The sequence below is a fragment of the Agrobacterium sp. CCNWLW32 genome (genome assembly GCF_037083425.1).
Taxonomy (GTDB): Bacteria; Pseudomonadota; Alphaproteobacteria; order Rhizobiales; family Rhizobiaceae; genus Agrobacterium; species Agrobacterium radiobacter.
In genome coordinates, this window is the sequence record NZ_JBAOJM010000007.1 from 57,672 (window position 1) to 113,803 (window position 56,132).

The 56,132-nt window shown below is 60.4% G+C and carries 56 protein-coding genes and 1 tRNA gene (2 of these 57 cut by a window edge); 20 read left to right on the forward strand and 37 right to left on the reverse strand.

The window, feature by feature from the left end:
* On the reverse strand, positions 1-56 hold the start of the coding sequence (locus V6R85_RS16030) for an ATP-binding protein (RefSeq protein ID WP_020813631.1). The gene continues 1,102 nt to the left of window position 1, outside the view; the window shows 56 of its 1,158 coding nt (coding positions 1-56); it begins with the start codon at positions 54-56; the stop codon falls past the left edge of the window.
* Positions 53-751: a response regulator gene (locus V6R85_RS16035; protein WP_020010098.1), complete on the reverse strand. Its 699-nt coding sequence runs from the start codon at positions 749-751 to the stop codon at positions 53-55. Before V6R85_RS16035 ends, V6R85_RS16030 begins: the two co-directional genes overlap by 4 nt.
* A gap of 174 nt (positions 752-925) precedes the next feature.
* Between V6R85_RS16035 and V6R85_RS16040 the strand changes: the two genes are divergently transcribed.
* A complete protein-coding gene (locus V6R85_RS16040) occupies positions 926-1,762 on the forward strand; it encodes a phosphatase PAP2 family protein (protein WP_031234596.1) in 837 nt (278 codons plus the stop codon).
* Between the two features lie 87 nt (positions 1,763-1,849).
* Here V6R85_RS16040 and V6R85_RS16045 read toward each other — a convergent pair whose 3' ends face one another.
* From V6R85_RS16045 to V6R85_RS16085, 9 genes are all read right to left on the reverse strand, one after another.
* On the reverse strand, positions 1,850-2,134 hold the full coding sequence (locus tag V6R85_RS16045) for a copper-binding protein (protein WP_003508362.1): 285 nt from the start codon (positions 2,132-2,134) through the stop codon (positions 1,850-1,852).
* A gap of 23 nt (positions 2,135-2,157) precedes the next feature.
* A complete protein-coding gene (locus V6R85_RS16050; protein ID WP_003508363.1) occupies positions 2,158-2,634 on the reverse strand; it encodes a cupredoxin domain-containing protein in 477 nt (158 codons plus the stop codon).
* 43 nt (positions 2,635-2,677) lie between these two features.
* On the reverse strand, positions 2,678-4,027 hold the full coding sequence (locus V6R85_RS16055; protein ID WP_080864632.1) for a multicopper oxidase family protein: 1,350 nt from the start codon (positions 4,025-4,027) through the stop codon (positions 2,678-2,680).
* Between the two features lie 14 nt (positions 4,028-4,041).
* On the reverse strand, positions 4,042-5,517 hold the full coding sequence (locus V6R85_RS16060) for a TolC family protein (protein WP_060727539.1): 1,476 nt from the start codon (positions 5,515-5,517) through the stop codon (positions 4,042-4,044).
* Positions 5,514-5,744 carry a hypothetical protein gene (locus V6R85_RS16065; protein ID WP_003508366.1) on the reverse strand — a complete coding sequence of 77 codons (231 nt, stop codon included), beginning with the start codon at positions 5,742-5,744 and terminating at the stop codon, positions 5,514-5,516. Before V6R85_RS16065 ends, V6R85_RS16060 begins: the two co-directional genes overlap by 4 nt.
* Positions 5,745-5,831: 87 nt before the next feature.
* The gene (locus V6R85_RS16070; protein WP_162694843.1) at positions 5,832-6,197 is read right to left on the reverse strand and encodes a hypothetical protein; all 366 of its coding nucleotides are present in this window, start codon (positions 6,195-6,197) and stop codon (positions 5,832-5,834) included.
* A gap of 165 nt (positions 6,198-6,362) precedes the next feature.
* On the reverse strand, positions 6,363-7,295 hold the full coding sequence (locus V6R85_RS16075; RefSeq protein ID WP_336377080.1) for a hypothetical protein: 933 nt from the start codon (positions 7,293-7,295) through the stop codon (positions 6,363-6,365).
* Positions 7,296-7,379: 84 nt separating this feature from the next.
* On the reverse strand, positions 7,380-8,279 hold the full coding sequence (locus V6R85_RS16080; protein ID WP_060723774.1) for an AraC family transcriptional regulator: 900 nt from the start codon (positions 8,277-8,279) through the stop codon (positions 7,380-7,382).
* 99 nt (positions 8,280-8,378) lie between these two features.
* The gene (locus V6R85_RS16085; RefSeq protein ID WP_112295878.1) at positions 8,379-8,825 is read right to left on the reverse strand and encodes an acetyltransferase; all 447 of its coding nucleotides are present in this window, start codon (positions 8,823-8,825) and stop codon (positions 8,379-8,381) included.
* A gap of 232 nt (positions 8,826-9,057) precedes the next feature.
* On the opposite strand from V6R85_RS16085, the gene bioB reads away from it, so the two are divergent.
* The 5 genes from bioB to V6R85_RS16110 are packed head-to-tail and all read left to right on the forward strand — an operon-like array spanning position 9,058 to position 14,204.
* Positions 9,058-10,092: a biotin synthase BioB gene (gene bioB / locus V6R85_RS16090; protein WP_112295877.1), complete on the forward strand. Its 1,035-nt coding sequence runs from the start codon at positions 9,058-9,060 to the stop codon at positions 10,090-10,092.
* Entirely contained in the window at positions 10,089-11,234 is a 1,146-nt protein-coding gene (locus V6R85_RS16095) for an 8-amino-7-oxononanoate synthase (RefSeq protein ID WP_112295897.1), read from the forward strand. The genes bioB and V6R85_RS16095 overlap by 4 nt, the downstream gene beginning before the upstream one ends.
* On the forward strand, positions 11,231-11,869 hold the full coding sequence (gene bioD / locus V6R85_RS16100) for a dethiobiotin synthase (protein WP_112295876.1): 639 nt from the start codon (positions 11,231-11,233) through the stop codon (positions 11,867-11,869). Before V6R85_RS16095 ends, bioD begins: the two co-directional genes overlap by 4 nt.
* Positions 11,866-13,161: an adenosylmethionine--8-amino-7-oxononanoate transaminase gene (locus V6R85_RS16105; protein WP_112295875.1), complete on the forward strand. Its 1,296-nt coding sequence runs from the start codon at positions 11,866-11,868 to the stop codon at positions 13,159-13,161. Before bioD ends, V6R85_RS16105 begins: the two co-directional genes overlap by 4 nt.
* A 56-nt stretch (positions 13,162-13,217) precedes the next feature.
* Positions 13,218-14,204 (forward strand): beta-ketoacyl-ACP synthase III, encoded by a 987-nt coding sequence (locus V6R85_RS16110; RefSeq protein ID WP_087746333.1) that lies wholly within the window; start codon positions 13,218-13,220, stop codon positions 14,202-14,204.
* Positions 14,205-14,267: 63 nt separating this feature from the next.
* Here V6R85_RS16110 and V6R85_RS16115 read toward each other — a convergent pair.
* Positions 14,268-14,341 (reverse strand) — tRNA-Gln (locus V6R85_RS16115).
* Between the two features lie 123 nt (positions 14,342-14,464).
* Positions 14,465-14,902 (reverse strand): Lrp/AsnC family transcriptional regulator, encoded by a 438-nt coding sequence (locus V6R85_RS16120; RefSeq protein WP_003508428.1) that lies wholly within the window; start codon positions 14,900-14,902, stop codon positions 14,465-14,467.
* Between the two features lie 129 nt (positions 14,903-15,031).
* Here V6R85_RS16120 and rocF point away from each other — a divergent pair, with 129 nt between their 5' ends.
* Together rocF and V6R85_RS16130 are read left to right on the forward strand one after the other, a co-directional pair.
* A complete protein-coding gene (gene rocF, locus V6R85_RS16125) occupies positions 15,032-15,952 on the forward strand; it encodes an arginase (protein WP_080867059.1) in 921 nt (306 codons plus the stop codon).
* Positions 15,953-15,965: 13 nt separating this feature from the next.
* On the forward strand, positions 15,966-17,021 hold the full coding sequence (locus V6R85_RS16130; RefSeq protein WP_336377081.1) for an ornithine cyclodeaminase: 1,056 nt from the start codon (positions 15,966-15,968) through the stop codon (positions 17,019-17,021).
* A gap of 22 nt (positions 17,022-17,043) precedes the next feature.
* On the opposite strand, the gene V6R85_RS16135 is transcribed toward V6R85_RS16130, so the two are convergent.
* The 5 genes from V6R85_RS16135 to V6R85_RS16155 all read right to left on the reverse strand — a co-directional run bounded on the left by V6R85_RS16135 (position 17,044) and on the right by V6R85_RS16155 (position 22,703).
* Complete coding sequence (locus tag V6R85_RS16135) at positions 17,044-17,925, reverse strand: DMT family transporter (RefSeq protein WP_112295873.1); 882 nt, start codon at positions 17,923-17,925, stop codon at positions 17,044-17,046.
* A 477-nt stretch (positions 17,926-18,402) separates the two neighbouring features.
* A complete protein-coding gene (gene iolG, locus V6R85_RS16140; protein ID WP_112295872.1) occupies positions 18,403-19,395 on the reverse strand; it encodes an inositol 2-dehydrogenase in 993 nt (330 codons plus the stop codon).
* Positions 19,396-19,635: 240 nt separating this feature from the next.
* Entirely contained in the window at positions 19,636-20,880 is a 1,245-nt protein-coding gene (locus tag V6R85_RS16145; protein ID WP_003508438.1) for an adenylate/guanylate cyclase domain-containing protein, read from the reverse strand.
* Positions 20,881-21,112: 232 nt separating this feature from the next.
* Positions 21,113-21,343, reverse strand: a complete 231-nt coding sequence (locus V6R85_RS16150; RefSeq protein WP_020809209.1) for a helix-turn-helix domain-containing protein — start codon at positions 21,341-21,343, stop codon at positions 21,113-21,115.
* 250 nt (positions 21,344-21,593) lie between these two features.
* Positions 21,594-22,703 (reverse strand): RHE_PE00001 family protein, encoded by a 1,110-nt coding sequence (locus tag V6R85_RS16155; RefSeq protein ID WP_112295871.1) that lies wholly within the window; start codon positions 22,701-22,703, stop codon positions 21,594-21,596.
* A gap of 293 nt (positions 22,704-22,996) precedes the next feature.
* On the opposite strand from V6R85_RS16155, the gene V6R85_RS16160 reads away from it, so the two are divergent.
* The gene (locus tag V6R85_RS16160) at positions 22,997-24,301 is read left to right on the forward strand and encodes an MFS transporter (RefSeq protein ID WP_065695327.1); all 1,305 of its coding nucleotides are present in this window, start codon (positions 22,997-22,999) and stop codon (positions 24,299-24,301) included.
* A gap of 67 nt (positions 24,302-24,368) precedes the next feature.
* Here the strand turns inward: V6R85_RS16160 and V6R85_RS16165 are convergent, their stop codons facing one another.
* The 5 genes from V6R85_RS16165 to V6R85_RS16185 all read right to left on the reverse strand — a co-directional run bounded on the left by V6R85_RS16165 (position 24,369) and on the right by V6R85_RS16185 (position 29,713).
* On the reverse strand, positions 24,369-25,706 hold the full coding sequence (locus V6R85_RS16165) for a sensor histidine kinase (RefSeq protein WP_112295870.1): 1,338 nt from the start codon (positions 25,704-25,706) through the stop codon (positions 24,369-24,371).
* 19 nt (positions 25,707-25,725) lie between these two features.
* Complete coding sequence (locus V6R85_RS16170; protein ID WP_020809211.1) at positions 25,726-26,379, reverse strand: response regulator; 654 nt, start codon at positions 26,377-26,379, stop codon at positions 25,726-25,728.
* Positions 26,380-26,444: 65 nt separating this feature from the next.
* Positions 26,445-28,112, reverse strand: coding sequence for a phosphoethanolamine transferase (locus V6R85_RS16175; RefSeq protein ID WP_112295869.1), 1,668 nt, complete (start codon positions 28,110-28,112; stop codon positions 26,445-26,447).
* 196 nt (positions 28,113-28,308) lie between these two features.
* Positions 28,309-28,572, reverse strand: coding sequence for a spike base protein, RCAP_Rcc01079 family (locus tag V6R85_RS16180; protein WP_003508451.1), 264 nt, complete (start codon positions 28,570-28,572; stop codon positions 28,309-28,311).
* 226 nt (positions 28,573-28,798) lie between these two features.
* On the reverse strand, positions 28,799-29,713 hold the full coding sequence (locus V6R85_RS16185) for a LysR family transcriptional regulator (RefSeq protein ID WP_003508453.1): 915 nt from the start codon (positions 29,711-29,713) through the stop codon (positions 28,799-28,801).
* Between the two features lie 156 nt (positions 29,714-29,869).
* Here V6R85_RS16185 and V6R85_RS16190 point away from each other — a divergent pair, with 156 nt between their 5' ends.
* The 6 genes from V6R85_RS16190 (at position 29,870) to V6R85_RS16215 (ending at position 37,037) form a co-directional block, all read left to right on the forward strand.
* Positions 29,870-32,032: a TonB-dependent siderophore receptor gene (locus V6R85_RS16190; protein ID WP_336377082.1), complete on the forward strand. Its 2,163-nt coding sequence runs from the start codon at positions 29,870-29,872 to the stop codon at positions 32,030-32,032.
* A 28-nt stretch (positions 32,033-32,060) separates the two neighbouring features.
* On the forward strand, positions 32,061-32,963 hold the full coding sequence (locus V6R85_RS16195; protein ID WP_020809213.1) for an iron-siderophore ABC transporter substrate-binding protein: 903 nt from the start codon (positions 32,061-32,063) through the stop codon (positions 32,961-32,963).
* A complete protein-coding gene (fhuB, locus tag V6R85_RS16200; protein WP_112294076.1) occupies positions 32,960-34,927 on the forward strand; it encodes a Fe(3+)-hydroxamate ABC transporter permease FhuB in 1,968 nt (655 codons plus the stop codon). Before V6R85_RS16195 ends, fhuB begins: the two co-directional genes overlap by 4 nt.
* A 30-nt stretch (positions 34,928-34,957) precedes the next feature.
* Entirely contained in the window at positions 34,958-35,767 is an 810-nt protein-coding gene (locus tag V6R85_RS16205) for an ATP-binding cassette domain-containing protein (protein WP_112295868.1), read from the forward strand.
* Between the two features lie 247 nt (positions 35,768-36,014).
* Complete coding sequence (locus V6R85_RS16210; RefSeq protein ID WP_003508463.1) at positions 36,015-36,542, forward strand: DUF992 domain-containing protein; 528 nt, start codon at positions 36,015-36,017, stop codon at positions 36,540-36,542.
* A 96-nt stretch (positions 36,543-36,638) separates the two neighbouring features.
* Positions 36,639-37,037, forward strand: a complete 399-nt coding sequence (locus V6R85_RS16215; protein ID WP_111792929.1) for a c-type cytochrome — start codon at positions 36,639-36,641, stop codon at positions 37,035-37,037.
* A 3-nt stretch (positions 37,038-37,040) separates the two neighbouring features.
* Here V6R85_RS16215 and recX read toward each other — a convergent pair whose 3' ends face one another.
* The 6 genes from recX to V6R85_RS16245 form a co-directional block, all read right to left on the reverse strand.
* On the reverse strand, positions 37,041-37,631 hold the full coding sequence (gene recX / locus V6R85_RS16220; protein WP_111784232.1) for a recombination regulator RecX: 591 nt from the start codon (positions 37,629-37,631) through the stop codon (positions 37,041-37,043).
* A gap of 72 nt (positions 37,632-37,703) precedes the next feature.
* Entirely contained in the window at positions 37,704-38,624 is a 921-nt protein-coding gene (locus tag V6R85_RS16225; RefSeq protein WP_003508469.1) for an SMP-30/gluconolactonase/LRE family protein, read from the reverse strand.
* Between the two features lie 35 nt (positions 38,625-38,659).
* Positions 38,660-39,607 (reverse strand): ABC transporter permease, encoded by a 948-nt coding sequence (locus V6R85_RS16230; RefSeq protein ID WP_336377083.1) that lies wholly within the window; start codon positions 39,605-39,607, stop codon positions 38,660-38,662.
* The gene (locus V6R85_RS16235; RefSeq protein WP_060723793.1) at positions 39,604-40,545 is read right to left on the reverse strand and encodes an ABC transporter permease; all 942 of its coding nucleotides are present in this window, start codon (positions 40,543-40,545) and stop codon (positions 39,604-39,606) included. The genes V6R85_RS16230 and V6R85_RS16235 overlap by 4 nt, the downstream gene beginning before the upstream one ends.
* Positions 40,542-42,005, reverse strand: a complete 1,464-nt coding sequence (locus tag V6R85_RS16240; RefSeq protein WP_112295866.1) for an ATP-binding cassette domain-containing protein — start codon at positions 42,003-42,005, stop codon at positions 40,542-40,544. Before V6R85_RS16240 ends, V6R85_RS16235 begins: the two co-directional genes overlap by 4 nt.
* Before the next feature lie 100 nt (positions 42,006-42,105).
* Positions 42,106-43,122 carry an ABC transporter substrate-binding protein gene (locus V6R85_RS16245; RefSeq protein ID WP_003508476.1) on the reverse strand — a complete coding sequence of 339 codons (1,017 nt, stop codon included), beginning with the start codon at positions 43,120-43,122 and terminating at the stop codon, positions 42,106-42,108.
* Between the two features lie 304 nt (positions 43,123-43,426).
* Here V6R85_RS16245 and V6R85_RS16250 point away from each other — a divergent pair, with 304 nt between their 5' ends.
* Positions 43,427-44,662, forward strand: a complete 1,236-nt coding sequence (locus V6R85_RS16250; protein WP_111834844.1) for a GAF domain-containing sensor histidine kinase — start codon at positions 43,427-43,429, stop codon at positions 44,660-44,662.
* A gap of 1 nt (position 44,663) precedes the next feature.
* Complete coding sequence (locus V6R85_RS16255) at positions 44,664-45,386, forward strand: response regulator transcription factor (protein ID WP_020010058.1); 723 nt, start codon at positions 44,664-44,666, stop codon at positions 45,384-45,386.
* A 3-nt stretch (positions 45,387-45,389) separates the two neighbouring features.
* Here the strand turns inward: V6R85_RS16255 and V6R85_RS16260 are convergent, their stop codons facing one another.
* Both V6R85_RS16260 and V6R85_RS16265 read right to left on the reverse strand, forming a co-directional pair.
* Positions 45,390-46,406 carry a DNA topoisomerase IB gene (locus V6R85_RS16260; RefSeq protein WP_336377084.1) on the reverse strand — a complete coding sequence of 339 codons (1,017 nt, stop codon included), beginning with the start codon at positions 46,404-46,406 and terminating at the stop codon, positions 45,390-45,392.
* A gap of 87 nt (positions 46,407-46,493) precedes the next feature.
* Positions 46,494-47,723 (reverse strand): PQQ-dependent sugar dehydrogenase, encoded by a 1,230-nt coding sequence (locus V6R85_RS16265; protein WP_112295865.1) that lies wholly within the window; start codon positions 47,721-47,723, stop codon positions 46,494-46,496.
* Positions 47,724-47,906: 183 nt separating this feature from the next.
* On the opposite strand from V6R85_RS16265, the gene V6R85_RS16270 reads away from it, so the two are divergent.
* Positions 47,907-48,092: a hypothetical protein gene (locus tag V6R85_RS16270; protein ID WP_003508485.1), complete on the forward strand. Its 186-nt coding sequence runs from the start codon at positions 47,907-47,909 to the stop codon at positions 48,090-48,092.
* On the opposite strand, the gene V6R85_RS16275 is transcribed toward V6R85_RS16270, so the two are convergent.
* Genes V6R85_RS16275 through V6R85_RS16285 form a run of 3 tightly spaced genes read right to left on the reverse strand, consistent with a single transcriptional unit; the run spans position 48,093 to position 50,023 of the window.
* A complete protein-coding gene (locus tag V6R85_RS16275) occupies positions 48,093-48,719 on the reverse strand; it encodes a class I SAM-dependent methyltransferase (RefSeq protein WP_112295863.1) in 627 nt (208 codons plus the stop codon).
* 8 nt (positions 48,720-48,727) lie between these two features.
* On the reverse strand, positions 48,728-49,396 hold the full coding sequence (locus V6R85_RS16280) for a pseudouridine synthase (RefSeq protein ID WP_111782218.1): 669 nt from the start codon (positions 49,394-49,396) through the stop codon (positions 48,728-48,730).
* Positions 49,397-49,435: 39 nt separating this feature from the next.
* The gene (locus V6R85_RS16285; protein ID WP_112294083.1) at positions 49,436-50,023 is read right to left on the reverse strand and encodes an IMPACT family protein; all 588 of its coding nucleotides are present in this window, start codon (positions 50,021-50,023) and stop codon (positions 49,436-49,438) included.
* A gap of 53 nt (positions 50,024-50,076) precedes the next feature.
* Here V6R85_RS16285 and V6R85_RS16290 point away from each other — a divergent pair, with 53 nt between their 5' ends.
* The gene (locus V6R85_RS16290) at positions 50,077-51,321 is read left to right on the forward strand and encodes a TIGR03862 family flavoprotein (protein ID WP_112295862.1); all 1,245 of its coding nucleotides are present in this window, start codon (positions 50,077-50,079) and stop codon (positions 51,319-51,321) included.
* Here the strand turns inward: V6R85_RS16290 and V6R85_RS16295 are convergent.
* The 3 genes from V6R85_RS16295 to V6R85_RS16305 form a co-directional block, all read right to left on the reverse strand.
* The gene (locus V6R85_RS16295) at positions 51,313-52,374 is read right to left on the reverse strand and encodes a quaternary amine ABC transporter ATP-binding protein (protein WP_003508494.1); all 1,062 of its coding nucleotides are present in this window, start codon (positions 52,372-52,374) and stop codon (positions 51,313-51,315) included. The genes V6R85_RS16290 and V6R85_RS16295 overlap by 9 nt on opposite strands.
* A complete protein-coding gene (locus V6R85_RS16300) occupies positions 52,367-53,254 on the reverse strand; it encodes an ABC transporter permease (protein WP_060723802.1) in 888 nt (295 codons plus the stop codon). The genes V6R85_RS16295 and V6R85_RS16300 overlap by 8 nt, the downstream gene beginning before the upstream one ends.
* A 218-nt stretch (positions 53,255-53,472) precedes the next feature.
* Positions 53,473-54,471, reverse strand: coding sequence for an ABC transporter substrate-binding protein (locus V6R85_RS16305; RefSeq protein ID WP_060723803.1), 999 nt, complete (start codon positions 54,469-54,471; stop codon positions 53,473-53,475).
* 366 nt (positions 54,472-54,837) lie between these two features.
* Between V6R85_RS16305 and V6R85_RS16310 the strand changes: the two genes are divergently transcribed.
* A protein-coding gene (locus V6R85_RS16310) for a PAS domain-containing protein (protein WP_060723804.1) crosses the window boundary here: on the forward strand, positions 54,838-56,132 show its start. It continues 1,681 nt past the right edge of the window; 1,295 of the gene's 2,976 nt are visible here — the first part of the coding sequence; its start codon is at positions 54,838-54,840; its stop codon lies off the right edge, out of view.

Consider the following 56,132-nt stretch of genomic DNA (forward strand, 5'->3'; position numbering starts at 1 on the left):
ATCGTGGTGATGGTGATCGCCGTCATCGTGCGCAGGCGGAGTCGCCAGGGCTTCATGGTTTTTGCTCCCCGGCCAGCCGATAACCGACGCTGCGCACCGAGACCAGATAACCGCAGGCGCCATGATCCGTCAGTTTCTTGCGCAGATTGGCGATATGTGTGTCGATGGTGCGCGCCAGCGCATCGCTTTCCGGCAGGCAGGCGTCGAGAATGTCGGCGCGCTGAAAGGCGTGGGTGGGACGGCGCGTCATATGGGCGAGGATCCGGAACTCGCTCAGCGTCAGGGGCAGAACGGCCCGCTCTCCACCATGGCAGACGGCCGCAACATAAGCTTCGGTGTCCACTTCGATGGCCCCGAAGCGCAAAACCCCGCCGGAGCCTGGCTGTCGCGTGCGTTTCAGCACGGCATTCACCCGGGCGATCAACTCATGCGGGTTGAAAGGTTTGACGATGTAATCGTCAGCGCCGAGGCGAAGGCCGGTCAGCTTGTCCATATCCTCCGCAAGAGAGGTGACCATGATGACGGGCGTTTCCCGTTCCCGCCGGATGCGGTTCAGCACCTCGATGCCATCGAATTTCGGCAGGCGGATGTCGAGGAGAACCAGATCCGGCCTCAACATGGAGAAATGGGTCAGCGCCGTTTCTCCATCGCTGGCTCTGACGGTTCTGTATCCTTCGCGAATGAGATAGGCGTCCAGAATCTGAATGATATCAGGGTCGTCTTCGACGATCAGAATAAGCCCTTTGTCCATGCTGAACCCGCAAATTTATTCATATATAGGCTGTGGTGGTGGCGGGACGCTAAGCGGATGCGAAACGTCGGGCAAGAGCCTCTATCCTCTAATAAAGCCAATGCGCACCGCTTTCCTTGCAGTCTTGTGTCTTTCTCCGCAATGCCTTGACATTTCTGCGGAAGAGAACTGGTCATGCACCAGTCTCTCGCCAGTAAAACCCACCAAAAGAAGCGGAATTGGACCCGGCGGTCGAAATTTCGCGCAAACGCCGTCTTTGTCGTCCGTCAGGCATTTGCGAGTGCTTCCGGCAGCCCCTCTCTGCAGGCTCTGCTGGTCGCCTTTGCGATGATGATCGTCTTTACGATCAGGCCGGATATCGATCTTGAAGTGAGCCGGCAATTCTGGGCGGGCGGTTTCACCCTCGGTGAGGACGAGTTCCTGATTGCCGTCCGTGATCTGAACCGCATGCTTCCGGCGGTCTTGTTATCAGGACTTGCGGGCATGCTTTTCGCCATGCCATTTTCGCGCGGCTTGCCGCGGCTTTTGCCGCCACATAAGCTACTGTTTATTATGGTATTTTTTGCTATTGGACCAGGAGCCACGGTGCATGCCCTGAAAAACCTGTTCGGCAGGGCAAGGCCGCGGCATCTCGCAGAGTTCGGGGGAGAGCTGGTTTTTACGCCGGTTCTTTCCCTCAATGGCAGCTGCGCCCGAAACTGCTCTTTTCCTTCCGGTGAAAGTGCTTCCGCAGTCGCCCTCCTGGCCTTCATCATCCTCCTGCCAGAGAAATTTCGCCTGATAGGCACCGCAATACTGGCGCCGTTTATCGTGATTGTCTCCCTGAACAGGGTGGCGATGGGGGCTCACTTCCTCTCCGATGTCCTGATTGCATGGCCCTTGATGCTCGTGGTGTTCCTTCTGCTCCAACGGCCGTTCATGAACAATCGGCAGGCGATAGACGCGGCCTTCTCGCCCAAGGTCGGCGGGTCGCGGCCCGCCGTAGGACCAAGGCCATTTGCCGAACACTAGAGTTCGCAGGACGTCCTGACACCAATACAGAAAGGGCAGCGGAAAACCGCTGCCCTTTCTGTTTCTTTTGGACCGGCTGCTGAGGCCTTATTTCACCTGTGCGACGACAAGCTTGCCTTCGGCGCGTTCTGCAATGAACTCGATATTGGCGCCTTCCTTGAGCCTGGCGAGGAGCGCATCGTCCTTGACGCGGAACACCATCGTCATGGCCGGCATGTCGAGGTTCTTCAGTTCTTCATGGATGATGGTGACCTTTTTGGCCGCAGCATCAACCTTCTTGACCGTTCCCTTGGTGAATTCCTCTGCGAATGCACTGAGGGGAGCGGTGAGCAGGAGTGCTGCTGCGACGGTGATTTTAACGATGGTCTTCATGGTCATATTCCTTTGTTGCTGGATTATTTTGCAGAAACTTTGAGATCGCCGCGCATGCCGGCCTCGTAATGTCCGGGTTTCAGGCAGGCGAATTCGAACATGCCGTCATTGGTGAATTTCCAGACGATTTCGCCGCTCTCGCCCGGCGCGAGGCTGATCGCGTTCGGATTGTCGTGTTCCATCTCCGGCGCCTTCTCCATGGCGGCCTTGTGCTCCAGATTGGCCTTCTGTTCATCGAGAATGAATTCATGGTCCAGTTCGCCGACATTCTTCACGACAAAGCGAACCGTCTTACCCTTCTTGAATTCGAACTTGGCGGGCGTGAACAGCATCTTGCCGTCGGGCGTTTCCTTCATCGTCACCTGAATGGTCTGGGTCACCTTGGCCTTGTCGCCGGGTTCGCCGATCGCCATCGCTGCATGGCCGCCGCCGTGGGTGCCCGATGCCAGGGCAGGCGTGGCGAGAGCGGTGAGAAGCAGTGCAAGTTTCAATTTGGTCATTCTGTATGTTCCTTGATTTTGATGGGGTCGTTGGTCTGCGCAATCAGCCGTGTTTCATCGGTTGCGGCGTGATCTGCGTTTTGGGGTCGGTGTTTTTCTGTGTATCCGGCAACTCGCCGGTCCATTCCCAGGCCTGGGTTCCGGGCGGGTTTTCGTACCAGCCGGGATCGGCGTAATCGCCCGCGGAGATGCCTTCACGAACCTTCACCACGGAGAACATGCCGCCCATCTCGATGGGGCCGTGCGGACCCCATCCCGTCATCATCGGAACGGTGTTCTCAGGGATCTCCATTTCCATCGCGCCCATATCGGCCATGCCGGCGGTGCCCATCGGCATATATTCCGGCCGGACCTTGCGGATCTTTTCGGTGACGGTCTTCTTGTCGACGCCGATGAAGGTCGGGACGTCATGGCCCATCGCGTTCATCGTGTGGTGCGACTTGTGGCAATGGATTGCCCAGTCACCGACATATTTGGCGTCGAATTCATAGGCGCGCATCGCACCCACGGGGATGTCGATGCTGACCTCCGGCCATCGCGCCTCGGGCCGCACCCAGCCGCCATCCGTGCAGGTCACTTCGAAATCGTAACCGTGCATGTGGATCGGGTGGTTGGTCATGGTCAGGTTGCCGACGCGCACGCGCACCCGGTCGTCCTTGGAAACCACCAGTGGATCGATGCCCGGAAACACCCGGCTGTTCCATGACCACAGATTGAAGTCGGTCATGGTCATGATCTTCGGCACATAGGAGCCGGGATCGATGTCGAAGGCATTGATGAGGAACACGAAGTCGCGATCCACGGGCATGAATGCCGGGTCCTTCGGGTGGATCACGAAAAAGCCCATCATGCCCATCGCCATCTGCACCATCTCGTCCGAATGCGGGTGGTACATGAAGGTGCCCGACTTCACGAGATCGAACTCGTAGACGAAGGTCTTGCCGACAGGGATATGCGGCTGCGACAGGCCGCCGACGCCGTCCATGCCCGACGGCAGGATCATGCCGTGCCAGTGGATCGTTGTATGTTCCGGCAGCTTGTTGGTGACGAAAATACGCACCCGGTCGCCTTCGACGGCTTCGATGGTCGGGCCCGGCGACTGGCCGTTATAGCCCCACAGCCGGGCGGTCATGCCCTCCGCCATTTCGCGCTCCACCGGCTCGGCGACAAGGTGGAATTCCTTGACGCCATTGTTCATCCGGAAGGGCAGGGTCCAGCCGTTGAGGGTAACGACCGGGTTGTAATCGGGGCCGGTGGTGGGCTTGACCGGAGCCTGGGTCGCGGCCGTTTCCATCACGGCTGCTTCCGGCAGGCTGCTATTCGATGTTTTCGCCCAGGCCGCCGTGGAGACCATAGCGGCGCCGACACCCAGAAAGTTTCTTCTATTGAACATGGTGATTTCCTTTCTCAATGTCCGCCACCGCCGCCAGCGGCGGCAACCTCGGTCTCCGCACCTGCCGCAGCACCTGTACCTCCGCCGTAGATGGCGGGAGCGAGGCCGGCCTCCGCGAGCCAGAAGTCGCGTTTGGCATTGATGGCCAGCAGGCTTGAATTGACCTTTTCCCGGCTGTCGGCGAGCAGTTCGAAGGTGTTGGTGATCATGCCGTTATAGGTCAGCAGCGACTGCTCCTCGATCTTGGTGCGCAGCGGCACCACGCTGTTGCGATAGTGCCGGGCGATGTCGTAATTCGAGCGATAGGCCTGATAGGCCGAGCGGGCTTCCGAGCGGACATTGACCGCCTTTTCCGCCAGCAGGTTTGCCGCGCGCATATAGGCAAGTTCGGATTCCCGCATGCGCGCCTGACCGGAATCGAAGATCGGAATGACGAATTCCAGCTCGGCATTGCCGGTCGTCTGTTTGTGTTTTTCGCCGTCTTCCAGCTCGCGTTCGGTCTCGAAGCCCGAGCGGATTTCGAGATCGGTCACGTATCGGGTGGCCTCGGTGAGCTTGAACGATCGTGCGGTGGCCTCCAGATCGAGCCTGGCCATTTGTAGGTCCACACGGCGCTGCAGCGCCTCGGCCTCGATCATGTCCCGTTTGTTAAGCGCCTTCGGAAGCGGGGGCAGGCGGTTGGGAATGGTGTATTCGATATCCGCTCCCCACAGTCCCATCAGCCGCGTCAGTTCCTCCTTGGCAAGACGGGCCTCAAGTCGCGCCTTGGCGATCTGACCGGTCAGTTCGGCATAAAAGACCTGCTCGCGGGCCTGACCTTCCTTGTTGAGCGAGCCGGCTTCTCCAAGCTTGACGGCAAGTTCCGAGGCGGCATCCGCCGCGGTCTGCGCCTGCGCCAGCTGGCCGACATTTTCCCATGCTGCCACTGCGGTGATCCAGGCGCGGCGGGTATCCGACGCCAGTTGCAGCGTCTTCAGCGCGGCCGCGAGCTGCGCCTTGCGGAAACCGGTATCGGCGATCTCGACATTTTCCTTGAGGGTAGCGAGCGCCAGAATATTGGTGACGACGACACCTTCGATCGCCTTGTAGGCCCTGAGCCCCGGGGTGCCGATCCCCGTCAGCCCAATGCCGACCCGCGGATTGACCAGCATGGTGGATTGCCATGCGGTGGCGGCGGATTCGCCGAGATCGGCATAGGCCGCCTGAAGGCCCTTGTTGTTCAGGAGCGCAACCTGCACCGCCGTCTCGACATCAAGGGTCTTGCTGGTTGTCATCAGCGATTTGACGCGGGCCTGCGTCGCCTGCGCCTCGGCCCGGTTCTGCACCCAGACCGCCTGCTTGCCTGTTGCTTCGGATGTTCGGGCCGAAACATTGGTGAAACCGGCGTCGCGCGACGCATATTGGGCGGCTGTGACGCAGCCGCCGAGAAGAAACGGCAGGCAAAGGGTGGCCGCGAGTTTAGCGCCGAGCTTGAATGTGCGTGATGTCATGATGCATCTCCTTTCGGAGCCTGTGCATCGTTCTGGTTACGCCAGGGCTTCGGGTCCACCGGCGCGCGGTGCGTGTAACCCGCAACCGGGGTTTGATAGCGGATGGGCCCCGCGCCAAGCGTCGGGTTTGCCGCATCGTCATAGGAGGCGGCGTCGTTCATCAGGGATGTGGCTGTGCAGCCGCCCAGAAGCAGGGGCGCTGCAACCACAATATAAATCGGGTTCATGGATATTTTCCGAACAGGAGATGCAACGGCGCGACGGCGCTAAAGCCGCTCACGCACGGTCATTGCCCAAAGGCGGGCTTTGCCTGTTCAGATATTCGGGGGGCGGTGAAGCAGCGGGGTCTGGCCGAGCGCCTTGCTGTCGTCAAGGAAGGAACGGATGCTGTTGACGACGGGTCTGCCAGTGGTGTCGTGGCTGATCAGGACCGCCATGCCGAGACAGAAATCGCCGCAGCATTGGGGCTTTGCGGTTTTTTGGGTGCCGCTATCATGCTCGGCGGCCATATCTTTGTGATCATGACTGTCGGACATCATGGCTGAACCGCCGTGATCCATCATGGCGGACTGATCGTGCTGCATTCCACCGGCTTCGGCAGGATGCATTGCGGCATTGACAGTGGAAACGCTATAGCCCGCCAGTGACAGGATCATCACCAGTCTGAACAACAGGGCCATCAATTTCGATGCTCGCAACATCTCACGCATGCTGGATAGAAAAGCTGCAGTCCTGTGATTTGTCAATGGATATCCCTCATAACCATCAACGAAAGCCTTTATGTCGCGCTTGATGCGGAGCCAAACCTTCCAGTCGAATGGCAGGGCGTGCAGTTTGTCCGCAGCTCACACGACGTCGATGAAGGCATCATCGAGAATGAGAAGCTTGCGGGCCTGTGTGCGGGCATATTCCTCGTAAAAGCCCTGCGAGATCCAGAGCGCGGAACGGCCGCGCCGTCCGCTCCAGCCTATGCCGCCGATCAGTTCGGCCGCTGCAAGCTTGCGGCCGACATGGATGCGTGACACGGAGAGGGAGGTCGCCAGCTGTGTCACGGTTTCCACATCGGTCACACGTTTGCCCTGTTCGGGCGGTCTTTCCCAGTCGATCCCGGCGATAAGGCGGTCCATCAGCAGGCCGCCCGCATCGAACCAGTTGAAAATGATGGAAAGCGGGCCGGGGCAGCGCACCTCCGGATGTGACAGAAACGCCTGTGATACACGGGGGTGGATATGGGGAAGCAGGGCTTCCGATCGCCTGATGAAGCGCGATGCCCTGAAGCCCTCATCGAGCAGGTCCAGCGCCTGAAAATGCACGTCGTACCATTGCGCGAGCATCGCCAGCGCCGGGGCTGAAGGCGCCACCCCATTGCCCGGCCCGTTGCCGGATTGGTCGACCGGGCGTGTCATTCCGCGTTTCAGCGCCGCTTTGAAGAAGGAATAGGCAACGCTGTGGCTGGCGAGCCCGTGCCGGAGCGCCAGATGGCCGAAATCTTCCCGCGTCAGGGCTGCTTCTCCCGTTGCCGTTTCACAGTCCCCGCATTTCTGAAAATAGAGCGCCAGAAGCGCATGGCAAAGAAGCCGGTTCTGGCGTGTTGCGAAGAGCGCGGTCATCTCGGGCGAGCCTTCGTAGAGGGCGATAAAGCTACCCGATAGAAGCCGCAGCGCGGCCGCGAAGGGCTCTTTCTGCAGCATCGCCTCTATTTCGCAGGGTGCCGGACCGCGGCCATCGGCGACGACGGCCGGTAGTCGGGAAATCGCAAAGTCGAAAAAATTGGTCATGGGCCGCGCTCCGGAATGGGATGGTCTAGCGGCCTTACAGGAGCTGAAATGGCGCGTCTTCTCATTGCGCGCAGAGGTGAAATTTTAAGCCGACGGCATATCCGCAGCGCGGGCGTCACCGGGCGTCATGCCATAGGTGCCGGCGAACACACGGTAAAATGTTGCAAGGCTGTCGAAGCCGCAGCCATAGGCGATCTGTGTGACCGGCAGAGCGGGGAATGCCAGCAGCAACCGCTTCGCTTCCTCGATCCGCATGGAGGAGAGCGTGCGGGAAAACGACAGTTCCGCACCCTCGAAAACCACATGCAATTGCCGAAGCGAAATGCCCAGTTCCTTCGCGACTGCGGCAGGGGTGAGGTTCTGCCGGGATTTTTTTCGTATCATGATGTCCTGGGCCGCATAACAGAGCCCGGTCCTGAGCGCGGCGCGCACCTCCGGCATGGCGGGCGAAAGCCGTCCGCGCGCCGTCATGGCAAGCCGGGCGATATGCGTGACATCGCGTGCGGGATCGATGAGCCTGCCGGGGGCAGCGTTCAGCGCGTTGAAAAGGGCCCGGAAGGGCAGGGCGAAACTATTGTTTTCCGCATAACGCGTCGCAAACAGGTCATCGGTGGCCTGACCGAGCATGACCTCGTAGTCCACGGGGATTTTTAGCATCTTGTAGTGAAAATCGGCCTCGTTTCCCGGTATCGCGTCATAGGGCAAGTCGGAATAGTTGATGGTGATATCGCCGCCGCCGACGGCGTGAACCTGATCCCTGCCGGCATGCAGAAACCCCGAACCCTTGACCTGCAGGCCGATGCAGAGGCTGTTGCCGGCAATGCGGGCAATATCGGCTTCCGTGCGGTTTACCCGGTAAGACGAAGCGCGCATTTCTGTTGCCACGGCGCCGGCGACGGCGCGCGCCTGAAACGAACCCTTGAAACTGTGGCGAAGATCCCGTGCAAGCTCGATCGTCACGCCAAACAGGCTTTTGCCGCGCACTTCGCGCCATTGGTCGAAGCGGTGTTCGGGCAAAAAATCGTCGGTTGCGAAGCGGACTATGGTGTTCGTGGCTTGATCCTCCCCGACGATCCCGGCGGCCTATTTTTCCGTTGCGCGAAATCGAAGATGAACGAGTGGATAGGGTCGCCCCTGTCCGTCCAGATCGGAGCGTCCGGTCGGTTCGAATCCCAGCCGACGATAAAAACCCATGGCCTCGCCGTTCTGTTCGTTGACGTCAGTGGTCAGCGCGGGATGAAGCGCAAGCGCCCTCTGCACCAGTGCCTTGCCGATGCCCTGGCCATGATGGTCCGGATCGATGAAAAGCGCCTCCATATGCCCTTCATGCAGAAACATGAAACCGAGGACATGGTCAGAAGCATCGACGGCCAGCGTCAGCGGCGCCTGTGGCAGGAAAGCGTCGACTTCCTCCCCGATCGCGGCGCGATCCGCCGGCAGGAGGAACTGGTGGGTGGCGTCGACTGCTTTGCTCCATATGTCGAGGATGCGGACAGCGTCGCGGCTCTCGGAGGGACGAAGTGCGATCATGTCTCACCCTTAGCAAGTGCGGAGTTTTCACGCCATTGGCCGATCCGATCTTTTCCGTGAGTGCGTGCGTATTCAATGAATTTCAGCATTGAAACCCGGCGATTCTGATCCCGCATGTGCCGCCCATCTCTCCTCTCGGAAATTTTTCTCGAAAAAGTGCTTGCAAAAAGCAGCCCGAAAAAAATAGATAAAAAGAACTTCTATCTATTTATTTTGAGGGAGAGATCGACAGATGGACCAGATCGTCACGCAAATCGACAGAAACCCAGCTCCGATTCTAGATATTGGCAGCAGCTTGTCACTCGAAGAAGCAAAAATTATCTATAATTTGCCGTTTAACGATCTCCTGTTCCGCGCCCAGCAGGTGCATCGCTGTCATTTCGATCCCAATGCCATCCAGATGAGCCGGCTTTTATCCATCAAGACCGGCGGCTGCCCGGAGGATTGTGGTTATTGCAGCCAGTCCGCCCGCAACCCCACCGGCCTCAAGGCCTCCAAACTGATGGAAGTGGAGCGGGTGCTGACTGAGGCGCGCAAGGCGAAGGAAGGCGGGGCGACGCGCTATTGCATGGGGGCTGCCTGGCGTAATCCCAAGGAGCGCGACATGGAGGCGGTGGTGGCCATGGTCGAGGGCGTGAAGGCGCTCGGCATGGAAACCTGCATGACTCTCGGCATGCTGACCCCGGAACAATCCGAACGGCTGGCCGATGCCGGTCTCGACTACTACAATCACAACGTCGACACGTCCGAGCGGTTTTATTCGCAGATCATTACCACCCGTACCTTCGAGGACCGGCTGGAAACGCTTGCCAATGTCCGCGATGCCGGCATCAAGGTCTGCGCCGGCGGTATTCTCGGCATGGGGGAAACGGTGGAAGACCGGATTTCGATGCTGGTGACGCTCGCCAACCTGCCGGTTCCGCCGGAAAGCGTGCCGATAAACATGCTGATCCCGATCCCCGGCTCGAAGCTCGCCAATGCCGATCCCGTTGATCCCATCGATTTCATCCGCACCATCGCGCTGGCGCGTATCCTGATGCCGCGTTCGCATGTGCGGCTTTCGGCCGGGCGTACGGAGATGAGCGATGAGACACAGGCGCTCTGTTTCCTGGCCGGTGCCAATTCCATCTTCATCGGTGAGACACTGCTGACGGCGGATAATCCGGGTGAGGACCACGATACGGCGCTTTTCCGCCGGCTGGGCCTGAAGCCGATGGAACTGCAGCCCACGGAATTGCAGTCTGGGGAGACGGGAGGGTGCCGGTGAATCTCACGGCGCTCTTCCCCTATGAGGCAAAGCTCGCCGGCCTGCAGCGCAAGTCGCGGCTGCGCGTGCTCGCTCCCCAGGAGGGGATCGATTTCACCTCCAACGACTATCTTGGCCTTGCCGATTCACCCCGGCTGAAGGAGGCATTTGCCGATGCCATCGGAAGGGGCGTGCCGGCAGGGGCCGGCGGCTCGCGGCTGCTGCGCGGCAACCACCGCGAACATGAGGCGCTGGAAGCGGAAGCAGCGGGGCTGTTCGGGGCTGAAAAAGCAATCTATTTCGGCAGCGGTTTTGCCGCCAATGTCGCGCTGTTCTCCACATTGCCGCTGCGGGAAGACCTCGTCCTTCACGACGCCCTCATCCATGCCAGCGTCCATGATGGTATTGCCGCCGGCAAGGCGAAGGTGATCGCCGTGCCGCATAATCAGGTCGAGGCATTCGAACGGGAAATAATCCGCTGGCGGCGGGAGGGTGGCCGGGGCCGCCCGTGGATCGCTGTCGAAAGCCTTTATTCCATGGATGGGGACCGTGCCCCGCTTGCGGCCCTGGCTGATCTTGCCGGGAAACATGAGGGCTTCCTTGTCGTCGACGAGGCGCATGCGACCGGCGTGTTCGGCCCCGGCGGGCGCGGCCTTGCCGCGGAGCTGGAAGGCCACGGCAATGTGGTGGCGTTGCACACCTGCGGCAAGGCGCTCGGCCTTTCCGGCGCGCTTTTGAGCCTGCCGGCGGTTCTTGCCGATTATCTCGTCAACCGCGCCCGCGGTTTCATCTATTCGACCGCGCCTTCGCCGCTGATGGCGGCGGCCGTGCGGGAAGCCCTGCGTATCATCGTCGATGAGCCGTGGCGGCGTTTGCGGCTGGCGGAGCTGGTAAACTTTGCCGGCGAAGAGCTTCGCTCCCGGCTTGGCGTTGCCCCCGGCGGCTCGCAGATATTACCGGTGATGATCGGTGACAATGCCCGTTCGCTTCGTATCGCCGCGCATCTGCGGGAAGGCGGTTTCGATGTGCGCGCGATCCGCCCGCCGACGGTGCCGGAAGGCACGGCGCGCCTGCGCATCGCCATCACGCTCAACGTGGATGAGAGACAGATCGCCGATATGGTAGGGCTGCTTGCCGTTTCGCTGGCGGAGGAGCGGAAATGAGCCCTCGTTTCGTCATTTCAGGCACCGACACGGGCATCGGCAAGACGGTTTTTTCCGCGGCGCTGACCCACGCCCTGCAGGCATATTACTGGAAGCCCGTGCAATCCGGGCTGGAGGAAGAAACAGACAGTGAGACGGTGGAACGGCTGGGGGGTGTGCCGCAGGCCCGTATCGTGCCGGAGGCCTATCGCCTGAAAATGCCGGCCTCGCCACATCTGTCGGCCCACCTTGAGAATGTAACGATCGATCCCGCGCTTCTGATGCCGCCGCAAACGGATGGACCTCTTGTCATCGAGGGGGCGGGCGGGCTTCTGGTGCCGCTGACAGACACATTGCTGTTCGCCGATATTTTCGCCCGCTGGCAAATTCCGCTTGTGCTGTGCGCAAGGACCTCGCTTGGCACCATCAACCACACGCTGCTCTCGCTTGAGGCGTTGCGGCGTCGCGCCATTCCGGTGCAGGGCGTGGTCTTCATCGGCGACGAGAACCGGGAAAATGAGTGCGTCATCGCCAATGTCGGCGCTGTTCGCCTGCTTGGCCGTCTGCCGCGCCTGCCGGAGATGACATCAGAGGCGCTGCATCAGGCATTTGCCCGACACTTCAATCTCGCTGATTTTCTGGAGGCGCCTGCATGAGCCGTTCCCCTGTCTGGCATCCTTTCACCCAGCACGGGCTGGAACCGCCGATGAAACGCGTCGTATCAGCGGAAGGCGCATTTCTCGTCGATGAGGACGGCAATCGCCTGTTCGACGGCATTTCCTCCTGGTGGGTCATCACCCACGGGCACCGGCATCCCGGGATCATGGCGGCCATCCGCGCCGCGACAGAAGCCTTCGACCAGGTCATTTTCGCCGAGTTCTCCCATGAACCCGCAGAAACGCTGGCGCGCGGGCTGATCGAACTTGCACCCAACGGGTTAAGCCACGTGTTCTATTCCGATAGCGGCTCGACTGCGGTTGAGGTGGCGCTGAAAATGGCGCTCGGCTATTTCCACAATCGCGGGGAAAAGCGCGACCGTATCGTGGTGATGGAGCATGGTTATCACGGCGATACGATCGGCACCATGTCGACAGGTGAGCGCGGCGTGTTCAATGCCGCTTACGAGCCGTTGCTCTTCGGTGTCGACCGGCTGGCTTTTCCGCAAGCGGGCGGTGAACAGCAGACATTGGACATGTTCGAGAGCTTCTGCCGTTCGGGCCGCATCGCCGCCTTGCTGATCGAGCCGCTGGTGCTCGGAGCCGGCGGAATGAAGATGTACGGTGCGGATATACTGGCCGGGCTGAAACAGATCGCCGAGCGCCATGGCTGTCTCGTCATCGCAGACGAAGTGATGACGGGCTGGGGCAGAACGGGAACCCTGTTCGCCTGCGAACAGGCAGGTATTTCGCCGGATATTCTGTGCACATCCAAAGGGCTTACGGGCGGCTCGCTGCCGCTCGCCGCAACGCTGTGCAGCGTGGAAATCTTCGATGCGCATTTTTCAACAGATCGCCGCAAGACTTTTTTCCATTCCAGTTCCTATACGGCCAATCCGATTGCCTGTGCTGCCGCTGTCGCCAATCTTCAGGTCTGGCGGGATGAGCCCGTGCTTCAGCGCATTGGGCAATTGCAACAGATGTTGCGCGACAATCTCCGGCGATTTGCGGATGACCGGCGTTTCACCGGCATCCGGCAAATGGGGACCATCGCGGCGCTCGACCTCGTGGTGCCTGCCGGTGGTTATCTCGCCGAGGCGGGCCCGCGCATGCGGCAATTGTTCCGCGAGCGCGGGTTCGTCATCCGCCCGCTCGGCAATGTGCTTTATCTGATGCCGCCCTATTGTTCGACGGGGGAAGATCTGACCAGCGCCTTTGACGCCATCGACGAGGTGGCCGGGATCGTCACCGAAACCGCATCGTTAAAATCGCGTGCGGCCGGCATCGCGTGAAAACAGCGTACGGCCGTGTTCAGCCTGTTCCAGAACCGTCTCCGAAAGCCCTGACAATGCAGACCCGTTCTTCCCGCATGGCCGGTTTTGGTCATGCCGTTCCGTCAAGATGTGTCGATAATGCCGAGATAGAGGCCAGCCTCGGGCTGGAGGCCGGCTGGATCGAGAGGCGCACCGGCATCCGCACGCGTTATTGGGCGCAAGAGGGTGACACGTTGAGCGGCCTTGCCGCAAGAGCCGGCCGCATGGCGCTGGAAGATGCGGAAATTGGCTCCGCCGAGATCGCGCTGACGCTGCTTGCAACTTCTACACCGGATCATCTTCTGCCACCCTCGGCGCCGCTGCTCGCACACCGGCTGGGCCTCGTCCGATCCGGCGCGATCGATCTCGCTGGGGCCTGTTCCGGCTTTCTTTATGCGCTCACCCTTGCCGATGGCTTTGTCCGCACCCACGGCCGCGCCGTGCTCGTCGTTGCCGCCAATATATTGAGCCGCCGTATCAATCCGGTGGAAAGGGCAAGCGCGGTCCTGTTCGCTGATGCCGCCGGCGCCGTTGTACTCAAGCCCTGCAAAGAGGCGCAGCGTGGGCTTTTGTCAGCCGATCTTGTTGCGGATGGCGGCGGTTATGATCTGATCCAGATAGCGGCGGGAGGCAGTAGCCAGCCGTTCTCTGCCGATACATCCGCCGAAGAGGTGCTAATGACAATGCGCGATGGCCGCGAGGTCTTCTCCCGCGCCGTGATGCTGATGACAGAGACCTCGAAAAGGGTGCTGAACGAGGCCGGAATGACGGCAGCCGACATCGACCGTTTCGTACCCCATCAGGCCAATGCCCGCATGTTTGACGCCGTCTGCGGCAATCTCGGTATCAACAGGCAAAAGACGGTTCGCACGATAGAAAGCTTCGGCAATTCCTCCGCCGCAACCATTCCGCTTTCGCTGTCCGTCGCCAATGCCGAAAGGCCTTTCGCGGAAGGCGAAACCCTGCTTTTAACAGCGGCTGGCGCGGGCATGTCTGGTGGAGCGGTCGTTTATCGCGTTTGAACGGGGCATCGCGATGACGCGGACCATTCCAAACTCAAGAAGCTGATTTTATTTGGAGATATTTGGCTGGGGAACCTGGATTCGAACCAAGATTAACGGAGTCAGAGTCCGTCGTTCTACCATTGAACTATTCCCCAAAAGCCTGAAGCACGTTGCCGCGTTCGCTTTGGTGGGTCGTCATATAGATGATTTATTGCGGGGCGCAAGTCGAAAAAATCGAAAAATGCGTTTTATCCCTGTTTTGCGTTTCGTCTCAGGGGTCAGAGCCGTGCGCGGGTGGAGCGCGGGGTGGAGAGCAGGAGGCTGGTCTCGCTGCCGGTGATGCCGGGCACCAGGCGGATGCGGCGGAGCACCGCGTCGAAATCGCTGAGTGTGGCGGCGTTGAGTTCCACGATCAGGTCCCAGCGGCCGTTGGTGCTGTGGATTTCGGATATTTCCGGAAAACCGCCAAGGGTGCGGATGACACGATCAGTCACATGGCCTTCAATCTCGATCATCATGATGCCGCGGATCGCCGCCTCCACCGCGTCGGCGCGTAGAATGACGGTGTAACCGATGATGGTGCCGTCGTTCTCCATTCTTTCGATGCGCGAGCGCACCGTCGCGCGCGAGGTTTCCGTCTCGATTGCGAGATCAGAAATGCTGCGCCTGCCATTATGCCGCAAAAGGGTGATGAGCCGTTCGTCGAGATTATCCATGATGACCAGTTTGATAAATTAATTCTAGCAGATCGATAGCTTATTTCGATAATATTGCCAATATTTGATGTTCATTTCGCCAGGTCATTGTGTTGAACTGGGTGTGTTGGCAGGAAAGCGAGGACGGGAATGGAAATCAGGTTGATCGGTGCGCCGCTGCAGATCGGGGCCGGGCAATTGGGATGCGAGATGGGCCCCAGCGCCTATCGCGTCGCAGGGCTGGCACACGCTCTCGAAGAACTGGGGCATCGGGTCGTCGATACCGGCAATGTGACGCCCGCGCCGTTGCGAGAATTTTGCCATCCCAACCCGGCGGTGCATCATCTGGCTGAAACCGTGGCCTGGACGGAGGCGCTGACGGAGGCTGCCTATCGTGAAAGCGCCGGCGCTGTGCCGATCTTCCTCGGCGGCGATCATGCGATTTCTGCGGGGACGGTCGCCGGCATGGCGCGCCGGGTGGCAGAGAGCGGTCGGCCATTCTTCGTGCTCTGGCTCGATGCCCATACCGATTACCACACGCTGGAAACGACGCGCAGCGGCAATCTGCACGGCACGCCGGTTGCCTATTTCAGCGGGCGAAAGGGGTTTGAGGGTTATTTCCCGCCGCTTTCCCATGCGGTTCCTGAAGACAATATCGGCATGATCGGCATCCGCAGCGTTGATCCGGCCGAAAGGGCCGCACTGGAAGAGAGCGGCATCACCGTTCACGACATGCGTTCGATAGACGAACACGGCGTTGCCGTTCTCCTGCGTCAATTTTTGGCGCGGGTTCAGGCGGCAAACGGGCTTTTGCATGTCAGTCTCGATGTCGATTTTCTTGAGCCGTCCATCGCGCCGGCCGTCGGCACCACGGTTCCGGGTGGCGCGACGTTCCGCGAGGCGCATCTCGTCATGGAAATGCTGCATGATAGCGGGCTGGTCTGCAGTCTTGATCTCGTGGAGCTCAACCCGTTTCTCGACGAGCGCGGCAGAACCGCGACCCTGATGGTCGATCTTGCCGCCAGCCTGCTGGGCAAGCGGGTCATGGACCGCCCGACACGGGCCGGCTGAAAGGGGTGATGTGATGACCGTGATACCGAACCTCAATATCGTGCCCTTCGTCAGCGTCGATCAGATGATGAAACTCGTGCTGCGCGTGGGTATCGATACGTTCCTGCGCGAGCTTGCCGATGTGGTGGAAGAGGATTTCCGCCGCTGGGAAAGCTTCGACAAGACGCCGCGCATCGCCTCGCATTCGAAGGAAGGTGTCATCGAACTGATGCCGACCAGCGATGGCACGCTTTACGGCTTCAAATATGTCAACGGCCATCCGAAGAACATGAGAGAAGGCCGCCAGACCGTGACGGCCTTCGGCGTGCTTTCCGATGTCGGCAATGGTTATCCGCTGCTTCTGACCGAGATGACGATCCTGACGGCGCTGCGCACCGCCGCAACATCAGCCGTCGCGGCGAAATATCTCGCCCGCAAAAATTCCCGCTCCATGGCCATCATCGGCAATGGCGCGCAGAGCGAATTCCAGGCGCGCGCTTTCAAGGCGATTCTTGGCATCGACACGTTGCGCCTTTTCGATATCGACCGGTCCGCCAGTGAAAAATGCGCCAGTAATCTCGCCGGGCAGGGTTTTGCCATCAAGATCTGCGAGAGCGCGCAGGAAGCGGTCGAAGGGGCTGACATCATCACAACAGTTACCGCTGACAAGCAATATGCGACGATCCTGACCGACAACATGGTCGGGCCCGGCATTCACATCAACGCCGTCGGCGGCGATTGCCCCGGCAAGACGGAATTGCATCGGGACATCCTTTTGCGATCGGATATTTTCGTGGAATATCCACCGCAGACGCGCATTGAAGGTGAAATCCAGCAATTGCCGGCGGATTATCCCATTACCGAGCTCTGGCAGGTCATTGCCGGCGCAAGGGAGGGACGGGCAAGCGACAGGCAGATCACGCTGTTCGACAGCGTTGGTTTCGCGACCGAAGATTTTTCGGCTTTGCGTTACGTGCGTTCAAAACTGCCATCCACGGGCCTTTATACGGAGCTTGATCTGCTGGCCGATCCGGATGAGCCGCGTGATCTGTTTGGGATGCTTCTGCGTTGTGAGGCGGCTCTCGTCTGATCGATCTCGCCGGGCGTGAGGCTCAGGCTTGGCGGCGGCTCCTCCTGGCAACCACATGTTCCCGCCAGATGGTGAAAAGGCCGGCGGCAATAACGATCGCCGCACCGATCACCATGTTTGATGTCACGACCTCGCCATAGATGGTGACGCCGATGATGGAGACGAGCACCAGCTGGTAATAGGAAAAGGGTTGCACCGAGGCGGCATCCGCCAGTTCGAATGCTTTTATCAGGCAATAATGGCCGCTCATGCCGGTAATGCAGAGCGCCAGCATCCATCCCCAATCCTGCGGAGCGAGGTTGACCCAATAAAACGGGCCGACCAGCGTCAGCGCCGCCGCACCGGCCACGCCGGTATAGAAGAAGCTGGTCATCGCTGAATCGCTCTTGCTGCCGAGGCGGGTCAGGACACTGTAGAGCGCCAGCATGAAGGCGGCCACGAAGGTGATGATCAGCTTGTTGTCGAAGCCTTCGCCATCCGGCTTGAGGATGACGAGAACGCCGATGAAGCCGACAAAAATGGCGCACCAGCGTCGCCAGCCCACATGTTCTCCCAGCAACGGCGTGGACAATGCCGCAACGATCAGCGGCGCGGAGGCGAGGATGGAATGGCTGTGCGCCAGCCCGACGACGGCGAAGGAGAAGATGGAAAAAACGATCTGCACGGCAAGAAGCACACCGCGGCCGATTTGCAGCCAGGGACGGTTGGCCATGACGGCGCCCCTGATGCCGCCGGCGGATTTTGCAGCCATCAGCAGAACAAAAACGGCAAAGGCCCAGTATCGCAGCATGGCCACGAAGACCGGCGGATAGGCGCTGCCCAGATGCTTCGAAATGCCATCCTGCGCCGCAAAGATCGTGAAAGCGACAAGCGCATAAACAAAGCCGGTCCTGGGTGATGGCATGAAAAAACCGCTATCCGACTGCCGCCGGCAAAAGAGTATTCGGGGTGAATGAGGTGGGTAACAGCCATATGTTATGGCCGTACCTTGTCAGACAACCTTATTTTCCGAATAGCTGCCATGCAAGTCCGGAAGCTGCCTTCTCAAAGGTCAATTGCTGGAATGTAATTTTGCGATGCTCTCCCCCTCATCCCTGTGCTTGTCACAGGGATCCAGCCAGTCCAAGTCCTTGGACTGAAAGCGGTCCTCCCGCCGCGCAGACGCGCGTCGGCTGGTTCCTGTGACGAGCACAGGAATGAGGGCGGTGGGTGCGCCAGCCTATTGTGATATCTGAGAGGTGCGACGCGCTGCAGGTTGACGTGGAGCTTGGATGATGTGGGCCTGCTGCCGAAGGCCTTGGGACAGGCACGGCTGTCCGCCGTCAACAATTGCGCGGCGGACAGAGGGTTCAGCAAGACGCACAGCGTCCCGATTGTGGCTTCAGCCGATCTTTACGGCCGCCTTCGAGGCGGTGGATTTCAGCGCGGCGTCGGCCAGCTTCAGCGCGACCAGCCCGTCCTTGATGGAAGGCGAGGGCGCGACATTGTTTTCGATGCTGTCGATGAAGGCGGTGATTTCCGCAGCATAGGCCGCCGTGTAACGCGTCATGAAGAAGTCATGCAGCGGCGGGCGGGTGTAACCTTCCGCATTGGCGATTTCGATGGAAACCGGGCGCTGGTTTTCGGCCGCTGCCGAACCGAGCGAGCCGTGCACTTCGATGCGCTGGTCGTAACCATAGGTCGCGCGGCGAGAGTTCGAAATGACCGCCTGCCTGCCGCTTTTCGTCGTCAGGATGATGCTGGCGCTGTCAAAATCACCCAGCGCACCGATCTCCGGATTGACGAGAACCGAACCGGTTGCAAACACGCTTTCCACTTCCTCGCCGAGCAGGAAGCGGGCCATATCGAAATCATGAATGGTCATGTCGCGGAAGATACCGCCGGAGACCTTGATATATTCGGCCGGCGGCGGGCCGGGGTCGCGGCTGGTGATGGTCACCATTTCCACCTTGCCGATGCGGCCATCTTCGATGACCTTGTGAACGGCCTGGAAATGCGGGTCGAAACGGCGGTTGAAACCGAGCATCACCTTCGCACCGGTTTCCTCAACCACCTTCGCGCAGGCTTCCGCGCGGGCAACATCGAGATCGACGGGCTTTTCGCAGAAGATCGCCTTGCCGGCCCGGGCGAAACGCTCGATCAGGTCGGCATGGGTGTTGGTCGGCGTGCAGATGATGACGGCATCGATCGTCTTGTCGGCCAGAACCTCATCGATCGTGCTGACCTTGCACTGCGCTTCGCGGGCGATTGCTTCCGCAGCACCGGCCATGGCGTCCACAACGGCCACCAGCTGCGCACGGCTGTCGGTGGTGATCGCCTTGGCGTGGACCTTGCCGATCCGTCCAGCGCCGAGCAGTGCCAATTTCGTAACCATCTTTCCTCCGGTTTCTCACACCCGTCCCTCACTCCCGGAAAGACAGAATATGAATGCAAGCAATGTTTCGATATGGAATATATGTTCTATTTTGCTAGATCGACATCGCAGATGTGTCAAGCGTTTTGAGAGGGGACGGAACAGCGGAAACGGCATCGCCGAAAAGGCGCCCGCAACAAAGCGTCACCTCCGTCAGAAGGAGCCGTGCGGGGTGGAGCAAGGTGGGTGAAGGCGACCCGTTCAGTCGGAGATTATGTTCGTCTCTGGCGGAAGCGCGTAAACCTCGACCGGGGTTTCCAGTCCGCGCAGCAGCCATGGGCCGAGATTTTCGAGCTTTTCCTGATGTCCTGCCATGCGGACGAATTCTTCGGAGAAAAGCACGTTGCGCCCGGTCTCCTTGGTCAGTGTTTCCAGCCGCGAGGCGATGTTGACGGCGGGGCCGATGACGGTGAAATCGAGGCGGGTTTTCGAACCGATATTGCCGTACATGACATCACCGACATGCACGCCGATGCCGTAACCCAGGGAATCGTGGCCCTTCCGGCGATTGATTTCATTGAGCGCAACGAGGCTCTTCTGCGCGCTGGCGATGGCTTTCAACAGGTTTTCGCAGGCCTTGGGATCGCTGAGCGGGAAAATCGCCAGCAGCCCGTCGCCCATGAATTTCAGAATTTCGCCGCCGAATTCCTCGATGGGATCGCACATGGCGTCGAAATAACCGTTCAGAAGCTCGATGACATCGTCGCGCGGCCAGAGGTCGGAAATATGGGTGAAATTGCGCAGGTCGCAGATCAGGATCGCCGCGCCCACCGTCATGCCGCTGCCGCGTGTCGTTGCGCCATTGAGGATCTTTTCACCCGCATGCGGCCCTACATAGGTCTCCAGCAGGGTGCGCGTCATGCGGTTTTTCAGGCGTATTTCGCTGACCAGCGCGAGCGCCGGTAGCAGGTTTTTCAAGGCGAGGATTTCACTGTCGGAAAAACCGCCGGGCCGGTCACTGGAGAATGTGGCGACATGGCGCTTGCCAAAGGTGTGTTCGATCGGCCAGGCGCAATAATCCGTCAGCCCTTCGGCCCGCAGATCTTCGTAGATCGTATAGCCGGGTTCATCGATCTCCTCTCCGTTCAGCCGGTGGCGAACTTCGGTGGCGCCCTGATGAATGTCGTTGATGGGGCTGTTGAGATATTCGGGCGTATTTTCAGACCCATAGCCATAGGTGGCGATCTCGGCGGAGGACAGGCCGGCTTTCCACAGGATGCGCGCGCCAAGCCATTGCGGATGGCGAATGCGGAAAGCGAGCACGCCCCGCGCCACGGAAATTCCGCTCGCCCGCAGCCTGCTGCAGAGCTCGACGAATATCTCGTCGATAAAGCGTTCGTCCTTGGTGCCGGTGATGAGCCAGTCGAGAATTTCCGTCTTTTCCGCTGGCCACAATTCATCCAGTGCTGAAGAAACGCGTTCTTCGGTGTCGAGACTTAGTGTCATGGCAGGATTCCGGAGGTTGTTGCTGCTCTCGCACGGGCAGGGCACATGTCGAACTCGGCCGAACATGGTCGCTCGTGAACCCCATGTGGTGCCGGATAACGAAAATGTTAAGAGAGGGGCGTGGAAAATGTTCCGGAAGGGATTGGCGGCATCAGGCCACGCGCGCCGCCCGGATGTTCCCGGGAACATTGTCCCCCGGCGGCGCTGAGATTTTTGGTGATCGCTAGAAGGATCAGATAACGGTTTCGACGGGAATATGCAGTGCGGCGGCAACGCGCCTGATGCGCAGCGGATCGCTGTCCGTGCCGTCTTCCAGGGCGCGTATTTCGCTGGTGGTCAGGCCGCAGGTCACGGCAAGCTGTTCGACCGTATATCCGGCGAGATTGCGAGCGGTGAGGACTTTTTTGGCGAAAGGAGCATCGGTTTCGTGATCGGAATCGGGTTGTGAGACTGAAATTGTCATTTGCATCTCCCTGATGGTGGACACTTAAATGCGGGCGGCAAAGAAAAGTTGCCGGGCCGAATGCGACCGCGTTGCCGGAGAAGAAATCGGTGTTGCAACGCAGCGAGGAACATAGCGGCTTCATCCACCTACGCAATAGTTAAATTTTGTTAAGATTCGTGATCGCTGCATTCCTGCGGCGCGTCTTGCCGGGAAAAGGCCGAAAAAATGCCGTTTTTCGGGGTTTCCGCGGGGGTTAGGGCGGCTTTCGCTACAGCATGCCCCAGGCGCGAAACCGGCCACGACCCGTCACTTCCCGTAATTCCAGCTGGTTGGCGAGGCCGATCGCGCCCTGCGGCGTGGTGCCGAGTTCCTTGACGATCATCGCCGCCGAGACCACCGGCCGGGAGACGACAAGCTCCACGAGTTCAGGCAAACGCGAGGAGGAACGCCGGCCGGCCAGCTTGCGCATCATGCGCTCGCGCGCGTGGGTCAGCCGGTCATGTTCCTTCATGCCGGCCTGTGCCGCTTCGTAGAAGCTGTCGAGAAGGGCGATAAGGCGCTGCGTCTGGTGTCTCGCGTGCCGGCGCTCGCGTGGGATCGCGCGAAGACCGGCGCTCAGCGCCGGCAGGTGATCGGGCGTGACGGCGCCGTCGCGCAGAAAAGCGGAGGCCAGAAGCCGGCCGAGCCAGGGGCTGCGTTGCAGCACCTCGATCATGTTCCAGGCGTCGAGCAGGATGGCGGTGCGAAGAATTGCGGGTAATTCCTCTGTGCGTGCATGCACCTCCCACCATTCTTTCAGTCTTTCATCCTCGTCCCAGTCGGGTTCGTTGATGATCGCATGGCTTTCCTCCCGGTGCATCGTCGGAAGCGCGTTGCCGGTGGTAATCGCATCGAGCGTTGCGGCGCTGCGCGCCAGAAGCGCGTCCAGCTCGGAAAAAGCGCCATCCAGCGATGTTTCCCCCTCCACGTCGGCTTCTTCATCAAGGGAGTGATCGAGCGTTTGTCCGGGGGGCGCTGCCTCTTCGGCAAGCGCGGCCCTGCCGCGGAGCCTCGAAAGACCCGGTGCGGTAAAGGCCCAGCCGGCGGCATTGGAAAAGATCAGCCGCCTTGAACGGAGAATCCGGTGTGCCGCCGTCATTTCATGGGTCGGTGCGCGCACATCCATATGCGCGTCATGCAGCACCAGATCTTCCATATGGACGAGTTCGCCGTCCACCCACATAGAGGAAATGGCGTCGGTGAAATCCTGCCTTTCGATGAAGCCGTGTTTCATCGGTGACCGGGCGATCCGCTCGTCCAGCCGCGCCAGCGCCTCGCCGGCACGGGCGGCGGCAATGAGGAGCTTTTCGATCTGGATGTCCGATATATCGTAAATCATTGATATTTTTTAGTTTGAGCGCGGGCGGCTTACAAGGCGGATCACAGTCGCGGCGCTTTTTACTTTCTCGGTGTCTACCCAAAATCCCGACGAGAAGACCGGTGGTTAAAGGTCGGGAGCCACGAGGGTCTTGGAAGCCCTGACTGTTTCCTCGGCAATATTGCGATGCGGTATAAACTTGCGCACTGCAATATGACGGGTATATACCCCCACCGAGAGCGACAAATTATCACACCTTCCGTTCGCCCTTCCATCTCCAGACGAAGATGAATTGGAGTTTACCCGTGAATATTATGGCAAATGGTCCTGCCACGGCACCGGACCAGAAAACCCGTTTGAAATCCATTATCGGCGGATCGGCGGGCAACCTCGTCGAATGGTACGACTGGTACGTCTATTCGGCCTTCACCCTTTATTTCGCGCCGGTGTTTTTCCCTTCCGGAAACCAGACCGCCGAACTCCTGAGTGCGGCCGCCGTTTTTGCTGTCGGATTTCTGATGCGGCCCATCGGGGCCTGGTTCATGGGCACCTATGCCGACCGCAAGGGCCGCAAGGCCGGCCTGACACTGTCAGTCACGCTGATGTGTCTCGGCTCGCTGCTGATCGCAATCACGCCCGGCCATGAGACGATCGGCATTGCCGCACCGGCCATTCTGGTTTTCGCCCGCCTTCTGCAGGGTATCAGCGTTGGTGGCGAATATGGCGCGAGCGCGACCTATCTCAGCGAAATGGCCGGAAAGAACCGCCGCGGTTTCTTCTCCAGTTTCCAGTATGTGACACTGATTTCCGGTCAGCTTCTGGCGCTGGCGGTGCTTTTGGTGCTGCAGCGGGCCTTGACACCGGAGCAGCTTGGCTCCTGGGGCTGGCGCATTCCCTTCTTCATCGGCGGCATCCTGGCGATCGCGGTGTTCTATATCCGCCGTGGCCTTGCCGAGACGCAGTCCTTCGAAAACGCCAAGAGCGGAGCCGCCGACAAGCCGAAATCCAGCGGATGGGCGCTGTTCAAGCACTATCCGAGGGAAGCGCTGATGGTGATGGCGCTGACATCAGGCGGCACGCTCGCCTTTTATGCCTATACGACCTATCTGCAGAAGTTCCTCGTCAACACGTCAGGTTTCAGCAAGGAAAGCGCCACCGAAATTACCACGGCTGCGCTCTTCGTCTTCATGCTGTGCCAGCCGATTGCCGGCGCGCTTTCGGACAAGATCGGCCGCAAGCCGCTGATGGTGGGCTTCGGCATTCTTGGCACGCTGTTCACCTACGCAATCTTCAGCACGCTTTCGACGACGACCGATCCGATCATGGCTTTCGCCCTCGTGCTGGTCGGTCTGTTGATCGTTACCGGCTACACTTCCATCAATGCGGTGGTGAAGGCGGAAATGTTCCCCGCCCATATCCGCGCGCTTGGCGTGGCTCTGCCCTATGCGCTGGCAAACACCATATTCGGCGGAACGGCGGAATTCGTGGCCCTGAAGTTCAAGCAGATCGGCCACGAAAACTGGTTCTTCTGGTATGTGACGATCATGATCGCGTTGTCGCTGGTGGTTTATGTGAAGATGCGCGATACGCGCGATCACAGCCATATCCACGAGGATTGAGCCCCTCCGCTCTATCCGAACCGATAAAAGCTCCGCCTTCCCGGCGGGGTTTTTGTTTTCAGCGCATTCAGGCGGCTTCGACCGGAAGAACGATGCGGGCCTCAAAACCGTCCTGCCGGCCCGGCGCCGGAGAGGAAAGCACCAGCTCTCCGCCGGTCTGCTCCACCAGGCTTTTGACGATGGCAAGGCCGAGCCCGGTGCCATCAGCCGAGGTCTGGCCTCGGGTAAAACGCGTCGTCAGCTTGGGTAGGAGCGCCCCGTCGATTGCCGGGCCGGAATTCACGACGCGGATCGTGCCGTCTGTTTCGGCGACGACCTGCACGGGGCTTTCCGGCGGGCTGTGGATCAGCGCGTTTTCGAGGAGGTTGCGGATGATGATGCCGAAGGCATCCGCGCCTATCTTGCAGGATAGGCCGCCTTCACAGCGATTGGTGAAGCGGATGCGGGATGAGCCGATTGCCGTTCTCATCATATCGTCGATGACGAGTTCGAGAACGGGAATGAGATCGTTCGCCTTGTCGGTAACCCCGATCCTTGCTTCCGCCCGCGACATCTGAAGCAGTTTTTCGGCGAGATGGCCGAGATGCTGCAGGGATTTTTCGATATTTTCCACGCGCGGCGCCAGTTCCGGCGGGATGTCGGCATGGAGCCGCTGCGCCTGCGCCAAGGCACCGGCAATCGGCGTGCGCAATTCATGGGCGCTGTTGGCGGTGAATTCCCGTTCCGCCTCGATTGCCGATCGCAACCGCCCGAGCAGCAGATTGACCGAACGGGCGATGGGATGAAGTTCGGCCGGAAAGGGCTGTGTTGGCAGCGGTGCGAGATTGCCTCCATCCTTCTTGCCGATGTCGTCGCGCAGGGTCTGTATCGGTCGCAATGTCCTGCGCACCACGACGATGACGGCGAAAATGCTGGCGGGAATGAGGATGAGAACGGGAAGCAGCAGCGCGGTGCCCGCCTCTTCGATCGCCTCGCGGCGATTGGCGAAGGCATCGGCGACCTGCAGGAAATAATTGCCGTCCGGTGTCGCAACCGTAAAGATGCGCTGGGTCGCGGTTTCGGAAAAACCGGGTTCGAGCGAGACCTCGAAAGGCTCCGTCGAACTGTCATGCGAATGCAGCACCACCTGTCCTTCCCGGTCGCGAACCTGATAGGTCAGATACTCCGCCCGTTCCGACGTCTGGTTGAGCTTTTGCGCGGCAGGCGCGGTATTGTTTTCCCTGAGGTCGTCCACCAGCAGGGGCAGCAGCCTTTCGGCGGTTTCCTTAACACCGGCGTCGAAAATCTCGGCGAATTCGTCCTGCATCACCATGACGCCCAATCCGCAGGCGAGAAGCCAGGATATGGCGACAACGCTCGTCAGCGCTGTGACGAGTTTGCGGGTCATGCTGGTCGGTCTGGCCATATCTGCCTGCCTGCCGTTCTTACCTGATGGTGTAGCCGACGCCGCGCACGGTCTCGACGCGGTCATGGCCGATTTTCTTGCGCAGCCGGCTGATATAGACCTCGACCGTGTTGCTTTCTATTTCCGCGCCGAATTCGTAAAGCGTGTCGTGCAATTGCGCTTTCGAGACGACCGCGCCGGGATGTTCGACGAGTTTTTCGAGCACGGCCCATTCCCGGGCGCTCAGCGTCTGCGCCGTTCCGTCAACGGTGATATTGCGCGCCACCTGGTTGATCTCGATGCCGGGCAGGCGGATGACGGGGGCCGAGCGCCCTTCGTAACGGCGCGAGACCGCCAGCATGCGCGCTGAAAGCTCGTTGAGATCGAAGGGCTTGACCAGATAGTCGTCGGCCCCGGCATTCAGCCCGGCAATCCGGTCGGAGACCTGATCATGGGCCGTCAGAATGATGACAGGTGTCGCGTCGTCGCGCCTGCGCAGGGTTTGCAGAAGGGTGATGCCTTCGCCATCCGGCAGGCGCATGTCGAGCAGGATCAGGCCATAACCCATGGTCAGCGTCGCCGCCATGGCGTCACCCAGCGTCTTGAACCAGTCGACAGCGTGACCCGCCGCGGCGACATGGTCTCGCAGCGCTTCCCCCAGCACATGATCGTCTTCAACAAGCAGAACCCGCAAGACAGCTCCCTCTATCGCTTCGTCCTGCGTATCTCTTTCTCCGGATAAGCGTCAAGCACGGTGTTTCAGCTGTTCTGGCGCTTGGTGCAGCCGCCGAATACATCGAGCGAGGGATCGTAGACCGAAGTGGAGACGTTCATCATTCCAAGGATGCTGTGGAAATAATTGTCGTGCGAGCGCCCGCCCTCTGCCGCGCTTTTTGCCAGGCAGGCTTTATCCAGCCCCATGGATCTGGCGAAATCGTCATCGAACCAGACGAGAAACGGCACATGGGTCTGCTGGTCGGGCGCAAGCAGATAGGGCGCACCATGCAGGTAGACGCCGTTTTCGCCAAGCGATTCGCCGTGGTCGGACGCATAGATCATGCCCGTCGCCAGCCTGTCGGAACGGGCCTTCAGCTTGTCGATCACGGTCGAAAGGAAGTGGTCGGTATAAAGAAGCGTGTTGTCGTAGGAGTTGACAATCTCCGCATCGGAGCAGTTGCCAAGCTCGGCCGTGCGGCAATCCGGGGTGAATTTGCGGAACTCGTCGGTGTAGCGCAGATAATAGGTCGGCCCATGGCTGCCCATCTGGTGCAGCACGATGACGCTGTCCTTGGTGACGTTGTTGAGCCAGGCGTCGAGCTTGTCGAAGAAGATGTCGTCGCGGCATTCCCCGCCAGTGCAGAAGCGGCTGTCATTGGTCGAGGGCAGATCGAAATAAGGGATGCGGTCGGCCACGTTCTTGCTGCCGGTATTGTTATCCAGCCATGTCGCGCTGACCCCGGCATGGACGAGAACATCCATGACGTTTTCATTGGCGAGCGCCTTGTTGTGACTATATTGCGAACGCGGGAACTTCGAGAACATGCAGGGAATGGAAATTGCCGTCGCAGTGCCGCAACTGGTCGTGTTCGGAAAATAGATCACGCCGCGTTTTGCGAGTTCGGGATTGGTATCGCGCCCATAACCGTTCAGGGAAAAGTTCGCGGCCCGCGCCGTCTCACCCGCCACGATGACGGTGATGCGGGGTTTGCGGACGCCGCCCAATGAAGGCAGAATTTTCGCATCCCTGCCGACCGGGCTGACCTGAATATCGACTTCCTTGCCGGCCAGCGTGAAATAATGAATGGCCGACATGATCGGCGACAGGGGATTGACGCTTTTGACGATATCCTTGTGCTGGCGCACGGCCGTGGTGAAGGTCTTGGAATTGGCGAAGCTGATGATGCCGGCGATGGAAAGACAGATCAGGATGCTGATCGTGTTCCACAAAAGCTTGTCGAGGATCTGCCGGTGTCTGATGCGGACGGCGATGATGACGAGGGACGGCACCAGTCCGTAAATCGCCATATGCCAGAGAAAGCCGGGCGTGATGAGATTGCCTGCCTCCGCCTGTGTCGTCTCCATGGCGTTGCGGATCATGTCGCTGTCGATGACGATGCCGTAACGATCCATGAACCAGGAAGCGGCCGCCGCGGCGAAGACCAGGACGATCAAAAACGGCTTGATGGTATATTTGGCGGAAAAAATGATGATCAGCGCGCTGAGAAGGGCGGCCATGGCGACATAAAGCGCGACGATGGCAACCGGATAGGCGGAAAGATAGGTGTGAACCTTCGACCAGAATGTCCGGTTCGTGAAAAACAGCAGATAGGCCGCCGTCAGCAGGCTGAGCGGCACGCTGCCGATCTCCGGACGATACGTTATTGTTCCCGTCGCTTTCGCGGTAAAAAGAGCCACTGCCAGATCCACCAGATTTCCGATAGGCCGGCGGCAACGAAAAAGGGGCGGGAACGCCGCTGTCCAAGCTGCCGCATGGGCCGATCAATGGCGGATGCTTCATTTTGCTGACATCAACCTGAAAGCTTGTCATGAAAGTGTCACACTCCTTGGTGGATGTCTGGCGGGGGCCGCGTTTCAGATCGATGATCGGCTGGCGATGGAGCGCTCAATTGAGCCCCAGAATGCCTGTGGCGGTGGTGCGGGTTGCAAATATGCGGGTGGCCCTGACCGGCAGCAGGCTGCCTGCGGGCAGGTTCTGGAAGGTCACCGTCGCGCCGGAAAGCAGGGTCAGGCAGAGATGACCACCATTGCCCACATAGATGGCCCGCGTGGGGGAAGGAAGCGGGTTCGTATCATCAGGAACAACCTCGAAAGCATGGGATGCCGGGGATTCGAGGCCTGCGGCGTGGTGTTCGTAAGTCTCAGCCATTGCTGTCTCCCGTAAATCGAAATCTGCCGCGATTATGCGGTACGCCGCGGCCGCGGGGAAAAGCGGGAACAGAAAATGTCCGTACGGGATTTAGGCCTTGCTTCCGGTTTGCCGAAAAGAGCGCCATTCTTTCCGCAATCTCATGTAGTTGCATCGCCCGGCCTGTTGCCGCCGATGCTGCGTAAACGGACGATGACGGGTTTTTTCGTCCACGGGTACTGTCGCGTCAATTGCGGGTATGGAGAATGAAGGCCCTGACGGCGGGAGAGGCTTCCGTTTTCCGGTGGGCGATGGCGAGGTCCGAAGTCGTGGCGCTCGCTGCAAGCGGCACGTAGCGCACGCCCGGCAACCGCAGACAATCGAGCGAGCGCGGCACCAGCGCCACACCGAGGCCGATCGCCACCATGCTGGTAATGGTGGTGTAATCCCGGCCTTCCGGGCTGATCGTCGGCTGGAACCCGGCCTCATTGCAGGCTTCTATCGTATTGTAATGAAAGCCGACATCCGGCGGCTGCCGCGGCGTGATGAAGGTCTCGTCGGCAAGATTCTTGAGATCGAGCTGCAGCGCAAAGGCCAGCGGATGGTTTTCAGGAAGTGCGGCCACCAGCGGTTCGCGCAGAACCACATGGGTTGTGACGCCTTCCGGAACGGGCGCAGGCGGGCGGATGAAGGCGAAATCCAGGTTGCCGTCGGCGATCTTGGCGAGCTGCAGCCGCATTTCCATCTCGATGAGCTGCAATTCCACGTCGGGATGGGAGGCGCGGAAACTGGCGATGGACTGGATCATCAGGCCGGAATAGGCGGCCGAAGCGACATAACCGATTGAGATGCGGCCCGTCTCGCCGCGATCGACGCGTTTGAGCGCCGCAAGTGTCGCCTCGGCATTGGCGAGAATTTTGCGGGCGTCCTCATAAAGAAGCTGGCCGGGCGTGGTGAGCTTCACCGATCGCCTTGTCCGGTCAAGCAACGGCATGCCGACGATCTGCTCGAGCGCCATGATCTGCTGGCTCAAACCCGGCTGGGCAATGCCGAGGCGGGCGGCGGCGCGCTCGAAATTTCGCTCATCCACCAGCGTGGTGAAATAGCGCAGGTGCCGCAGCTCGAACGCGTCCGCCCGGTTTGCCGGTTTCCTGCCCATCATCACGGCCTTTCCTGACGGATTTGAATAATTCCAAGCTATTATCCGTGAGAATTTTCATAATCAGTAGTTCTGAAAAAATCCAGTTTCACTTATTGGATCACAATCCGCTCCTTGCGTAATAAGATGACTTAAATTCTCCAGAAAAATAACCGTCTCATGGCGGCGCGGTTGATGAAGGGTCTTGGCGTGCAGGGAAAATCTAAACACATTTCCATTCTGGCGGGCGGTTGCGCTGCCATCGCCTATGTGGCGTTCGTGACCTCCGGCGTTGCCCTTGCGCAGGAAGCCGGAACGACGGTGCTGCAGACCATCACCGTGGACGGCGCGAAAAATCAGGACCCCAAGGCGCCGGTGAAGGGCTATGTGGCAAAAACCAGCGCCAGCGCCACCAAGACGGGGCGATCCCTCATCGAGACGCCGCAATCGGTTTCCGTCATCACCAGGGATCAGATGGATGCGCAGAATATCCGTAATCTCAGCGAGGCGCTGAATTATGTGCCTGGCGTCGTCGCGCAGCCGTTTGGGGCGGATCCACGTTTCGATGCGCCGCGCATTCGCGGCTTTCAGGGTAACCAGCTGCAGTTCCTCAACAGTCTGCGGCTGATGCGCACGGCCGGTGCGCCGTCTTATGAGGTCTACGGTCTGGAGCGGGTGGAAGTCATTCGCGGGCCGGCCTCGGTGCTTTACGGTCAGGGTAATCCCGGCGGTCTCATCAATCTCATCAGCAAGCGGCCGACTTTCGAGCGTTTCGGCGAAGTCGGAGCGCAGATCGGCAGCTTCGATTATTACCAGTCGATGTTCGATATTGGTGGGCCGGTCGCGGATAGCGACAGTTTTGCCTATCGCCTCACCGGCCTTGCCCGCAACGCCCATCTTCAGACGGACAATCTGCAGAATGACCGTTATTTCATCGCCCCGGCGCTGACATGGCAGCCCGACGAGGATACGAAACTGACGGTTCTCGCCTCCTATCAGCACGACAATCCGAGTTCACCGTCTGGTCTGCCGCCGGCGCTGACCTATCTGAGACCAGGCAACATGCTGGATCGCAGCTTTTATGTCGGCGATCCCTCTTTCGATACCTCAAGCCGCAAGTTCACCAATATCGGCTATGAGTTCGAGCACCGTTTCGACGAGACCTTCACCTTCCGGCAGAATGCGCGTTATTCCAATTTCGACTGGTCCTACCGGGCGCTCGGCATGTCTTCGACCAGCGGCGGCATGATCGGCAATCTCATCCGCCGCAATGCGACGTTCCAGGATGAATTGCTGAACACCTTCAACATCGACAACAGCCTGCAGGCGGAGTTCTCCACGGGACCAGTCGACCACACCCTGCTTGTCGGGCTGGATTACCGCTATTTCGACAATAACGTCAAAACCGAATTCTGGGCCGCAACGCCGCTCAATCCCGTCAATCCTGTTTATGGCGGGCCAATTAGTCTCACCTCGCGCACGCTTTATGCCGATGTGAAGACGGATATTTCCCAGATCGGTCTTTATGCGCAGGACGAGATGGCCTTTGAGAACTGGCGGGTCACCGCCGGTCTGCGGCAGGATTGGGCAAGCACCGGCGGCACGACGTTCAACGGAACGACCTACCGCACTCTCGACAAGGACGACCATAAGCTGACGGGCCGTGTCGGGGTCAGCTATCTCTTCGATGGCGGCATCGCGCCGTATGTCAGCTACGCGACCTCCTTCGAGCCGGTGCCGCAGCCGGCTGTCGGTGATGCGCCGAAACCGACCACGGGCGAACAATGGGAAGCGGGCATCAAATATCAGCCAGAGGGCTTTGACGGTTTCTTTTCCGCGGCGATCTACGATCTGAAACAAAAGAACGTCACGACGACGGTGGGCGGGGTAACGCAGCAGATGGACGAGGCGCATGTGAGGGGCCTCGAACTGGAAGGCGTCGCAAGCCTTGCAGACGGGCTCGACCTGCGGGCGGCCTATACCTACATGGACAGCGAGGTCTCCGGCCGTGTGAACAACGGCAAGGAACTGGATAGCACGCCCCGGCACGCCGCCAGCCTCTGGCTCGACTACACCTTCCCGGAAGATACGGCGCTTGAAGGTTTCGGCATCGGCGGCGGTGTCCGTTATGTCGGAAAACGTTATGGCGATGCGGCCAATGCCTTCGAAATGAAGGGCCTCGCCCTGCTCGATCTCGGCGTGCATTACGAGAAGAACGGCTACCGCGCCTCGCTTCTGGTGCAAAACTTGACTGATAAAGAATATATTTCTAGTTGCTCCACTTTCGGATGCTATTACGGTGACGGCAGGACCGTTATGGGCAAGCTGACCTACCGTTGGTAACGCCATATCAAAGTGAAGCAGCAGGGGCATGACGCGTAAGGATCGATGGATTTCCCCCCTCTGGGGGCGGCGGGAATTTTTAAGCCTGCTCGCCGCCTCGGCTCTTGCGGGCAAGGCGCGGGCAGCAGTGACGCCGCGCATCGCCGCCATCGACTGGGCCATGCTGGAAACATCTGTGGCGCTCGGCGTCATGCCGGTGGCGGCGACGGAACTCATCCAGTTCCGGGCCGGCGCGGTCGAGCCTGATATCCCTGAAACTGTCGCCGATCTCGGCCTGCGCGGCGCTCCGAATTTCGAGCTTCTGCAGCTCACCCGGCCAGAGCTCATTCTGATTTCGCCTTTCTACACACGTTATACCGGCAGGCTGGAAGCGATCGCCCCCGTCTTTTCGCTGCCCTTTTACGTGAAGGGCGAGCCGCCTTTCGAAAAGGCGCTGGCGGCGGTCACCGCGCTTGGTGAAAAGCTCGGGCGGGCCGAAGAGGCGCGCAAGGTTCTGGGTGAAACGGAAGCGGCACTGCAAGCCATGCGGACCCGTCTTGCCGGTTTTTCCGCACGGCCGACCTATGTCATCAACATAGGCGACGCCCGGCATTTTCGTGCCTTTGGTGCGGATAGCATGTTCGGGGATGTTCTTGGCCGTCTGGGGCTGACCAATGCCTGGGTGGATCGGTCGCAATTCACCTTCGCGGCCCCGGTGCCGCTTGAAAACCTCGCCGCCTCATCCGATGCGCGCATCGTCATCGTCTCCGATATTCCGGTGGAGGCGCGGGAAACTCTGCGCAACAGCGCCATCTGGCGCGCGCTGCCTGCCGTGCGCGAAAATCGGGTGGTGACGCTTGCCAATGTCGGCCCCTATGGCGGCATCACCGCCGGCATGCGTTTCGCGAGGCTTCTGACCGAAGCGCTCTCGGCACGGGGAGAAGCCCTGTGATGGTGCGGCCTCTCCCGCTTTTCTTCGGGCTTTTGTTCATTCTGGCCTGCGGTCTTTCCCTGCATGCCGGGTTGCTGCGGCTGCCTTTCGGTGCGTGGCCCGGCCTGCCTTTTGATGCCGCCGCCATGTCGATGGATCAGGTCATCCTCGCTTTCAGCCTGATGCCGCGTGTGGCGGTCGCCATTCTGGCGGGCGCGATGCTGGGTCTCTCGGGCGCGCTTTTTCAGCAATTGCTGCGCAACCCGATCGCTGATCCCTCGACGCTCGGCATCTCGGCTGGCGCGCAACTGGCCATCGTCATCGCCACGCTGTTCTTTCCCTCGGTGCTGGATGGCAACCGCGCACTGGTGGCGCTTGCCGGCGCTGCCGCTGCCGCCGGTATTGTCTTCCTGCTTGGCTGGCGACGCTCCTTCGAACCGGTAACCATGGTGGTGGCAGGGCTCCTGGTCGGCATTACCGCCGCATCCGTTTCCGCGGCGCTGACGCTCGCGCAGGGCGAATATCTGATGTCGCTCGTGGTCTGGAATGGCGGCTCGCTCAGTCAGCAGGATTGGTCGAACGCCCTGTCTCTCACCTTTCAGCTTCTCGTGGGGCTTGTCCTGACGGGCCTGCTGGTTAGGCCGCTGACGGTTCTCGGTCTCGGCGATTCCGGCGCGCGATCGCTCGGCGTATCGCTGTTTTCGATCAGGCTCGCCGTCGCCGCCGTCGCCGTCATGCTGGCCGCCTTCGTCGCTTCGGCGGTTGGCCTCGTCAGCTTCATCGGCCTTGCGGCACCCGCGCTCACCCGGGCGCTTGGCGTGCGGCGCTCCTCTTCGGTGCTCTTCGTTTCCCCGCTTCTGGGCGGCCTGCTGCTCTGGTTCTGCGACGGTATCGTGCAACTTCTGGCAAACAAGACGGCGGAAGTTTTCCCGACCGGCGCGGTGACGGCCCTGATCGGCGGCCCGCTGCTTCTCTGGCTGCTGCCGAAAATCCGGCCGACCGACGTGCATCGCGGCGAAGGCGTCGATCTCGCGACAAGACGCGGGTTTACGGCCCTGCTGCCGATGCTCATCGTCATGGCCGCGCTGATCTTTGCAGCACTCGCCATCGGCAGGGGGCCTCAGGGCTGGACAATGCTGGGGGCGGGTGACCTGCAAAGCCTTCTGCCCTTCCGCTGGCCCCGGCTGATGGCGGCCATCGCCGCCGGCGGTCTTCTCGCCATGGCGGGTGCTCTTTTGCAGCGGCTCACCGGCAATCCGATGGCAAGCCCGGAGGTCATCGGCGTCAGCGGCGGCGCAGGCCTCGGTTTTGCCGCCGCCATCACGATTTTTCCGGCGGCCGGTCTGTTCGAGCTGTTTTGCGGCGCCGGCATCGGCTCGGCGGGCGTCATGATCCTCGTCCTGTTCTTTTCCGTGCGCCGGCATCTGGCGCCAGAAAAAATCCTGCTCGCCGGCATTGCTATCAGTTCGCTCTGCTCGGCGGTGCTTTCGGCGCTGCTTGCGATTGGTGACCAGCGGGCATGGCAGATTCTCGCCTGGCTCAGCGGCTCTGGTTCGACCGCGACACCGGCTTCGGCAATCTTTCTCGCCATTCTTTCCATCGTGCTTCTGGCGACTGCCCTGTCGGTGACGCGCTGGTTGACGATCCTGCCGCTTGGCCGGGATGTGCCGCTCTCGCTCGGGCTGCCGCTCGGCCTGGCGCGTATCGCCGTCATCGCGGTGGCGGGTATCGCCACGGGGGCCGCCTCGCTGCTCGTCGGTCCCTTGAGTTTCGTCGGGCTGATGGCGCCGCACATTGCGCTTCGCGCCGGCTTCACCACGCCGCGCGATCATCTGTTGGCTTCTTTCCTGTTCGGCGCGGTGCTGATGGCGCTTTCCGATCTCGGGGCGCGAACGGTGACCTTTCCCTATGAACTGCCGCTCGGGCTTTTTGCGGCTCTGGCCGGCGCGCCCTATCTGATCTGGCTTTCAGGCAGGCGCCAATGATTTATTTGAACATTTACGGAGATGAGAACCATGGGTGAGGCAGCACTTGCCGTCGATTACGACGATATCCCGCTTTTTTCTCTTGATGGCGTCACGATGGAAGTGCCGGGCAGGACATTGCTGCACCCACTGACGGCAAGTTTTGCGACCGGCAAGACCATCGGTCTGATCGGTCATAACGGTTCGGGAAAATCGACGCTGCTCAAGATTCTCGCACGCATTCAGGAACCGACGGCGGGCAAGGTCTCGTTCGAGGGAAAATCACTCGGCGCCTGGGGCAATCGCGAATTTGCGCGAAAGCTCGCCTATCTGCCGCAATATACGCCGGCTGCTTCCGGCATGCTGGCCAAGGAGCTGGTGGCGCTCGGCCGTTATCCCTGGCACGGGGCGCTCGGGCAATTTAGCAAGGCGGATCAGGAGAAGGTGGACGAGGCGATCGAGCTTACCGATACCATCGCCTTCCGCGACCGGCTGGTCGATACGCTTTCCGGCGGCGAGCGCCAGCGCGTGTGGCTTGCCATGCTGGTGGCCCAGAACGCTGAAAGCCTGCTTCTCGATGAACCCATCTCCGCACTCGACATGGCGCACCAGATCGAAGTGCTTTCGCTGGTTCAGAGACTGTCGCGCGAAAAGGGTCTTGGCGTCATCGTGGTGCTGCATGACGTCAACATGGCAGCACGCTTCTGCGATGAGATCGTTGCGCTTCATTCCGGCCAGCTTATCGCACGGGGAACGCCGCAGGAGATCATGACGCCGGAGACGTTGCAGCGCATCTATGGCGTTCGCATGGATGTCATGACCCATGCCGCCACCGGCTTTCCCGTCGCTCTGCCGCTTTGAGTTGTTGCAGCAAAACAACGGCCGGCAACGCTGGCTGTTGATGGCGATTCCGCACGCATTTCCCGCCCTAACAATGTCTTAATGGCATCCTACCGCCATCAGACACTGTTAACCGTTCCGCTTTCATCGCCTCCAATTAAGTTGTTTTGGATCGATTTCAGGGAACAAACGTTAACAGTGCGGAATTCAATATCCGGAGAGGGCAAGAAGGGCTGCTGCGGGTAGGAATAAAACAGGAGAAAATCAGATGAAAAAGGCTGTTGCCGTAACTTTTGCCGCATTGACGATGGGCCTTGGCGGAACCGCATCCGCCCTCGCTGCCGACCTTGCAAGATATGAGCCGGCTCCGCAGGAGCAGGACGATCGCAACGGCGTCAAGATCGGTTACCTAACCTGCGATATCGGCGGCGGCGTCGGTTACGTTCTCGGCTCGGCCAAGGAACTGGATTGCACTTTCCAGTCCACCATGGGCGCCCGTCGCACCGACCATTACTCCGGCGCCATCCGCAAGATGGGTGTCGACCTCGGTTTCACCACGCAGGGCCGTCTGGTCTGGGCCGTTTTCGCCCCGACCGCCGGTTACCACCGCGGTTCGCTGGGTGGCCTTTATCAGGGCGCTACGGCTGAAGTCACCGTCGGTCTCGGCGTCGGCACCAACGTTCTCGTTGGCGGCACTTCCGGCTCCATCCAGCTGCAGACGGTCAGCGTGACCGGCCAGGTTGGTCTCAACCTCGCTGCCACCGGTACGTCCGTGACGCTGACGGCCACGAACTGATCGGCGAAATGCCCGGTGTTTTGACCGGGCATTCTGTCGCATGTCAAAAACGCCCTCTTCGTTGTCAGACGGAGAGGGCGTTGTATTATCCGGACCATGATTTTCATGTCCCAACAAGCTGCAGCGGCGACCGCGTTCTTCCTCCTGTTTGCGTCGAGCGCCTTTGCCGAGGGCGATGCGGCCCATGGCGAGAAGGTCTTCAGCCGCTGCTCCACCTGCCACAGCGTTGACACGCCGCGCACCCGCATGGGGCCGCATCTGATGGGCGTGGTGGGCAGGCCGATGGCTTCCGTGGCTGATTACGGCCATTATTCGCAGGCGCTGAAGGATGCCGGTGCGGCTGACCGGGTATGGTCTGAGGAGGAACTGCAAAAATTCCTTTCCAGCCCGAAGAAGGCTATCCCGGGAAATGCGATGCGCTTTTTCGGCCTCTGGAGCGAAACGGATATAGCCGATCTGATCGCCTATCTGAAAACCCATCCCATGCCGCAATAGGTGTCAGAGCGGTGCTTCGGCGATAATCTCCTCGGCCTCCTCCGCCGTCATCGCCATCACTCTTGCGCCGATTTCAAAACTGAAGCCGTTGCGGGCGAAGGCGGAGAATTCCTTGGCCTTACGTTTTTCATCCAGCTCGACCCGGCGAAAAGGCCCGAAGGCGCGCTTGCGTGCAAAGATGACGGCGGCGACCAGATCATTGGTTTCCTGCAGCGCGACTGCAGCCGTTTCCCGGGCGACGCCCTTGATCTGAAGTTTTTGCGCAAGCCCGCGTTTCGACTTGCCGCTGCGCTGGCCGCTCCGCACGGCAATTTCCGCATAGGCGGTGTCGTCGAGCGCCTTGATGCCATAAGCAAAAGTGACGGCAAATTCGCCGAGCGCCTTCACCTGCGCCGGGGTGATATCCTCGAATTTTTCCCGCGCCTTGCGCATGATGGCGTCGCGCAGCTGCTTTTCCGTCATCATGCGCTGTTCCAGCCGGTAGAGAGCGGAATTGCGCGCCCAGGACTGCATGCGGCTGGTGGGCTCAACGGCCGGCGTTTCACCATCCAGGGCCATATCGTCGGTCAGGAAAGGGCTGGAATCATCGTTCATTCCGCTTTTATAGCGCGGTGAAGCCGTCTTGCCAGTTCCCTCCCGGCCCGTGTCCTCCGGTTTTTCACCACCTCAAGGCGTTTGCGCGCCGGTTGCGGCGACATAGACGGAGTAGAGCGATTTTGTTGCGGTGATGAAGAGGCGGTTCTTTTTCGGGCCGCCGAAGGTGAGGTTCGCGACTGTCTGCGGCACCTTGATCTTGCCGATGAGCGTACCATCAGGCGCAAAGCAGTGGACGCCATCACCGGCGCTGGTCCAGAGGTTTCCAGCCGTATCCAGACGGAAACCGTCCGGCAGGCCGCTGTCGAGATTGCAGAATTCCCGGCCATTGGCGAGCTTCACGCCATCCACCACGTCGAAAACGCGGATATGGCGCGGGCGGGAGACATCATGGCTGTAGGAGCTGTCGGCAACATAGAGCTTCGTTTCATCAGGTGAAAACGCGAGACCGTTCGGTTGCACGAAGTCGTCAATGGCGATGTCGATCTTTCCGGTTGCGGGATCGAGCCGGTAGACATTGCGCGTCTTCTGTTCTGGCTCTGCCTTGTATCCCTCATAGTCGGAAAGAATGCCGTAGGTGGGGTCGGTGAACCAGACACTGCCATCGGATTTGACCACCACGTCATTGGGGGAGTTTAGCCGCTTGCCGCCGTAGCTGTCGGCGAGAACGGTGATCGAGCCGTCGACTTCGGTGCGGGTGACGCGACGGCCGCCATGTTCGCAGGAGACAAGTCGCCCCTGCCGGTCGCGTGTGTTGCCATTGGTGAAGTTGGAAGGCTGGCGGAACACCGAGATCCCGCCATCCGGCACCCAGCGCAACATACGCTCATTGGGAATATCGCTGAACAGCAGGCAGTTCAGATCGGCAACCCACACCGGTCCTTCGGCCCAGCGGCAGCCGGAATAAAGCTCTTCCAGTTCCGCGTTGCCGACGATCAGATGGCGGAAGCGGTCATCGTGGATTTCGTAAGGGGAGGTCTTGTCTGTGGTCATGAGCGTCGTCCGCTTGAGGGCTTGTCGTTCGGGGTTCAGCGCGTGGCCTTGGGGCCGCTTGCCAGAAGGATGACTGATATGATGATGAGGCCGGTGAGGATGAGGCGGATACCCGCGCCGAAACCATAGGTATTCAGCATCGATACCACCAGGAACATGAAGAGCGAAGCGCCCCAGATGCCGGGAACATTGGAATCGCCGCCCGCCACCGCCGTGCCGCCGATGACAACGACGGCGATGGACATCAGCAGGTATTCCGATCCCATGTTGAGTGCTGCGCCGCCGGAAAAACTGGCGAGCAGATAACCGGCAATCGCCGCCAGCACCGCGCAGAGCACATAGGTGACGAAGCGGGTTCCATCCACCGGAATGCCTGTCATGCGGGCGGCGAAGGTGCTCTGGCCGATCGCGGAAATCCAGCGTCCGTAAAATGTGCGGTCGAGCAGCAGCCAGGCGGTGACCGAGAGCAGCAGCGCGACGAGCGCCACGTTCGGAATGCCGAAAGAACTGGACGTGGCGAAAGTGGCCAGTGTTTCCGGCGGTTTGATGCGCAGGCCGCGGTTGGACCAGATGGCGATGGACTGCACGATGAAGCTCATGGACAGCGTCGCAATGATCGGCGGAATGCGCAGGAGCTTGATCAGCGTGTAATTGCCGATGCCGATGGCGATGCCGATCAGGATGGCGATCAGCAATCCCGGCAGGATGAGACCATCGGACACATCCATGAATTTGAGGGCCAGCGTGCCTGATAGCGTCATCGTTGCAGGAACGCAGAGGTCGATATTACCAGGTCCGAGCGTGATGACGAACATCTGGCCGATGCCGACGATGACGGAAAAGGCCGCGAATGTCAGCGCTGCGTGCGACAGGCCGAAGGAGCTTGCACCGCCGGTGAAGAGCACCGTGATAATCCAGACGACAGCCGTTGCGGCAAAGGACCATATCCACGGTTTTTTGGAGAAGGACGAAAGCCCGTTCATTGGTTTTTCTCCCGCTTTTCGAGACGGTTGAGCAGGATGCGCAGCGCAAGCACGATGATGAGGATCGCCCCTTGAGCGCCGATCTGCCAGTCTGGCGAAATGCGCATGAAGGACAGGAAGGAGCCGGCGAGCGTCAGCGTCAGCGCGCCGATGACGGCGCCGATGGGTGAAACCCGGCCGCCGACGAATTCGCCGCCGCCTAAAATGACGCCTGCAATCGACAGCAGCGTGTAGCGAAGCGCGATATTGGCATCAGCCGATGTCGTCAGCCCGACAAGTGCGATGCCCGACAGCACCGCGAAGAAACCGGCCAGCGCAAAGGTGGCGGCGCGGATGCCGACGACCGACCAGCCGGAGCGTTCGACCGAGCGGAAATTGCCGCCGACGCCGCGCATCAGCACGCCGAAGGAGGAGCGCATGACGATGTAATGGGCGACGACCGCAATCACGATGCTGGCGACAATGGCAATCGGCACGAGCGGCGGTTTTGCCGTCATCAGTGCGCGGATGAAGGCGGGTGCCTGGCCGCCGGGCGAGGGGAGGATGAGAACGGCAAGGCCGCCCCAGACGAAACTCATGCCAAGCGTGACAACGATGGAGGGCAGGGCGCGGATATGGATGATGGCGCCCAACAGGGCATAAACCGCAATCGCACCGGCAAAGATCGCAATACCAAGCAGCGGCGTGGTTTGCAGGAAGGTGGCGGTGACGCAGGCGCAGAAACTGACGAAGGTGCCCATCGACAGATCGAGATCGTTGACGGACATGATCAGCATCTGCGCAATGGTGGCAAGCGCGATCGGCACCGCCAGATTGAACAGCAGGTTGAGGCCGGTATAGCTCATGGCGCGCGGCTGCATGTAGAAGACGGCGGCGAGCAGGAAGGCGAGCGAGGCGGCGGGAATGATGAGGCGAAGGGCGCTGGCGGAGAGTTTCATGCGTGATCTTCTCCGGAAAAGGAGGCGGCCAGCACATTCTGCTCGGTGATGTCCTCGCCCACCAGTTCGGCCTGAATGGCGCCGTCGCGGAAAACATAGACCCGGTCACAAAGGCGGATTTCGTCCATTTCGGTGGAATACCAGATGAAGGTGCGGCCGTGGGAGGCTTCGGTTCTCAAGATATCGTAGACCTCCTGTTTGGTGCCGATATCGACGCCACGCATCGGGTCGTCCATCAAAACGGTGCTGGCTGTAGTGGCGAGGGCGCGGGCGAACAGAACCTTCTGCTGGTTGCCGCCGGACAGCGAAAGAATTTTGTTGCCCATGTCGGGCGTGCGGATTTCGATGCGCTTTTTCCATTGCGCGCCGAGTTCGGTTTCCTTGCCCCTGTCCACCATGCCCGCGGATGAAATATCCCTGAGCGAAGCGATGGAAAGGTTCTTCAGGATGCTCCACAGCGGGAAGGTCCCGTTCAGGCTGCGGTCCCCCGCCACGAAGGCGATATCGGTCTTGCGCGCGGGCAGCCAGCTGCTGTTACGGGCAAGGTAAAGTTCGAGAAGCGCTTCGGTCTGGCCATGGCCGCCGAGACCGGCGAGGCCGATGATCTCGCCGCGAAATGCCTCGAAGGCAAGGCCTTCACCCCGACGCGGCGGCATGGAAAGTACTTTTTCGCCCGCCTTGCGGTTTTCGCTTTTTTGCCTGTCCTGTTCCTTGACGACGCTGCCCATGGCTTCCACCAGCGTGCGTGTCGTGAATTCGCCCGCCGGCCGATTGGCGACCACACGGCCGTCCTTCATCACCACGATGCGGGTGGCCGTCGAAAGAATTTCGCCGAGAATATGCGAGATCAGCAGAACGGAGCCGCCGGTGCGCACGAAACGGCGGACATAATCCATCAATTGCTCGCCAAGACCGGCATCGAGCGAGGACGTCGGCTCATCGAGAATGACAAGTCTCGGTGCATCAGGGGTTCGGCAGAAATTGATGGCGATTTCCACCATCTGCCGCTCGGCGATGGAAAGTTCGGCAATCGTCAGCTCGCAATCAATGCCGTGGCCGGGAAAAATCTCGTCCAGCGTCTGCCGGATCATGATGAGCGCGCGCCCGCGCCAGTTCCGCCCGCTGATTGCGGCATGCATGATGCGGACATTTTCGCTGATTGTGAGGTTGGGGCAGAGCGACAATTCCTGAAACACGCAGCGCACGCCGCTGGCGCGGGCGGCCGCGATGCCGTGGCGACCTTGCTCGCCGCGATAGGAAATGGAACCCTCATGCGGCGTCAGCCCGCCATTGATGACGTTGACGATGGTGGATTTGCCCGCGCCATTGTGGCCCACGAGCCCGAGGCATTCTCCCGTGCGGATGACGAGATCGGCCCCATCAAGCGCCCTTACCGCGCCGAACACGACCTTCACGCCGCGCGCGGCGACGACTTCTTCCGCCTCGATGATGTCATTCATGAGCAATTACGCCAGTGATCTGAAAATCGGATAATATCGGTGGCTATTGCGGTGCCCGTTCCGGGAGCGCCGCAATATTCAGGCTCTAAGCCGATCCGGCCTATTTGGCCGATGCGATGGCCTTCTGCGCGTCTTCCTGCGAATATTCGACATTCGCGACGCCGCCTTTCTGGGTCGTCTTGAGATTTTCCTCAAGGTTGCCCTGGTCGATGCGCAGGAAAGGCACGGTCAGGTCCTTCTTCACGTCCTTGCCGTCGAGGATCTGCTGCGCCACCCAGAAAGCGAGTGTCGAGACGCCGGGAGCGATGGAGACGGACATGGTCTCGTAGCCGCTTGCGTCCTTCTGCTGTTTCCACCATTGCAGTTCGTCTTCACGGTTGCCCATCACAATGGTGGGTGTCGGGCGCTTGGCGGCGGCGAAAGCCTGTGCCGCGCCGTAACCATCGCCGCCCTGCGTCACGACGGCCGCGACTTCGGGAAGGCTCGGCAGAATGCCGGCGACGGCGCGCTGCGCGACGTCCTGCGCCCAGTCGCCATTGACGGAGCCGACGATCTTGAACTGCGGATTCTTTGCGACGGCGTCGACGATGCCGGCATGGATTTCGTCATCGACCGAAACGCCGGCCAGACCGCGGATTTCGAGTAGGTTGCCGCCCTTCGGCATGGCCTTGGCGAGATAGTCGATCTGGCTTGCGCCCATCGCCTTGAAATCAACAGCGATGCGCCAGGCGCAGGGCTCGGTGACGATGCCGTCGAAGGACACGACGGTGATGCCGGCGTCACAGGCTTCCTTCACCGCGCCGTTGAGGGCTGTAGGCGAAGCGGCGTTGATGACGATGGCGTCATAACCTTGAAGAATGAGGTTCTGGATCTGCGCCGCCTGTTCGGTTGCCTGGTTTTCGGCGGTCGTGAAGGCGTCTGCGGCGGCAACCTGTTTGTCGGCAACCGCCTGTTTGGTGATCTTGTCCCAGCTGGTCAGCATCGCCTGACGCCAGGAATTGCCAGCGTAATTGTTTGAAAGCGCGATTTTTTTGGCCGACGTGTCGGCATGAGCGGTGATCGGCAGAGCTGCGCATGCGACAGCGGCCGATGCCAAAAGCATCTTCCTGAAAGCCATTTGATTTCCTCCCTCGTGGCTTGCCCTTTTCGAGCCCGGAATCCTTGCGCGCCGCAAATCTCCTCGGCGGCAGGCGGAATTCCTTTGCACTGGAGCTCCTTTCCCCAGTAGAAGCGAGAATGACCAAGAAGATTTGGCTTGTATAGGCGGATCGCGGCAATCTTCCTGCGGGTTTCCGCAGAAAGCTTGCGGGAACCCGCAGGACGAAACGCCACTGCCGGGCGCAGAATGAATGATGCGGCACCCAATGGGTTCAAACTTCGCCGCAGAGGTCGAAGGCAGACGCTTGGGAGGGCGTCCGCACATGCTGGATACGCCGAAAAGCGCTCTTTTTCACCATTATATGGGCATTTCGCGGCTGCTTGCCGGGCAGCTGGAATTTAATGCCATCATTCAGGCGGTCGCCACGGAGATCAGCCATATCATCCCGCATGACCATATGGATGTCTGCATCAAGCAGCTGGATGACAAATATCATATCGCCTATGAGAGCGGTCTCGTCAGCGCCTGGAGCCGGCAGCCGCCCGCCCTTCTCACCGGAAGCCCGATCCGTTCGCTGCTGTCAGGCGAGGTCGAGCACCTGTTAAGCGGTGACGCCTGCTCCGATCCGCGCTTCCACTTCGAAGGGGCGTTTTCCAGCCCGATCATCGAACTTAATCTGCATAGCCGCCTGCATGTGCCGATGAAGGTGCATGGCGACATCATTGGCGCGCTCAGTTGCTCGTCGCACCAGTCGAACGCCTATACGATGGAGGATGTGACGAATGCCCGCGCGGTTGCGGATCTGCTGGCGCCCTATTTCTACGCCATCCGTGCCGCCGAGCAGGCCAAACGCTCGGCCATTGAAGAGGCGCGCGCCAATGCCCGCGAGGAGGGTTTGAGGCTGGGCGCCTTGCAATTGACCGAGGCTCTGGAGGCCGAGCGGCAGCGTATCGGCATGGACCTGCATGACCAGACGCTGGCGGACCTGACCCGGCTGGCGCGGCGCATCGAACGCATGAGCCATACCCCGGACGTTTCGGGCGAAATGCTCGAGCCGGTGGTGCGCAGCCTGCAGCATTGCATGCAGGATCTGCGTGAAATCATCGAGGAGGCGAAACCCTCCATCCTGCAATTGTTCGGCGTTGTCGAGGCCATCGAGACCTATGTAGACCGCTCCGTGCGCGATAGCGGGTCGGCAATCGACTGGTCGGTGAGCGATGAGACGGAAGGGCTGGTGGAAAGGCTCGACAAGACGGTGGCGATATCGCTGTTCCGCATCGTACAGGAGGCAGTGAACAATGCCATTCGCCATGCCCAGCCGGAAACCATTGCCGTAACGCTTGTCGCCATCGATGGAGGCTTGCGGGTGACGGTGAGTGATGACGGCAGCGGCGGCGGCGAAGGCGGGGCGTCCGGCGGCCTCGGCATCGGCAACATGAAGACGCGGGCGCGGCTGATTTCAGCCAGGTTCGATATTGGCGGCAACGGCAAGGGGGCGGGAACCCGCATCACAGTGACCTTGCCGGCGGATGCTTTCGACCGGCGGGAGGATTTATGACATGGACGTGCTGATCGTTGAGGACGATGCGCTGCACCGCGCCTATCTGAACGAGGCGGTGCGTGCCGCCCTGCCGGAATGCGACAATGTGCTGGAGGCGGCCAACGGCAGAACCGGCGAAAAGCTGGCGCGGGAAAATCGCGCCGCCCACATCGTCATGGATTTGCAGATGAACGAGCGCAACGGCATAGAGGCGGCGCGCACCATCTGGAAGGAGCGGCCGGACACCCGCATCCTGTTCTGGTCCAACTATTCCGACGAGGCCTATGTGCGTGGTGTCTCCCGCATCGTGCCAGAGGGCGCCGCTTACGGTTACGTGCTGAAATCGGCATCCGATGACCGTCTGCGGCTGGCCTTGCGCAGCATCTTTATCGAGGCGCAATGCGTGATCGACCGGGAAGTGCGCGGGCTGCAGGAAAAGAGCCTCGGCAAGGCGCATGGCTTTACCGATTCCGAATACGAAATCCTTGTCGATGTCGCGCTCGGCCTCACCGACAAGGCGATTGCGCGCCGCCGCAACCTGTCGCTGCGCAGCGTGCAGAACCGCCTGCAAAGCCTGTATGAGAAACTGAACGTGCATCAGGCGGCTGGCGATGACGACGCGGAAGGGCGGTATAATCTTCGAACCCGCGCTGTCACTGTCGCCTTCCTGCGCAAGCTTTTGAATTACAGCGCGCTGGAAAGGGCCGAGCGCGAACTGGCGGAATGGGCGGGAAACCGCTGACCCTCAGGGCAGGAAGGCAAGCAGCCGTCTTTCATCCGCCCTCAGGCCGGAGACGGGCTTTGCCCCGACCTTCAAGATGCGGCCGAGTTTTTTCTGGGCTTTTTCCTCAGCCGCTATGTCGAGAACGGCGGGATGCACATAGCTCTTGCGGCAGATGGCGGGCGTATTGGAAAGCTCCGCCGCAGCCGCCTGGCACATGCCCTTTATGCTCGGTTTTTCACCTGATGCCACATGCTCCATTGCGTTGCAGAAGGCCGCGAGCGTTCCACCCCAGGTGCGGAAGGTCTTGGCGGAAATGCCGGTGCCGCCGATGCGCGAGAGGTAGGCATTGAGATCGCTGGGATCGACCGAATGCACCCGGTTTTCGCTATCCTGCCAGACGAAGAGTTCCTTGCCGGGCAGATCGGCGATCTCCTCGAGGATTTTTTGCAGGCGCGGGTGGCGCAATTGCCGTCTTACCTTTTGCCCGCCCTTGGCGGCGAAGCGCAGTTCAATTGTTTCGCCGAAGGAAACGTGGCGCTTGAGCAATGTCGTTGCGCCATAGGTGCCGTTGGTTTCGAGATAGGAGCGATTGCCGACGCGCAGATAGGCGGCATCGAGCAGCAACGTGAGCGCGGCAAGCGTCATCTCCTGCCCGTGATCCTGTTTTTCGATATCGGCGATGGCGCGGCGGCGGATGGCGGGCAGCGCCTTGCCGAAGCTTTTGAGCTGAAAGAACTTCGTTTCGCCCCTGAGCGCGTGCCAGTCGGGGTGATAGCGATACTGTTTTCGCCCGCGTGCATCAAAGCCGGTTGCCTGCAAATGCCCTGATGGGTCGATGCAGATCCAGACGTCCCTATAGGCGGGCGGCACACCGAGCGATTTGATGCGTTTCAGTTCGACGCTGTCGGAGAGAAGCTCGCCGCCCGGCAGGCGGTAACAGAAACCGCGCCCGCGTTTTTCGCGGGAAATACCCGGTTCCTGATCGTTGACATAGGCAAGTCCGATTTTTGCAAGAAGGCGGGTGGCTGGTTGTGGCATCGTTTTTTCCGGCAGGTTTCACGCTGCGGCAAACGAAAAACAGGCCGCCTTCGTTCCGGCGGCCTGTCGTTCCGGTCGTTAGTTTTCTCAGCCGGCCTTGGCGATCCGCACAATCTGCGATTCACCACCGCCGCGCTCCTCGGTCACGGCATAAACCGCGCCGTCAGGCCCGACCTTCACGTCGCGGATACGCGCCTCAAGGGGAAGACGGCTTTCGGTCGCAACCTTGTCGCCGTCGATGTGCAGGATGACGAGGCCCTGGCTCACCAGACCGCCGACGATGAAGGCGCCCTTCCATTCGGGAATAAGGTCGCCATCATAATAGGCCATGCCGGAGGGACCGATGACCGGGTCCCAATAATAGACCGGCTGCTCCATGCCTTCTTTGGCGGTAGCGCCTTCGCCAACCGAGCGGCCGCTATATTCGACGCCGTAGGTGATGACCGGCCAGCCGTAGTTCAGGCCCGCTTTGGGCAGGTTCAGCTCATCGCCGCCCTTTGGCCCGTGTTCCACGGTCCAGAGCCTGCCCTGGCCATCAAGTGCCGCGGCCTGCAGGTTGCGGTGGCCATAGCTCCATATTTCAGGAAGGGCGTTCTGCTGGCCGGCGAAGGGGTTGCCTTCAAAGGCCTTGCCTTCAGCATTGATGCGGAAGACCTTGCCGAGCCCGCTCGACAGATCCTGCGCCTGCACGCGCGGCTTTGAATCCGAACGCTCGCCGACGGTGACATAAAGCTCGTTGTCAGGTCCGAAGACGAGGCGCGAGCCGAAATGCTTGTCGCCGTCATAGGTCGGCATCTGGCGGAAAATCACCGAGACATTTTCCAGTTTCGCCGCGCCGCCATCTTCGGTCAGCTTGGCCGACGCGACGGAGGTGCCGTTGCCGCCATCGCGCGGTTCGGAAAAGGAGAAGAAGATGGTGCGCGATGTTTCGAAATCGGGCGCGAGCGCGATGTCGAGAAGTCCGCCCTGTCCGTCGGACGCCACCTCCGGTACGCCGGCAATCGCCGGGCCTGCCTTGCCGTCGGCGACGATATGCATGGCCCCTTCCTTGGCGGCGACAAGCATGCGGCCATCCGGCAGGAATTCCATGGACCACAGGTGCGGCAGCCCCTCGGCGACGATGGTTTTTTCGACATTCGGCTGGGAGGCGGCCTGCGGCGCGCGTGTCTGGCCCTCAAAAGCCGGCTTCTGATCCGGCGCATTCGGCCGTTTCGTTTCGGCAGCCGGGGCGGTCTGGGCGTGTGCAGCGCCGGCAAAGGGCAGGGCGAGCAGCGCACACAGGATCGTCGAACTCAGAAATCGGTTGTTGTGGAACATGGGTCTCCCTTCCATCGTTACATCAGGCAGAGAACCATTTGGGGAGGATTTCGTTTCCTGCGATAGTTTCAAGAAAACTTGATCGGTCCGTGTGCAGGCTGCACGCTCTTTTCTCATCCATGCGAATTCATAGGGAACCGCAAGGCGTGAGCGACGTTTGGCCTCTGTTATGAGGAGGGCGCCATGCAGATCATCGACAACAAGACCATAGACGGCAACAGAACCAAACCGATCCTGAACGTTGCGGAATTCTGCCGGCGTTACCGGCTGGACAAGGCGGAGGAGACCCGGCTCAGAAAGCTGTTCGGCGAGTTCGCCTCGCGGCACGAGCTTTTGATGAATGCGCAGCGCAAGCCGAGCTTCCGCTGATTATTCTTCCTCGTCGAGAGATTTTCCGAAGATCATGAAGACATCATAACGGGTGTTCTTGCCCATTATCTGATGCGAAGGCTTGCGAATGCCCGGCATCGGCTCGGCGCGCAGGGGCCATTTCAGGACCACCCGCTTTGTCGCATTCTCCAGTGCAGCCTCCATCAACTCCACCTGGTCCGGGTCGGCGCCAACCAGTTCTCTCAGCACCCGCATTTCCTTTTTTACCAGCGCCGTGTTGTGGCGTGGCGGATGCATGGGGTCGACAATCACCACCTCGGGTGAAAGCTCTTTCAGCAGATAGCGTGAATCGCCGTTGAGCAGCGTCATGCGCGCTGCCGCCTCGGCGTAGGCGCCGCCCGCTTCCAGGGCGCGGCGAATGCCATCGGCGAGATGGGCATGCATTTCCGCTGAGCGTTCGATGAGGGTGACGTCAGCCCCGAGGGATGCGAGCAGGAAGGCATCGCGCCCCAACCCGGCCGTGGCATCGACGATTTTTGGCGTTCGGCCTTTGGTGAAACCCGCGGCCTTGGGCAGAGCCTGTCCGCGCCCTTCGCCGGAGCGGAAACGGTGGCCCACCGCACCGCCGACAAAATCCACCACGAAGCTTTCTTTTTGTTCCTTCATCTGCGACCTCAGAACGGGCAGGGCACGGTATAGGTGACGTCACGCCCATCCGGATGGCGGAAGCCAACCTCCTGCGCATGCAGCATCAGGCGCGGTGCGGCGGCGAGCGCCTTACCCTCGGCATAAAACTCATCGCCGAGAATGGGGTGGCCAAGCGCCTTCATATGCACCCGCAATTGGTGGGTGCGGCCGGTGAGGGGTGTCAGCGCCAGCCGCGTTGCCGGAAGCGGTAATCGTTCCAGCACCCGCCAAAGGCTTTGTGCCGGCTTGCCGTTTTCGTGGTCGACCCGGTGGCGGGGCTTGTTTTCGGGATCGATGGCGAGTGGCAGGTCCACTTCTCCCGACTCTCCGGCAACCTCTCCCCAGACAATGGCGACATAGGATTTGCGCGTCTGGCGGTTTTCAAACTGCGACGCAATCGCCGCATGCGCCTTGCGGTTCAGGGACATCAGCACGATGCCTGACGTGTCCTTATCCAGCCGGTTGATCATCAGTGCTTTCGGGAACTGCTTCTGCACACGCGTCATCAGGCTGTCGGAAAGCGCCGGATCGCGCCCCGGCACGGAGAGAAGTCCGCTCGGCTTGTCCAGCACCAGCAGGTCGTCGTCGCGGTGCACGATGGTGAGCCAGGGGTCGAGTGGCGGATTATAGACGGGGTTGGAAAGCTCGGATGACATGTCGCTTCCTTAGCACGAATTGCACATTCGGACAGGCCGCTAGTCGGGAATATGGAGATTGACGCGCCCGCTGGTCAGGTCGCTCAGAAGCCGGGTGAGCCGTTCGGCTTCCTCGACCGGAACCGAGAGCAGCATATCCGCGCCGGTGCCGGTGAAATCTTCCCTTTCCATCCGCAGGTTCTGGGTGGCGGACAGGCGTGATTTCACCAGCGCCAGATCGGAGAAGGGGCAGCTCAGCGTGGCGCTGACATAAGCGATGACCGGTGACGTCTCGCCTAACCGCAGGCAGGCCGCCGCCGTGCCGCCATAGGCGCGCATGAGCCCGCCGCTGCCGAGGAGAATGCCGCCGAACCAGCGGATGACGAGAACCGCGACATTATCCAGCGCCTGGCCGTCGACGGCCTGAAGGATCGGTTTCCCGGCCGTTCCCGAGGGTTCGCCGTCATCGCTGAAACGATAGGTCTGGCCGCTTCGCCATGCCCAGCAATTATGGTTCGCGTCGGGATCGGAATGCGCCGCGAGGAAGTTCTTCGCGTCCTCTTCGCCCGTCACCGGTGCGGCAAAGGCGATGAAGCGGCTTTTCTTGATATCCTGCGAAAAGGTGACGGGGCGGTCGAGCGTGAACATGGGCGTTTCAATAACGCATATATTCGCATGCGGAAATCGGTATAAGGCTCGGAATGGCGAAGATGGCGATGGAGAAGGTTTTGAGCAAGGCGAGGCAGGTTGCTGTTATCGGCGGCGGGCCGGCGGGACTGATGGCGGCCGAGGTGCTTTCGGCCGCGGGCCATGCCGTGACGGTGTTCGAAGCGATGCCGACCGTGGCGCGCAAATTGCTGATGGCCGGAAAATCCGGCCTCAACATCACCCATGCCGAAGACTACGACAGTTTCCGTCAGCGGTTTGGCGAGGCGGAACCACGGCTGCGTGCCGCCCTCGATGATTTCACCCCCGATATGTTGCGCGACTGGGCGCAGGGGCTGGGGCAGGAGACCTTTGTCGGCACCTCGGGCCGGGTGTTTCCCACAGTCATGAAAGCCTCGCCGCTGCTGCGGGCATGGCTCGCCCGGCTGGAGGCGCAGGGCGTAACCATCAGAACGCGGCATCGATGGACGGGTTTTTCCGGAGAGCACCTGGTTTTTTCGACCCCGGAGGGCGAGATCACTATCAAAGCTGATGCCGTGCTGCTGGCGCTGGGCGGCGCAAGCTGGCCGCGTCTCGGCTCCGATGCCGCATGGGTTCCGGCGCTTGCGGCCAGAAGCGTCGAGTTCTCCCCGTTCCGCCCGGCCAATTGCGGTTTCGACGTTGACTGGAGTGATGTCTTCCGTGAGCGTTTTGCGGGTGAAGCGGTGAAATCCACGGTCACCATTTCGCCGGCAGGAGCCTTTCAGGGCGAATTCGTGATAACAAAGCATGGCATTGAGGGCAGCGTGATCTATGCCCATTCCGCCGCCCTGCGCGACCGGCTGGAACAGGCGGGCAAAGTATCGCTCGCGATTGATCTTGCACCGGCACGTACGGTGGAACGTCTCAGCCTCGATCTGGGGAAGCTCGGCCGGAAGGAGAGTTTTGCAAACCGTATGCGCAAGGCGGCCGGCTTATCGGCTGTGAAGGTCGGGCTTCTGCGGGAAATATTTCCCGATATCGCCGCCATGCCGGACGAGTTTGTCGCCGCGAGAATAAAACATGCGGAGATACCGCTTTTGCAGGCCAGACCGATTGCCGAGGCGATTTCGTCGGCCGGCGGTATTGCCTGGAGCGGCCTTGATGAAAGCTACATGCTGGAAAGGCTCCCCGGCATATTCGCTGCCGGGGAAATGCTGGATTGGGAAGCGCCGACCGGCGGTTATCTGCTCACCGCCTGTTTCGCCACCGGCAAGGCCGCCGCGAAGGGCATGGCCGGGTGGCTTGAAGGCTCAGCCTGAGAGCCGTTCTGCCGCGCCCGCTTCTTCACCCGAGGCGGTCCTGACGAGGCAGCGCATGATGGCGTCGGTGGTGACGGCGCCGAGCGCCTTACCATTTTCTCCAACGACCGTGGCGCTGCTGACATTTTCCCGGACGAGCGCGCGCAGGCCCTCTTCAACCGTCATATCCGCATCGAGCTGAAGCCGCGACTGGCCGGAAAACTCCGGCTGCACGATGGCGCCGAGGCGAATGACCCTGCCGCGATTGACCTCCTCGACGAAGGCCTCGATATAACTGTCGGCCGGCGACATGACGATTTCGGCTGCCGTGCCCTGCTGGATGATTTCGCCATCGCGCAGAATGGCGATCTTGTCGCCCAGCCGCAGCGCCTCGTCGAGATCGTGGGTGATGAAGACCACGGTCTTTTTCAATTCCTTCTGCAGTTCCAGAAGCACCGTCTGCATGTCGACGCGGATGAGCGGATCGAGCGCAGAATAGGCTTCGTCCATCAAAAGGATTTCGGCATTATTGGTGAGCGCCCGCGCCAGACCCACACGCTGCTGCATGCCGCCGGAAAGCTGGTTGGGATAATGGTTGGAGAAGCCTTCCAGCCCCACGCGCCTGATCCAGACTTCCGCCCTTTCCTCCCGCTCGCGCTTGTCGACGCCCTGCACTTCAAGGCCATAGACGACATTCTGCAGCACGTTGCGGTGCGGCAAGAGGCCGAATTTCTGGAACACCATCGCCGTCTTGTGGCGGCGAAATTCCAGCAGGTCCGCTTCGTTGAGGCGACAGACATCGGTGCCGCCATAGAGGATTTCGCCGGCGGTCGGGTCGATCAGCCGGTTGACGTGGCGGATCAGCGTCGATTTGCCGGAGCCGGAAAGGCCCATGATAACGGTGATCTGCCCGCCCGGCATGGTGATGTTGATATCACGCAGGCCGAGCACGTGGCCATGTTTGGCATTGAGATCCGCCTTGGACATGCCGGCCTTGACGGGGTCGACATAGTCGGCCGCCTTGGGGCCGAAAATCTTGTAGAGGCTGCGAATTTCGATCGATTGACTAGCCATGCGCCACTTCCCGGTGTTTTTGCAGGCGAAGGCCATAGGCCTGGCTGATGCGGTCGAAGATGATGGCGATGCCGACGATGGCAAGCCCGTTGAATACGCCGAGCGTGAAATACTGGTTGGCGATGGCCTTCAGCACCGGCTGGCCAAGACCCTGCACGCCGATCATCGAGGCAATGACGACCATGGCGAGCGCCATCATGATGGTCTGGTTGATGCCGGCCATGATGGTGGGGAGTGCGAGCGGCAGCTGCACCTTGAAAAGCTTCTGGCGCTTCGAGGAGCCGAAGGCATCGGCAGCCTCCAGCACGTCGTGGTCGACCATGCGGATGCCGAGATTGGTGAGCCGGATCATCGGCGGAATGGCATAGATGACGACGGCGATGACGCCAGGCACGCGGCCGATGCCGAGCAGCATGACGACGGGAATGAGATAGACGAAACTCGGCATCGTCTGCATCACGTCGAGAACGGGATTGACCACGCTCTGCAGGCGGTTGGAGCGCGCCATGGCGATGCCGATAGGCAGGCCGACGACGATGGACAGCACCGCACAGACGAAGATCATCGAGACCGTCTTCATCGTGTCTTCCCACATGCCGAACCAGCCGATGGCGAAGAGAATGCCGCAACACAGCGAAACAATGGTGGCGCTGCGGCTGCCGAACCAGGCGAGCGCGGCGACAATAAGAATAACGACCGGCCAGGGTGCGCCGATCAAAAGCCTTTCCGCCCAGATGAGGAAGCTCTGAAGGGGGGTAAACAGCCCCTCGATTGCGCCGCCATAGGTTCGGGTAAAAGCCCGGAACCCCTCGTCGATGACTTTTTTCAGCGCGCGCAGAGCATCGTCATTCATGGTCGGAAATTTGAAAAGCCATTCCATATCCTGTTCTCCATGACGAACCGGAGGCGGGGATCGATGTCCTCCGCGCTCCGGGAGCAAAATCGCCAGAGCGCCGCGCATCCTTCAGGACGCAAGGCGGAACGCTCTGTTGAACCGGCGCATCGCCACCGAAAGCCTTGGGCATTTCGGAGCCGGTGCGGGCGCGGCGTTGCCGCTGGCGAACGCCGGTTGCCGGGCAGATATGTAAGGACCGGCTTTTAAAGGGCGGCCTTGACCTTTTCCGCGACCTCCGGAGAAACCCAGCCCGTCCAGAGAGCTTCGTTTTCCTTCAGGAACTGCTTGGCGCCATCTTCGCCGGTCGCCTGGTTATCCGTCATCCAGGCGATCAGCTTGTTGACGGTCGCGTTGGTCCAGGCGCGTTTGTTGAGATAGTCCATGGCGGGGCCGGCACGATCGGCAAAGGACTTGCTGACCAGCGTCTGCACGTCGTCCACCTGCCATGCGTTCGGCTTCGGGTCCGGACAATCGGCAACCGAGGTGCAGCGCTTCCATTCTGCCGCATCATAGTCCGTGCCGAATTCGAGCTTTACCATCTCATATTTGCCGAGCAGCGAGGTGGGCGCCCAATAATAGCCGACCCATGGCTGCTTGGCTTCGTAAGCCTTGGCGATGGAACCGTCGAGACCTGCGGCGGAGCCGGTGTCAACGAGGGTGAAGCCGGCCTTTTCACCGCCGAAAGCCTTGAACAGCTGCGCGGTGACGACAGTGCCGCCCCAGCCCTGCGGGCCGTTGAACACGGCGCCCTTCGACTTGTCTTCCGGCGACGGGAAGAGCTCGGGATGTTTGAAGAGGTCCGGAATGGTCTTGAGATCGGGATTGGCATCTGCGAGGTATTTCGGGATCCACCAGCCCTGAACAGCGCCATCGGAAAGAATTTTTGCGGCCGCGACCACTTTGCCGCCTTCCAGACCCTGCTTGACGATTTCCGGCTGCAGGCTGACCCATGCCTCGGGGGCAATATCCGGCTGGCCTTTTTCGGCCATGGAGGTCAGTGTCGGCACGGTGTCGCCGGTCACGATTTCGGCGGAGCATCCATAGCCCTTTTCAAGAATGAACTTGTCCAGGTTGGCGGCAACTTCGGCGGATTGCCAGTTCATGCTGGCGATTGTCACGTTTCCGCAGTCGGCAGCATAGGCTGCGCCGCCTGAAAAGGCGAAGCCGGCGGAAAGAATTGTGGCACCCAAAAGTATTTTCATTTTTGTTCCCTCTGGTCGCGGTGTGGCGAAGACCCGGGTGCTGACGGCACCGCGACCGCCAGCGCCTTTATTGAGGCTTAATAATTGCTTTCTGGCCGTTCCGTTTGCGGCAGATTCTGGCGTATTGAGGATGGCAATTATCAATCAATTATCCGGTCCCGCGAATGCGAGCCTGAAATCCGTGGTGTGGAGACACCGAATTCGCCGCGCCCCTGCGCTCGCGCATCCCAATATTTCGGAAGAACGGAACTTTTTCAGTATTTGAAGAAACCCGGGGGAACAATAAACGGAAGTTTCTGTTTTCTTGGACTTTTATCTTGTTCTGTATTACGGGAGATTTCCTCTCGGTTTTTGTGGTGATGTTGAATGACCAATCTTCGTGCTGCCCCGGTATGGCCGATCGGTGGTGGTGAAACGGGTGAGCTTGTGCGCCGCTTCGACTGGTCGAAGACATCGCTCGGTCCTATTTGCGAATGGCCGCAAAATCTGAGGCAAAAGGCTAATTCCGTCGTCAATTCCCCCATTCCGCAGGTGCTGATGTGGGGCAGGGATCACGTGATGATCTACAATGACGGCTATGCGGAGATCGCCGGCAATTATCACCCGCGGGCGCTGGGCGGAACGGTGCCCGGCATCTGGCCGGAAATATGGGACTGGAACAGCCGTATTCTGGAAGCCGGTTTTCGCGGTGAGGTCATGGCCTATCGCGACCAGCCGATGACGCTGATGCGACATGGCCTGCCGGAAGAGGTGATCTTCGATCTGTTCTACACGCCGATCTACAATGAGGGCGGCACGGTGGACGGCGTTTTGTGTACCGTGCTCGAAAATACCGACAAGGTGAAGGCCGTGGAGGCGCTGGAGCAGAGCCGCAAGGAACTAAGCCGGCTCACCAATGCCCTGCCCATTCTGGTCGGGTATGTCGATCGTGACTACGTTTATAAATTCGCCAATGACGGCTATCTGGAATGGTTCGGCCGCCGCGCCGAGGAGGTGATCGGCCGCAGCGTTCCCGAAATCGTCGGCGAGGCGTTTTTTGAGGCGCGCAGGGCCTATCTGGATCGTGCGCTCGCCGGCGAGAAGATCGTTTCCGACACCGTGATCCGCAGGCCCGACGGCACCATGCGCGCCGCCGAAATCCGCTATGTGCCGCGCTATATCACGGATGGCTCCATCGATGGCATCTATGTGCTGATCATCGATATCGAGGACCGCAAGCGCTCGGAACAGGAAATCCTCATCAGCAACAACCGTTTCCGTGCGGCGGTGGATGCGGTGCACGGCGTGCTGTGGACCAACAGCGCCGATGGCAGGATGCTGGGCGAGCAGCCTGCCTGGGCGGCGCTGACGGGCCAGACTCCGGAAGAATATCAGGGCTTTGGCTGGGCGGACGCCGTCCACCCGGAGGACAGGCAGGGGTCTGTCGAAAGCTGGAACAGCGCGGTCGCGGAAAAGTCGACCTATGTCTGGGAACACCGCGTGCGCCGTCACGACGGCGTCTACCGCACTTTTTTGATCCGCGGCGTGCCGATTTTCGACAAGTCCAGCGCCATTACCGAATGGGTCGGCGTTCACACTGACATAACCGAGCAGCGGCGGGCCGAAGACACCCTCAAGGAACATGCCAGCAATCTCGAGCGCGAAATTCGCCACCGCATCCG

Bases quoted from the DNA above. Each gene is read 5' to 3' on its own strand.
- V6R85_RS16035 (WP_020010098.1), bottom strand. From the start codon at position 751: ATGGACAAAGGGCTTATTCTGATCGTCGAAGACGACCCTGATATCATT.
- V6R85_RS16040 (WP_031234596.1), top strand. From the start codon at position 926: ATGCACCAGTCTCTCGCCAGTAAAACCCACCAAAAGAAGCGGAATTGG.
- V6R85_RS16045 (WP_003508362.1), bottom strand. From the start codon at position 2,134: ATGAAGACCATCGTTAAAATCACCGTCGCAGCAGCACTCCTGCTCACC.
- V6R85_RS16050 (WP_003508363.1), bottom strand. From the start codon at position 2,634: ATGACCAAATTGAAACTTGCACTGCTTCTCACCGCTCTCGCCACGCCT.
- V6R85_RS16055 (WP_080864632.1), bottom strand. From the start codon at position 4,027: ATGTTCAATAGAAGAAACTTTCTGGGTGTCGGCGCCGCTATGGTCTCC.
- V6R85_RS16060 (WP_060727539.1), bottom strand. From the start codon at position 5,517: ATGACATCACGCACATTCAAGCTCGGCGCTAAACTCGCGGCCACCCTT.
- V6R85_RS16065 (WP_003508366.1), bottom strand. From the start codon at position 5,744: ATGAACCCGATTTATATTGTGGTTGCAGCGCCCCTGCTTCTGGGCGGC.
- V6R85_RS16070 (WP_162694843.1), bottom strand. From the start codon at position 6,197: ATGGCCCTGTTGTTCAGACTGGTGATGATCCTGTCACTGGCGGGCTAT.
- V6R85_RS16075 (WP_336377080.1), bottom strand. From the start codon at position 7,295: ATGACCAATTTTTTCGACTTTGCGATTTCCCGACTACCGGCCGTCGTC.
- V6R85_RS16085 (WP_112295878.1), bottom strand. From the start codon at position 8,825: ATGATCGCACTTCGTCCCTCCGAGAGCCGCGACGCTGTCCGCATCCTC.
- bioB (WP_112295877.1), top strand. From the start codon at position 9,058: ATGGACCAGATCGTCACGCAAATCGACAGAAACCCAGCTCCGATTCTA.
- bioD (WP_112295876.1), top strand. From the start codon at position 11,231: ATGAGCCCTCGTTTCGTCATTTCAGGCACCGACACGGGCATCGGCAAG.
- V6R85_RS16105 (WP_112295875.1), top strand. From the start codon at position 11,866: ATGAGCCGTTCCCCTGTCTGGCATCCTTTCACCCAGCACGGGCTGGAA.
- V6R85_RS16110 (WP_087746333.1), top strand. From the start codon at position 13,218: ATGCAGACCCGTTCTTCCCGCATGGCCGGTTTTGGTCATGCCGTTCCG.
- V6R85_RS16120 (WP_003508428.1), bottom strand. From the start codon at position 14,902: ATGGATAATCTCGACGAACGGCTCATCACCCTTTTGCGGCATAATGGC.
- rocF (WP_080867059.1), top strand. From the start codon at position 15,032: ATGGAAATCAGGTTGATCGGTGCGCCGCTGCAGATCGGGGCCGGGCAA.
- V6R85_RS16130 (WP_336377081.1), top strand. From the start codon at position 15,966: ATGACCGTGATACCGAACCTCAATATCGTGCCCTTCGTCAGCGTCGAT.
- V6R85_RS16135 (WP_112295873.1), bottom strand. From the start codon at position 17,925: ATGCCATCACCCAGGACCGGCTTTGTTTATGCGCTTGTCGCTTTCACG.
- iolG (WP_112295872.1), bottom strand. From the start codon at position 19,395: ATGGTTACGAAATTGGCACTGCTCGGCGCTGGACGGATCGGCAAGGTC.
- V6R85_RS16145 (WP_003508438.1), bottom strand. From the start codon at position 20,880: ATGACACTAAGTCTCGACACCGAAGAACGCGTTTCTTCAGCACTGGAT.
- V6R85_RS16150 (WP_020809209.1), bottom strand. From the start codon at position 21,343: ATGACAATTTCAGTCTCACAACCCGATTCCGATCACGAAACCGATGCT.
- V6R85_RS16155 (WP_112295871.1), bottom strand. From the start codon at position 22,703: ATGATTTACGATATATCGGACATCCAGATCGAAAAGCTCCTCATTGCC.
- V6R85_RS16160 (WP_065695327.1), top strand. From the start codon at position 22,997: ATGGCAAATGGTCCTGCCACGGCACCGGACCAGAAAACCCGTTTGAAA.
- V6R85_RS16165 (WP_112295870.1), bottom strand. From the start codon at position 25,706: ATGGCCAGACCGACCAGCATGACCCGCAAACTCGTCACAGCGCTGACG.
- V6R85_RS16180 (WP_003508451.1), bottom strand. From the start codon at position 28,572: ATGGCTGAGACTTACGAACACCACGCCGCAGGCCTCGAATCCCCGGCA.
- V6R85_RS16185 (WP_003508453.1), bottom strand. From the start codon at position 29,713: ATGATGGGCAGGAAACCGGCAAACCGGGCGGACGCGTTCGAGCTGCGG.
- V6R85_RS16190 (WP_336377082.1), top strand. From the start codon at position 29,870: ATGGCGGCGCGGTTGATGAAGGGTCTTGGCGTGCAGGGAAAATCTAAA.
- V6R85_RS16195 (WP_020809213.1), top strand. From the start codon at position 32,061: ATGACGCGTAAGGATCGATGGATTTCCCCCCTCTGGGGGCGGCGGGAA.
- V6R85_RS16205 (WP_112295868.1), top strand. From the start codon at position 34,958: ATGGGTGAGGCAGCACTTGCCGTCGATTACGACGATATCCCGCTTTTT.
- V6R85_RS16210 (WP_003508463.1), top strand. From the start codon at position 36,015: ATGAAAAAGGCTGTTGCCGTAACTTTTGCCGCATTGACGATGGGCCTT.
- V6R85_RS16215 (WP_111792929.1), top strand. From the start codon at position 36,639: ATGATTTTCATGTCCCAACAAGCTGCAGCGGCGACCGCGTTCTTCCTC.
- recX (WP_111784232.1), bottom strand. From the start codon at position 37,631: ATGAACGATGATTCCAGCCCTTTCCTGACCGACGATATGGCCCTGGAT.
- V6R85_RS16225 (WP_003508469.1), bottom strand. From the start codon at position 38,624: ATGACCACAGACAAGACCTCCCCTTACGAAATCCACGATGACCGCTTC.
- V6R85_RS16230 (WP_336377083.1), bottom strand. From the start codon at position 39,607: ATGAACGGGCTTTCGTCCTTCTCCAAAAAACCGTGGATATGGTCCTTT.
- V6R85_RS16235 (WP_060723793.1), bottom strand. From the start codon at position 40,545: ATGAAACTCTCCGCCAGCGCCCTTCGCCTCATCATTCCCGCCGCCTCG.
- V6R85_RS16240 (WP_112295866.1), bottom strand. From the start codon at position 42,005: ATGAATGACATCATCGAGGCGGAAGAAGTCGTCGCCGCGCGCGGCGTG.
- V6R85_RS16245 (WP_003508476.1), bottom strand. From the start codon at position 43,122: ATGGCTTTCAGGAAGATGCTTTTGGCATCGGCCGCTGTCGCATGCGCA.
- V6R85_RS16250 (WP_111834844.1), top strand. From the start codon at position 43,427: ATGCTGGATACGCCGAAAAGCGCTCTTTTTCACCATTATATGGGCATT.
- V6R85_RS16255 (WP_020010058.1), top strand. From the start codon at position 44,664: ATGGACGTGCTGATCGTTGAGGACGATGCGCTGCACCGCGCCTATCTG.
- V6R85_RS16260 (WP_336377084.1), bottom strand. From the start codon at position 46,406: ATGCCACAACCAGCCACCCGCCTTCTTGCAAAAATCGGACTTGCCTAT.
- V6R85_RS16265 (WP_112295865.1), bottom strand. From the start codon at position 47,723: ATGTTCCACAACAACCGATTTCTGAGTTCGACGATCCTGTGTGCGCTG.
- V6R85_RS16270 (WP_003508485.1), top strand. From the start codon at position 47,907: ATGCAGATCATCGACAACAAGACCATAGACGGCAACAGAACCAAACCG.
- V6R85_RS16275 (WP_112295863.1), bottom strand. From the start codon at position 48,719: ATGAAGGAACAAAAAGAAAGCTTCGTGGTGGATTTTGTCGGCGGTGCG.
- V6R85_RS16280 (WP_111782218.1), bottom strand. From the start codon at position 49,396: ATGTCATCCGAGCTTTCCAACCCCGTCTATAATCCGCCACTCGACCCC.
- V6R85_RS16285 (WP_112294083.1), bottom strand. From the start codon at position 50,023: ATGTTCACGCTCGACCGCCCCGTCACCTTTTCGCAGGATATCAAGAAA.
- V6R85_RS16290 (WP_112295862.1), top strand. From the start codon at position 50,077: ATGGCGAAGATGGCGATGGAGAAGGTTTTGAGCAAGGCGAGGCAGGTT.
- V6R85_RS16295 (WP_003508494.1), bottom strand. From the start codon at position 52,374: ATGGCTAGTCAATCGATCGAAATTCGCAGCCTCTACAAGATTTTCGGC.
- V6R85_RS16300 (WP_060723802.1), bottom strand. From the start codon at position 53,254: ATGGAATGGCTTTTCAAATTTCCGACCATGAATGACGATGCTCTGCGC.
- V6R85_RS16305 (WP_060723803.1), bottom strand. From the start codon at position 54,471: ATGAAAATACTTTTGGGTGCCACAATTCTTTCCGCCGGCTTCGCCTTT.